The organism is Vibrio sp. 10N.247.311.14 (assembly GCF_041467715.1).
Lineage (GTDB): Bacteria > Pseudomonadota > Gammaproteobacteria > Enterobacterales > Vibrionaceae > Vibrio > Vibrio crassostreae_C.
The window spans coordinates 1-57,671 of sequence record NZ_JBFSVE010000007.1 but is presented as its reverse complement, the minus strand read 5'-3'; the positions used below and the strand labels follow the sequence as shown (position 1 = coordinate 57,671).

Below are 57,671 nucleotides of genomic sequence, written 5' to 3'. Positions count from 1 at the left end.
ATGGTGACTTGACACCGGAGGTACTTGAGCAAGATATTGAGAGAGGGCGTTTACTCAGTATCAATTAAGCCCAATAAGATAAGTTCATCTAACCTATTGTTAAATATTCACTATTTGATAGTGTGTCTAGGTGCACATTAAGGATGTGTTTCATATTTAGCGATGAAAATAGTAGGAGTTGCGATGAGTATTATAGTGAGACGGTCTGAACCGTCAGATGCAAAGGGAATAAAAGAAGTTTACGAATGCACTAATGCTTATACCGGTACGCTGCAACTCCCAAATCCATCTCTGGAAAGCTGGCAAAAACGAATCTCTAATATGCCTGATAACGTGTACTCGTATGTCGCGATGATCGACGATGAGATTGTTGGCAACTTGGGAATGGAAGTGTGCGTGAATCCAAGAAGACGACATGTGGCTTCATTTGGTATGGGTGTTAAAGACGATGTGCTAGGCAAAGGTGTGGGTAGTCAGCTGCTCGCGACCGCGATCGACTTGTGTGATAACTGGATTAACATCAAGCGAATGGAGTTAACGGTATACACCGATAATGAAAGAGCGATCAGCCTGTATAAGAAGTTCGGTTTCGTGATTGAAGGAGAGTCCGCAGGGTTCGCTTTCAGAAATGGCGAATATGTGGCGGCTTATCATATGGCTCGACTGGTATAGCATTTAGCTGCAATTAACACTCGGCTACAATTAACACACAGCTGCATTTAACACAAAGCTACAACTGACACTCGGGTACAATAAGCACACAGCTACGATTAACACAGTTAGAATTAACTGACAGATAATAAAACGCCACGTTATTTAAACGTGGCGTTTGCTATTTTAGTGAGCTGCTCGTTTTAACAGCTTCATACTCAGTGCAACTTAAGCCGTTAGTGGCTCAAGGTTCGCAGGACGGTAGTGTACAGATTTTAGTACTTTACCTTGGCGAACTGTCTTGCCTTCCGATACGAAATCTTCCGCACACTTAGCGATGATGTATTCGCCTTTTTGAACCGCCATCAGCTTGATGTTCTGCTCAGCATAGAAAGCTTCTGTTTCAGCATATTCAGTTTCGTTGCGACATACTTTGCTCATGTTGCTTGAGTGTACTTCGTCCCAGCAAGGTAAGAAGTCAATTGAACGGTTTTTGGCAACGTTCAACAGTAAGTCGATTAAGTAGCTGATCGCTAGGTTGTCTTCTACTTTGGATTGGCCAAGGTGAACCAAACGTCCCATCAAAACATAAACGCTGTCTACAATAGCGTCCGCTTGTTCGATTTTAGAGTCAGCTTCTGCAAGTTCTGTTAGCTCTTCGATCGCTAGAGAGGTATGTAGCGTATCGCCTTTTTCGTCCATTGTTTCAGGAGCAGCAACCGGCAGATCAAAAGTACTGCGGAACTCTTCAATGTCGCGGTAAAGGTGATCGTAGATTTCTTGGTTTAGTTGAGAAAGGTTCATATTCCTATCCATTTTGTTTCGTTAATGGACCATTTTAACAAAGGTAGTAATGGGGTGCTAACGCAAAGTGGAAGAACGCGACTTTTATTCATTGGACCAATGAGGTATTTTGCATACAAACTAATTGATTATTATGTTTTTTTACACTTTACTCTTCTTAATATACGAAATATTAATGTTGCCATTAATGTCAGCAGTAGTGGAATCCCATTTATGAACCAAGCCAGTGAAAGCGAAATTGTTATACGCCGCTTGTATCAAATCACCAATGATTATCGAAAGGGCTTCGATATTCAGATCGCTCAGCTGCTTATTATGGGGCTTGAACGCTTCAACCTTGATATCGGTATTTTATCTAAAGTCGATGGCAATACTTATGTTGTTGAACATTGTGTTACGCCTGAAGGGGTAGAACTCAATAGCGGTGACACTTTTGATTATCGTTCAACCTATTGCGAAATTACCTGTAAATCGATTGGTCCTATCTGTATTGAGCATTGTGGCAAACACGATAAGTATGCGAAGCATCCTGCTTACCAGTCTTTTGGCTTGGAGTCTTATATTGGGGTTCCCATTTTCGTTAATGATGAGCTTTATGGCACCTTAAACTTTTCAAGCCCAGCACCCTATCATCGTGAGTTCAAAGAGTTCGATGTCGACGTGATGAGACTAATGGCATCATGGATCGAAGTGGAGCTGGTTAGAAGGCAGCAAGAACGAAAACTCAAAGAGTTGAATGAGAAATTGGAGTATCAAGCTCTGTATGATCCTCTGACACACTTGCCAAATAGACGTTGCTTGTTTAAAACGTTGAATGCGGAAGTCGAGCAGTTAAAAGGCTCTTTAGGAAAGGGAACCTTGGCGGTTGTCGACATCGACTTCTTTAAACAGGTTAACGACATTTACGGTCACCAAATGGGCGATGTTGTATTAAAGAAAGTGGCGAGCGTGCTGAACAATAACACTCAAAAGGGTGAGTTTGTGGCGCGTTTTGGTGGTGAAGAGTTCATTCTTTGGTATCCAAATAAAACACCAAATTATGTTGAAGATAAGTTCATGACTCTTTTGCAAGAGATGAAGAAAATCACACTGGATCGAAAGCCTGTCACTATATCAATTGGTGCGTGTCATTTTGAGTTGAGTACAGGGGATACCAAAGGGGAAAGGATGTCGGCGTTAGATAAGCTCATCAAAGTTGCCGATGAGTGTCTGTACATTGCGAAACAAAATGGACGAGATCAGTTCATTTCTCGTCCATATCATCAAGAGCGCTCAGGAATATGAGCCATCATGTTAGCGATTAACTGAACTATTAACTAAACAAGTAAGGGAACAGTTGACGGCGTTCTTCTGGCGTTAAAGACTCAACTCTTGCGATGTTGGTGTCAGGAATCGCTTCAGGGTTAGGGTAGTGCTTCAACACTTTTTCCATACTCGCTTCACGAATCAAATGGTAAACCGGATACGGAGAGCGATTCGTTAGGTTTTCATCGTCTTCTGGATCTGCACCACCAAAGCAATAGTCAGGGTGGAAGGTTGCTACTTGGTAAACGCCTTCCCAGTCTTGCTGTTTGATCAACGCTTCAACCCAATCAATGAACATGTTGTAGTCGAAGAAGTCTTGCAGCATGTTAGGAACCACCACTAAAGTCGTCTCTAATTCAGCAACTGGCGTATTATCTAACTCTACGAAATGCGTCATGATGTCTTCCAGTAACGCTTCTTCCGTATTCGCTTCACTCACAAAGATCTTAATCTGTTTATTACGTTGTGGCTTGGCTGCGAATGGGCACAGGTTTAGGCCAATAACGACATCGTCTAACCATTGTTTAACTTGGTCGTGGATGGTTTGAAGATCTGTGCTTTGAGTGTTCGACATAACAGGTTCCGAAATGAAATTTTGCGTAGGATATCAGAACGGACGTTAATCAAAAGCAATAATTGAGTTACAAACTCAGTCGTAGTTATGCTTGTGCGAGTTTGGAAGTCGATACTTGTAGCTGTTTCAACTGATAGACCCAAGCAAATATCGCGACATAGAAGATTGAACCACCTGCAATCACGCCATTCCAACCGAACAGTTGCCAGCAATATAAAAGCAAGAATCCACCTAAACTACCGCCAATATAATAGTGAACCAGATAGAGCGCGGTCGCTGTCGCCTTAGCGCTCGGTGCTTTTTGACTCACCCAAGAGTAGGCAAGAGTGTGGGCAAAGAACGCACCGCCACTAATCAATAACAAGCCAGCTAACATGAACGGGACTTTATCGACCGCAGAAACCAGCATTCCAATTAAGCTAATGCACACGCCCATCAAAATTCCGTTTAACGGATCAAAGCGAAGTGTCCATTTGTTTGATAGCTTAGAGCTGACCGTACCGGCCAAGTAACATAGGAATATCAGCGAAGCTAAACCTACAGGCACTGAATGAGGCGCAGAGACTAGCCTAAAGCCCATCACCGAGTACAGGTTAACGAACAGAGCAAAGTTAGCACCCCCAATCAACATCGCGAGCCACAGTGTACGGTTTTTTAAGTGCATCATTACAGAGCGGTTATGGTGAAAGAACAGGCCTTTCTGTGGCTTAAAGTTTTGTTGGTCAGGTAAGCTATATGCAATATAGAGAGCGCCAAGCAAAGAGCCGACAACGAAAAACAAAACTGTCGCATGCCAGTCGAAATAATCCGTAATCAAGCCACCCAATACACGTCCGAAGATTCCACCCAATGAGTTGGCCGCAATATAACCTCCAATCGCGACAGCAAAGGCTTTGGGTGTTAACTCCTCAACCATATAGGCAACCGCCACACCAGCAAACGCCGCCACAGCGATGCCCATAAATGCGCGGGCAATAACGAGTTGCAACAAGGTAGTCGTGAACACCATGCTTAACCCTATTAATGGGATAGCGAACAGACTGAACAGAATAATGGGTTTACGACCAAAGGTTTCAGAGGCAATTGCCCAAGGTACCAAGCTAATCGAAAGGCCGAGTGTTGTAGCAGCAAACAACCAGTTGATCTGAGTTTCAGATACTTGGAAGTGCTCCGCCATGTGCGGCAAGATTGGCTGAAAGAGGTAAAGGTTACAGAAAATGATAAACGAGCCAATCGCCAATGATTGGGTGATGCGTTTGTATTGAAGACTGCCTTTATCAAACATTTACGTTGTGCCTGCACGAGTTAGTAAGCTATTTGTGAACAAGTTATCAGCACAAGTGTGATTAAAGAAATATATTAAAAATATCACCTCTATATATTAAATATATCGCCATGCTTGAATCAAAACCTCTTCGACATTTTCTGGCTGTTGCGCAGTTTGGTAACTTCACTCAGGCCGCCAAAGCGCTGCATATCGCGCAGCCCGCATTGAGCATTTCTATTAAAAAACTAGAACAGACGCTTGAGTTGATTCTATTCCGTCGAGGCGATAAATCCGTCACTTTAACGGAGGAGGGCAAAGTACTGTTTGAGCATGCAAAGCGAATCGCCCAGCAGTTTGATGATGCTCAGCTCGCGATGAATGAACTAAAGGGGCTAGAAAAAGGCGAGGTTCGATTAGGCGCTCCAAGTATGATGGGCAGTTACTTTTTCCCCCAAGTAGTGATGGCATTTAAAAGCCAATACCCAAACCTAAAGTTGACCTTGATTGATGCTGGCACCGCATCGATTCGTGAAATGCTGTTAAACGGCGAACTCGATATTGGCGTAATTAATCATGAGAACGTTCCAGATGATTTGGAAACGGATCATCTGTTAAGTTCTGAGATGGTCGCCGTTGTCGGTAAGGAGCATCCGCTAGCACAACAGCCTTCGATGACCTTTGAAGAATTCTTTGCTCAAGAGCTGATCATGTTTAAATCGGGCTATTTCCACCGCGATTTTATTGATGCGACCTGTAAGAAGTACGATCTTGATATGACCATTGCGTTTGAAACCAACTTGCTCCCGATGATTCTTTCTATCGTTAAACAAGAGTTTGCGATCACCGCGCTGTTGAGCTTAGTGACGGAATATGAGAAAGACGTGATAGGCGTGCCATTTAAAGACCCTGTAAAACTGAATCTATCGTTGGCCTGGAGAAAGGAAGGGTATTTGTCGAAAGCTGACAGAACCTTTATTGATTTCGTTAAGCGGTATGTGTGATTTAGTAAGATTTAATTAAACAAAGCCCGAACATCCTAGATTGGATATTCGGGCTTTGTTGTATAGAAGTATGACTGGCTCAGAGCACGTTAGGTGTTCTTTGAGTTATACATCTTATCGAAGTTTTTCTGATTCCAGCCGACCATCACTTGATCGCCGATTTTAAGCACGGGGATAGAACGAGCACCCATTGCTTGCAATTCTTTACGGCCACGCTGCATCTTTGCATTCGTCAGGCGGTAAACAATTTTCTTAGAGTCTAAATACCTTTGGGCATCTTTACAGTGCGGGCATTTGTCTGCGACGTACAATACAACACGTTTCATTTTTTCATTCTCTTGGTGAATCTCGCTAAAGTGTAACGAATCCTAGGTGATTAGAAAAGTGTGATCAGTTACACTATGCGGCTCAATTTTCAAGACCACAACGTATTGTCGTGGTGTAACTTGTACGGTCTTTCAGCATGCATCCTTCTTTACGCTATATTCAAGGCTATCCTAAGCACATTCTTGATCCTGTTACTCAACTTGTAGAGTCGGGTAAATTGGTGCCTTGGTTTGAAGCTCGCTACCCAAAGAATCATGAAATAAAAAGCGAGAAAGCCCTGTTTGACTATGCGATTGAGATAAAAAATCGCTACATGAAAAAAACACCACCGATCAGCAAAGTGATTTACGACGGCAAGATACACCTAATCAATAATGCGTTAGGTCTGCATTCTTACGTTGCTAAGAATCACGGTGGAAAGATCAAATCAAAGAATGAAATTCGTATCGCCAGTGTTTTTAAAAATGCACCAGAACCTTTGCTAAGAATGCTGGTGGTACACGAACTGGCGCATATTAAAGAGAAAGAGCACGACAAAGCCTTTTACCAACTATGCTGTCACATGGAATCGGAATATCATCAACTTGAGTTGGATGCCCGTTTATTCATGATGTATTTAGATTTAAAGAAGTAGCCCAATGAGCCAATCACAAAATAGAACGACGCTAAGCCTGTCGAAAAACAGCACTTCATCAGCAAAAACAAAAGACAACCAAGCTGATGTTAAGCCAAGTACAGCTAAGCCAAGCAGCGACAAGCGTATTTCTACAAAGAACACATCTGATAAAAGCCGCAAGAATAGTGCACCTAAAGGCGCGGGCAATAACAAAGCAAAGCGACCTTTTGCAAAAGATAGCAGAGGTAAACCGGGTGCCAATAAAGGATCATCGAATAAGGGTTCTTTCAATAAAACGGCTTTTAACAAGAACGCAGCTCAGAAAAGACGCTCGGCTGAAAAACCTCAAGGTGGATTACACCCAAGAAACCAGCACACTGGCCGCTATAACTTCGAGTTACTAGTTGCAGCCTTGCCTGAGCTAAAAGAGCATCTGATCAAGAATCCGGTTGGCGAAGACACCATTAATTTCTCTGATCCATTGGCTGTTAAGCTACTCAACAAAGCTTTGTTGGCGCATCACTATGGCGTTAAACATTGGGATATTCCTGCTGGTTACTTGTGCCCGCCAATTCCTGGTCGTGCAGACTACATTCACAGAGTGGCCGACATCCTTAATAGCGATGGCCAAGGTGAACCCTATAACCACGCGTCTGTGAAAGCATTAGATATTGGTGTCGGTGCAAACTGTATCTACCCAATCATTGGTGCGACAGAGTATAAGTGGCGTTGTACAGGGACAGATGTTGATTCAGTCTCCATCAAAACAGCGAACTTCATAGCGGAAAGCAACCCTAATCTAAAAGGTAAGATCCGCGCTCGCCTACAAGCTGACTCTGAATCTATCTTTAAGGGCGTGATTAAGGATAATGAACGTTACGATGTCACTATTTGTAATCCTCCATTCCACAGCTCTCTTGAAGAGGCTGAAAAGGGGTCACAACGTAAACTGGATAATCTAGCGGCGAACCGTGCTAAGAAAGCCGGTCAGTCATTCAAGCCTGAAACGAACAAGAAGCCAGTTAAGTTAGATAAATCAACTAAGCAAGCTAAACCAACCTTAAACTTTGGTGGTCAAAAAGCCGAGCTTTGGTGCCCAGGTGGTGAAGCCGCTTTCATTATGAAGATGGCAAGAGAGAGTCAACTTTTTGCTACTCAAGTTTTGTGGTTTACGACATTGATTTCTAAGAAAGATAACGTCGATATGGTTCGTTCAGAGCTTGGCAAGCTTAGAGCTAAACAAGTGAAAGTCGTCGAGATGTCACAAGGCCAGAAGGTAAGTCGCTTTATCGCATGGACCTTTATGGACGATGAGCAAAGACAAGAGTGGATCGCGCTAAAATAGCGGCTGCACTTAGTTAAGATATTAAGTTGAAATTACGTAGGGGCTTGTTGTTAACGCAACAAGCCCGTTTTTTTGTGTTTTTCATATGCGCTAAGCAGAAAGTAACTCATCTAACTTACTCTGATATTTCTGCTCTAGAGCTTTGTTACCTGCTTTGTTTTCGAGATCGACCAAGATTTTAAGCGATGGAATTTGATAGCCATAACGCTGGTGGAATTTGAATAAACGGATTCGAGCGTCATTGTAATCGGCGTCACTCACTTCAATTTTTGATAACTGTAGTATCGATTTTACGCGGTTTGGATCGTGGTCAATCGCTCTGCTGAAGTAGTACTTCGCTTGGTCGGTATTGCCAGCCTTAAATGCGCAAAACGCGGCGTTTTCATAACTTGCAGACACCAAGTAGTAGTAGGGTTGGTCGATGGCGCGATTGAAGTAATTATCGGCTTGTTCGTATTCGCCCTGTTTACACAAGAAGGTACCGTAGTTGTTCAATACATTGCCATTTCTTGAATCAAGACTGAGTGCTTTGCGGTAAGTGCTTCTCGCTTCATCTACTTCACCCACTTGTTCGTAGTAATGCGCCATTGAAAGCCGAGCACGGTAGTAGCTAGGTGCGTGTTTAATCGCGAGCTCAAGGTTTTCACGCGCTCTCACCATATTGCCTTGTCCCATATAGCCCAAACCTAATTCGATTCGAGATTCAGACATCGCGATAGGATCACTTTCAATCTTTGGCGGTCCTTCAGTGACAGAGACACAACCGGCCAAGGAAAGCGAGGCAAGTAGTACCACACTTGATAACGAAAGAGGGCGGGACAACGAAATCGGATTTGAAAATGATGGCTTGGCAGGCATGTGAAGCTCCTTATGAACACCAACCCATCATATGAAATCAAACCCATTGAAGTCGTAAATCTATCATGGAATGCGACCCACACACCATAAAAAACCGCGTCCAATTCGTCGTTTTATCAACAACATACTGAACACGGTTTATGTGTTTGTGAATCGGAAGAAAGAACTTAATCGTCTTTGGTAAAGTTGTCTTCGCTGAAATGATCCAGATCGTAAGGCGTTTGTTGGTAAACGCAGTAGTTTAGCCAGTTTGAGAACAACAAGTGTCCGTGGCTGCGCCAGCTTGCAACCGGTTTGTTGTCTGGATTGTTATTCGGGTAGTAGTTGATTGGTATCACAGGCTCCATGCCTTCACCCAAATCTCGAATGTACTCATTGTGAAGTGTGTGAGAGTCGTACTCAGGGTGACCCGTTACAAACACGTTTCGCTTATCTTTGGTTGCTGCTAGGTATACGCCTGCAACATCAGAAGTTGCAAGAACATCAAGGTCAGTATGTTCCGCTAAGTACTCTTGAGAGAAGTCCGCATAGCGAGAGTGCGGAGCTAAGAATGTATCGTCGAAGCCACGTAAAATAGGGTGGTATGGGTTATGTATCTCGTGGTTATAAACACCAGACAGCTTCTCTTTACGAGTGCGTTTTGGCAAATCATATAATAACTTCAAACCAGCCTGAGCCGCCCAACACACGTATAGCGTTGAAGTAACGTGCTTGTTTGCCCATTCCATGATGGTTTTCAGGTGATCCCAGTAGATCACATCTTCAAATTGAACCAAGCCAAGCGGCGCACCAGTGATGATCAATCCATCAAAGTTTCTTTCTTTGACCATTTCAAATTGGCGGTAGAAGTTATCAAGGTGTTCAGTCGGTGTGTTTTTACTTGGTCGGTCATCAATGCGCAGCAGCTCTACATCCACTTGCAATGGGCTGTTCGATAGTAGGCGTAAAAATTGAGTTTCAGTTTCAATCTTCTTCGGCATTAGGTTGAGGATCAAGACTCGAAGTGGACGAATTTCCTGTGTCGATGCTCTTGATAACGGCATAACGAAGATGTTTTCTTCACGAAGAACATCGGATGCTGGCAATTGGTCTGGAATGCGAATAGGCACAGCTTTCTCCCTAAGCTAGATATGTAGACGTCTATACATCTAAATCTATAGTAGTTTGATACGCTTGTCGATATGCAAAATGGATAGATGTAAATTATTTGTGTTTTCTATCAGAAGCAATCCACGCGCTTCGAGGGGAGTCTCATTGTATTCAGTGATTGTCTGAGTCGTGTGTAAGTACTTGGTTTTCGTATGCTGAGCAGAGGCAGTTATCAGAGCAACTCGTTACTATTTACGATAAACTCATGTTTTCGAATTAGCCTGTAAAGTGACAGATGAAGTTAATACTCATTCGAGGGTTGCCCGGCTCTGGCAAATCAACAAAAGCAAAAACCTACGATGCATTGCATGTCGAAGCCGATATGTATTATGTGAATGAGCAAGGTGAGTACCATTTTGATCCTAGGCAGCTGCAACAAGCTCATGAGTGGTGTCAAAACACAGCTGAAAACGGCTTAAAGCAAGGGTTTGATGTGGTTGTTTCGAATACCTTTATTAAGCATTGGGAAATGAAAGCCTACCGCCAACTTGCACTCAAATATAAAGCAGAATTAATTATCGAAGTGTGCCGAGAGCAATATGGCACTATTCACGACATTGAACCTTCAGTAATTAAGCGTATGGCGAAAGACTGGCAAGAATAGCCTCGTTCTTCTTCTGCTTGCGTGGCTGAATGGCAAATAGAATTAAATTAATAGAATAACTCCAAGGTAAAGATTGAAATGGCAAAGCGCTCAGTTGTGGTCGACATGACTTCTTATGGTATCTATTCCACGTGGGATTCCAAATCTAAAGACCTTCCAAAAATCCAAGAGTTCACCACCACCGTTGATGCTGAAATCGACGTGGAATTTGGCTATATCTTGAATATCAAAAAAGCCAAAGGCGAAAAGATCCGCTACTGCATCTATCACCCGAATATCACCACAGACAAGGGCGAAGTGCTCGAACCGTTCGATGGTGAAGAGTATGTCGGCAACAATGACTGGGATTTCTACTTAGGTGACACTATCTGGGCACCTGTCTCGAACAAGTTAGGTAAATGGCGCATGACGGTTGAGCTAAAAGGCAACATTATTGCTGATAAGACATTCGACCTCGTAGCAAAAGACGAAGGCCAATTCTGGAAGCGTAGAGGGTTTTAGATTCGACCTTCTATGTTCACCTAAATAGCAAAAAGCCGAGCATCGTGTTGATGTCTCGGCTTTTTTCATTGTGCTAGATAGAAGTGACTACCCAACTAATGGATTCGATTATTGCGTTACGTAAGCCACAACAAACTCAGTGATTGCGACCATGTCTTTCACTGCAATGTACTCTTCAGTGGTGTGAACTTTCGCCATACCAGTAGAAAGGTTAACTGTTGTCAGGCCTTTTGCGTTGAAGTTGTTTGCATCGCTACCGCCGCCAGTGCGTTTAGTGTTCGCTGTGACGCCAAGCTTCTCAAACGCCGATTTGATAGAAAGAATGTGCGGATGATCGTCTGCAATAACGAATGCATCGTAAGCACGAGTTGATTCGATTTCTACTTCAGCGCCGAACTGCTTAGCACTTTCTTGGAATGTAGAGATCATATGTTCAACTTGAGCCGTTAGCTTTTCGCCGTTTAGAGAACGTGCTTCAGCCACGACTTTAAGCTCTGGCATTACGATGTTAGTCGCTTGACCACCTTCAACAATACCAACGTTTGCTGTCGTTTCTTCATCGATACGAAGTAGGTTCATCTTAGTGATTGCGTCTGCAGCAACTTGAATTGCGCTGATGCCTTCTTCTGGTGCTAAACCAGCGTGAGCAGGGCGACCTTTGATTTTAGCAACAATCTTCTGCTGGCCAGGCGCTGCGTTTACGATGGTGCCAATTGGACCGCCTGTATCAAGTACGATTGCGTGCTCAGATTGAATGTAAGACATATCGAAGTTCAAAGAGCCGAACAGACCGCCTTCTTCGAATACAGTAAATGCAATCTCGATAGTTTTGTGCTCTTGTCCTTCAGCTTTAATGCAACGAACCGCTTCCATGATAGCTGCGATACCAGACTTGTCGTCACCACCTAGAATTGTGTTGCCTTTTGAACGGATGATACCGTCTTCGATGATTGGCTCAATGCCGATGCCTGGCGTTACTGTGTCCATGTGGCAGCTGAACACTGTGCTACCTGGAAGAGTGCCATCTAGACGAGCGTAGATGTTGAAACCATTAGACACTTCTTCAGGAACCGCCAGTTTGTGAACTTCAAAACCTAGTTCACCGAGTTGCTCAGCCAAAGCTTCAGCAATCGCTTTTTCGTTACGAGATTCACTATCAATTTTCACTAGATCGCAGAAATGTTCTACAAGACGTTGTTTATTAATTTGGGTCATTGTTAATTCTCATTATGCTTCCGCTTGTTCAAAAAGAAGCCGCGGAGGTAGGAACAGGAAAATCACTATAACGCCAATGAGGTAGATGATTGTCTGAGTTAAATCAAGAAAGTTGCCTGATTATTCTAATTAATGAGAAAAACCCAATTCAGATCCACCAGTGCGCAGGATTTTAATCTGTATATCTGTCGGGTATAATGTTTGACTGCTCTTAAAAAAACGTCAATAAAATTGGAATTCAATCAATAATGGCCCTGATAAATGAATAGAAACAATGTGTTAGGTTCATTCCTTTTCGTGGTGCTGATGAGTATTGTGCTGGGGCTGTATTTGCTCTATCCAACTTATGACGACGATTTAAAGCATATTCGCCCTGAAAACCCGAGTGTTTATAGTCCAGAGAAAGAGTTATCACTCTCTCAATATGGATCTGCGTTGATCGATATTCTCGATGTATCTCGTGGTGACCCTAATTTAGCTTCCCTACAACTTGAGGCTCTCCAAGCCAAGTTCCCAGACCAAGATAAAGCCATCTATCGTGCTTACGAATTGATGATTTTGTCGAACCTCGCGCAACATAAGTTGGATACCAAAGCGGTTTCCGAATACGTCAGGCAGATTAAAGCACTCGCACAACACGAACATATGGGTTGGTTAAAGGCCCAATCTCTCGTTGAATTAGCGATCGAATACATCAGTACGGGTGAGCTAGCGGAATCTGAAATCCAAATCAGAGCTGCGATAGATATCGCAGAATCGCTCCACTATGAAGAGTTGTTGATTAAGGCCTATAACACGGCTGGTGTCATCAACAACATCCGCAATGACTTTCCTGAAGCTCAATACTTTTTCCATAAAGGTTTAGACCTTGGTAAGAAGTACCCTCAACACATCTACAACAGCAAGTTAGTGTCAAACATGGCATTGCTTTATATCTATTTGGAAGACTGGCCTAAAGCGCTCAAGCTGATTAAAAGAGCCAAAAAACTCTATTACAAGAGTGGACTACTCGAAGCGTCTACCATTGGAGTGCTGCATGTGAATGAGTCTTTTGCTTATCTGCGCAGTGGTGATTTGGTCAAAGGGCGGGAAGCATATCAAAGTGCGGCTAAGCTTAATGGCGATAACGTGAGTGAACGATACAAAATCATCCTATTAAAAGCAGAGAGTGATGTGTTGTTGGCGGAAAAGAACTTTGAGTCAGCACGACAAGTCGCAAACTTGTGTCTTAGATACCCAGGAGTGGACAAATACACACTTCAATTGGGGCAGTGTTACCTAAATAGAGCCTTAGCGAACATTGGTTTGAACCGAGATAATTTTGTTTTTGCTGATCTAAAGCGATCGTCTGCAATGTTCGATGTTGTGGGGACTCGCAGCTGGAAGGTCCTCGGCTTAAGAACACTTGCTGAATACTATGATTCGAGAGGCGACAGCGAGAACGCACTTCGTTACTTCAAACTCTATTACAAGGGCAACAAAGCGCTGCTATTTGATAAGCGCCAGAGTGATATCTTTTTACTAGAGCAAGATTTCGCTACAGCATCATTAGCTCAAGAAAACGAACTGCTTAACGCAGAAAAAGAGTTGGGTGAGCTGACATTAGATAAGCAGCAATTACGGAATCGAATCGTCGTCGCTTTGGGTATCATGGTGATGATAAGCGCCACGTTACTATTGATAAGGTTACGCTCGATCCAGAAGACCAACAAAGAACTACTTAAGCAATCAACAAGATGCGAACTGACAGGCTTATACAATAGGCGTTACTTAGAGCAACGGTTAACTCAGCCGATGCCACATCATTTGTCGTCGTTTGGGTATACGCTCGCTATTCTAGATTTAGACCGCTTCAAACAAGTTAATGACACTTATGGCCATGATATTGGTGACCAAGTGCTGGTGGAAGTCGCTAAGCGTTTAGAGAAAATCTTATCAACAAACGATGTAGTGGCAAGATGGGGTGGGGAAGAGTTTGTTTTGTTGCTGGCTGGGAATCAAGATCCTAATAAAGAGCTTGAACTGATAAGACAAGCGATCGCTGACCGACCGATTGAAACGCATTCTGGCCCATTAGAATTAACCACATCGATTGGTGCGACGACTCATCTAACGGGGCAACAGTTGAATAGCCGTACCTATAAGAAACACTTGAAATCGGCAGACGATGCTTTGTATCAAGCTAAGCAGTCAGGGCGCAATAAAGTCGTTATCATATGAGTTCCTAAACTTAGTTAATCCCCTGCAATCAAGAAACCTGAACTTCAATAACTAAGCGAATAAGAGTGCTTATCTGAACTAATACGGCTATTTACTCTTATTCGCTTAATTCATACTGTGATTTGGCTTGGTGGGTTACTTAGCGACACCTTGAAGCATCTCAACCAATTCGCCTTCTGTCGCTGGTTCACTAGCGAGTTCAATCACAGCCGAAGCTCCTCCCTTTAACATGTAGGCTTGGGTTCCGCAGTGGTCATAGTGGAACCATTTACCATCTACACATACGTCGGTATAACATCTTGGGTCTTGTTTAAGTTCCATATCAATTTCCTTATTAACATTTGCCTAACGTTTTTCAGACTAGTTGATCACAAATCTAGGTAAATTGATCTAAATCAATCTAGAGTGTAATTGATGATTTAATTATCAAAATAAGAGAGGTGTGTCTAGCGAAGGAGCGACCTCTCGTTGGGCACTGCGCTCAAAGGTCGTGATTCTGGTTGGCAACTCTCGCTCTTTTGCTTGCCAGGTGATGCTTTTCTACATACGCTAGCTACTCTCTTAATCCCTATACAGACTTGATTGTGTTGGAAAATGACTAATATCTTTATCGTTGTAATTGTTCTGGTTGTGTTCTTTTACTTTATTCAAAAGTATGTGGTGAAACACGATGACACCAAAGACCACGCTTATCAGAAGAAAGGCGCGTTGATGTCGGCGCAACAGGCGACATTCTATAATGCGCTAAAATCAGCTGTGGGCAACCATGGGGAAGTGTTTGCTAAAGTCAGCATGTCGAACGTACTTGTTCCTGCTAAGACGAACAATAAGAAGAATTGGTTTATCGCCAACAACAAGATCTCACGTAGTTACTTCGACTTTGTTGTTTGCGACCCGCGAACGCTAGAGCCCCGCGTTATTATCGAACTTGATAACGGCAAAGAGCTCAATAAAGGGAAAGTCGATCGCGAAAAGCTACTAATTCACGTGTGTAAATCGGCAGGTTTACCTCTGATTGGTGCATCTATTAAACACAGCTACCAAGTGAGCCGTTTGAAGAGGTTACTGGCAGCACACATCGATTTAATCGAGCCATCAAAAGAAGTGCGATTTTGTAAGAAGTGTGGTAGCCCAATGATCATCAAACTGGCAAGCCAAGGCGATTACAAAGGCCGACGCTTCTTCACTTGTAGCCGCCAGCCAAACTGCACCTATACCGAAAACTACAACGTTGTATTCGATGTTGAAGAATAGTTGGTATCGATAGTAATGCATCCGGTTGGACTCCATTCAATCGCTTAGATACGAATAAGTTATACAAACTAAAAAGCCGAGCATTGATTATGCTCGGCTTTACTAATATTAAGTGGATTGGTTTAGACTAAAACGCGTAACGCATACCGAGCTGTAGCTCATCTTCGTCGTTATCGCCTTGCCCACCTTCGCCCTCGTCTAACATGTTAAACTTATAACTACCAAAGAAGGCCACATCGCCAATATAACGTGCGTATTCTAGACCGATAAAGTTAATGTCGTAATCTGCAATATCGTCAGCTTCAAAGTAGCTGTAGGTCAGGTTGACGGTGTTGGCACCAAACGAGTATCCCAAGTAAGCATCGGCAGAATCGTAGTCTGAATCTTTTACGCGTCGACCTGAAATACTACCAAATTGATAGAGTGCGGCGAACCAAACCCCCTGATCGTTGGTGTACTTAACCGCACCAATATAGGCATCAGAAGTTTCTGTATCTGTCCCAACGCCATAGGTTTCATCACTTGACGCATAACCGACGCCAATATCTAACCCAATCGAAGTGCTGCCGGCGACAACTGCACCGAAGCCGTCACTTTGTGCTGATTCACTATCTGAATTGAAATTGCCATCAATTTGAAAGGTGATGTTGTCGCTTGTCAGTTCATAACGTAAAACATTTTTTGCTCGATCAGCAGTCGACACCGTGTATTCATTGATATAGCCGCTGAAGGTTTCAGCCATATCCGTCCAATCGGTTAAGTAGGTAACGGCATTATTTTGGTGGCCATAATAGACGTTACCGTGATTGGTTTGAACACCCGTATATAAGAATCGAGTGTTAATGCCGATATCATCTGATGCGCCATCTTCAGACTCTGTTAGTTCGAATTCATATTTCCCAAAAAAGGAAATATCGTCCGACGCTTTTTGTGTGCCATCGACACTTAAGCGGACACGTGATCTATCACTATAGGTGCTACTATTACCAGCACTTTTATTCGCATCAGAGAAATTCCCTCGAACTTCTGCGCGGCCGCCGATATTGAATACTGTTTCATCTGTCTCATAAATGGTCGCCGCCGATACGGCAGATGTCGATAGTATGCTCACCACTGCAATGGCGATATGTGATTTTTTCATAATTTATTCCCTATTTTTCACACTTGTATTTATCGCAAACCATAAATTCACGTATAGCATTGAATTTAGATTATTGATTCCTACAGGTTATGAATATAGGCGCGCTTTACCATTATGCAAATTTCATTATGTATTACTGTGCTGTATGTATTCAAAATAGCTATGATGTGTGGGGTTGGGTTTTGAATTGCTTATAGATTGTTGCTCTTGAGGGAGATTAATTGTAGCTGATGTTTTTCGACTATAGAGTGCTATCGTATTTATGTATGTTGGTAATAACCCGGCCACTTTATATGAAAAATCCGAATTTAGTCATTGCGGCCTAGTAATTCGATGACGACGATTACAAAATCGTGGTGATTTTTATGAATGATGTATTTCAGTGAGTTACAAAGCCTCTGCGTGCCTTTCACTTATAATGATCAAAATACTACGGTAACCCAATGGGCAAGCAAAATTTTTGACACTAAATATAGGCATTGATCTATACCTGTATGGTTACTGTAAAGACCAAGAAAAACGGTATAGACAACAAAAATCCCAAATTGAACACATTAGGTTAGTTAATTGGTTGTCATCAAGGATTAGAATTTTTTCTAACTAAACTTTGTTTTTCAGCGGTTTGACGATAATCTGGGTGTAAAATCGACATGTTGTTATGTCTTTGATTGCAAAGTGAGCAAACGAATCGCAAGATGCCAGTTAATACTTGCACCATCTGTTTATCATAGATATCATCGTTGGCGTTCTAAGGGAATGCGTCCGTAGCTCAGTTGGTTAGAGTACCGCCTTGACATGGCGGGGGTCGGTGATTCGAGTTCACTCGGACGCACCATTCCTTATTTGTTTTTATTGCATAACTATTGAGTTTGTCACAATGGTAGTAATAAGAAATTAGAACATCGCCCGCTTAGCTCAGTTGGTTAGAGTACTTGCATGACATGCAAGGTGTCACTGGTTCGAGTCCAGTAGCGGGCACCAAATTCGTTCTTTCTGAACAAGCAAAAAGCCCACCTAGCGTGGGCTTTTTTGTGTCTGCGTTTCTGGAAAGTACCTTAAATAGCATCATTCTTGTCTGCCTCCCCGTTGAATAATTATTGGATGAGCTAAGTGACTCATATCTCTCAAACTCGATTTGTGACCGCGTGGTGACCATGCTGTGACAACCTTCTAAGCATCTACAGTTTGGAGTAACAGAACATTTAAGAAATAGTCATCAGCACATTTTTAAAAAGAATGCTCTCGTTAATCTGAGTCTGGTGCGGTTTGAAGGGTCCAGCACTACGGTTAATGCAAAACTACTATAGAACTTAGGCTCAAGTTATCAACGTTAACTTTGTGCGGCCAGTGAAGTGGGTGTGCTACAAATTATAGTGTTCTTGTTAACGGGTGATGGCTGATGAGTTATTTCAAGGTGAACTAGGCGCCAGTTGTAGGTGAGGGTAGATTCAAGCAGAGTATAGAAATGTTCAAAAATGGGAAATAGAAAAGAGCCAAATAAACATGGGTTCATTTGGCTCTTTTTTGAGTAGCTCTCATTAATGCAATTGCTTCAAAGAAAAACTGATCCGTGATTGCATTGCAATCAACAGCCAACTGGCATCTCGATTATTTGGTTTGTCTTTACATAGATGTAGTGCTTTTAGTACACCGCGCGTGACTGAATCAATAAAGACATGTTCATGATGGAATTTATCTGGCCACAGTTCAGTACGTTGCTTGATAAGTTCGTAAATTTCATCGTATAGCCAATCAATATCTTGATGAGAGATTTTCTGAAAACGCTGAGCCTGAAGAATGTCACAGCACAAACTGGTGCAGTGAATAGCTAGAGGTGAATAAGCCATTTACTTTCCTCCATTTAAATTAGCATCTAATAACTTTTCAAAAGCACTGCCGTCTTGCCTGGTTAGGTTTGGTATATATCGGCTGTAAACTGTGAACAGCATTTTTGTAGTGGTATGGCCCATTTGGCGAGCTATCCACTCAGGTGCTTCTCCGGCTGCTAACCATAATGTTGCAGCCGTATGTCGAGTCTCATAAGGGCGGCGATATTCCATTCCCAAGTTTTTAAGTGTCGGCTTCCAGATTCGGTCTCTGACGTTACCTTTATCTAAAGGGTTTCCAGCTGCATTGCAGAACACATACTCCTTAGTACCAGTCACTTTGTATTGGGATTTTATAGCTTTAAGTACAACAGATGACATTTGAATGTCTCTTGTTGAACCCACCGTTTTCGTTGTGTCTGAACGGCCGTGTACAAACGTTTCTCGAACTGAAATTAAACCACGCTCAAAATCTACGTACTTCCATTTCAGACCATCGATCTCTGAGGTGCGCATTCCGGTGAAGAAACGAACGGTGAAGTAATCTTTAAAATCGGAACGTACCGATGATAAAAACAAGTTCACTTCGTTAAAATCAAACGGGTTTACATTAGTGCGTTCAACACGTAGTGGTTTGATGTTTTCAAACGTCGAACGAAAATCATAGCGATCTCCGGCTTCGCTCAAAATCATGCGCAGTGGTGTCATGACATGATTAATGAACTCGGCAGATAATTTTTTGCCGTTGTTACGCGGTTTCACTAAAGAAGCACGGTACTTTAAGATGTCAGGTCGAGAGATCTTCGCGACGTCTAAATGCCCGAAGTGAGGTACAAGGTACGACCATAAGTAGATCTTTATACTGTCCTTATAGCTTTCTTTCCAACGCACTTCGTTTTCGTCGTACCACTCCTGTGCGAAGCTTTCGAACAAGACAGTTTCAATTCCTTGTAGCCCTTGTACTGCCGTTTTGTAATTACCAAGTAATTCCTGTTTGCGTTTTTGAGCTTGGATGTCTTGTTTCAAAAATGTTTGAGCTTTCTTAGACTCAGGGAAGTACTCACTATATACAAAACAACTCAGGCGAATGTCCGCTTCAATTTGATTTAGCAGTTTCTGTAGCTTGCGTTGGTTTACTTGAGTTGCAGGCAGTGCAGTTTGCTCACGGCAACGCATACCTTCATATCGGAAGTCGAGATAGAGCTTACCGCTACGTGAATTGATACTACCCATGACACACCCTCCCGCCAGCCATTGGAATATACTGAAGGTTACGTGATGCAGATTGGTATAATTCTGCCTCTACCTCTTCCCAAATTTAGAGAATTTTTCTACCATTGAATGGTCGAATGTAGTGTTTACCTTCGATGAAAATTGAATCTCGCAGAGTCGAATTGATATAGTTGGCGCTAAATTTGATACGACCTGCAAGCTCTTTTGCTGTAAGTAATAATTGGTCCATTTGACCTCCATTGTTTGTGTCTTATCAGGACGCATTATTGTATCTTTTAGGAATTGATGTGTGATTAGATATAACTTAAAGGAACTTATAGATAAAAAATCAGCGGAAGAGGGACGGAAGATCTCTGGAGCTCAAATTGCTGCCGAAATAGGTATTCAGCGTTCGGCCATGGCGAAAATGATCCGAGATGAAGGGTACACTACAACCACAAAAACTCTTGATGCCTTGTGTCAGTACTTTGATTGTGATGTGTCAGAGGTTATTTGGTATCAGAAAAGGAATATTAGCTAAAAACTTATCGAGTGACATGTAGGGTGTTTTTAGTCGTCACTTTACAATAGATGTAGGCTGCTGTTTTAAAGCATTCAGCAAGGAGCGTATATTCATGGATCTTTACACCATAAATACAGTCAGCCCTAGTTTCGAGTAGACAGGTAATGTTCCATCTAGAACATCACCAATCTTATCGGGCTGTCTCGAACGAACCTTGATTTATCTAGGTAGACTTTCGTCAAAGTGAGCAGTCAATTGATAGGCTTCTGGTTGTTCTTTTAGCAGCTTTTGGTCTTGTATGACGCCCATACGTCGCAAGTAATAACTGACTAAAGCTCCACGAGTTACTATTTCCATCTTCTTGTTTTTCATAGCGTAGTCGTCAGCAACAACAACTTGTTGTTGCTCAGACAAGTAAGGATTAGGTGTAATCGTTAACTTAACTTGATGGTTCCAGTTGTCATCATGTTCTCGCATTTTTGGTGACTTATCCATTAAGTCAGGTTCGTTCCTAAAGCGACTTAACACGAAATCTCGAAATTCATTTTTCTCTTCACAATATGCTCTTACATGCCACCTGATCCCATCATAGACTAAGCTGTGAGGCGCAATAATTCGACCTCGAACCTCAGGTGTAGAGAGCGATACATAGTCAATATCGACTCGAAGGTTAGCCCTTGCTGCCGCAATTAATCCTCGAACAATGCTTGGTGATATAGCCCTTTCAGGAACGTTCAATACGGTCGATTGAGCTTCCCCCCAATTAAAGAACTCGAAGGTCTCTTCTTGGTTATATTGCTGATGAAGCATAAGTAGATACTCATGAGCAGTGCCTTGAGTAAATAAAGGCTTAAAGTTGTCTGCTGGCCTATAGCCTTTAATTGTTCTATCCAGTATCAATTGACCTTGGTCAGTTAAGCTAATGTACTTGTTGATATCCCTGGAAGCTTGTTGTCTCCCTATGTGAAAAGCATCACATAGGTGATTTGTCGTCAGTCGACCCTCCCAAAGAGCAATTATCTCAATTAGTCGAAATCGTACTTGTTGGTCCCATTTGATATCTGCTTGATTCATGTTCGTGCTCATAAATGTTACATGTTGATGTATACAGTATATACATGTAGCAAAAAAGTACATATATTTATTATGGATATTGAGAAGGGCAGGAAAAGTCAGGAATCTTTACTGTGAGAGAGTCGATGGTATTGAAAGCTGTAACCTGATTTAGTGGCCACAAATTCAAACTGGTTGATTTTCAGTCAAGAAAAACAACATAACTCGAGATAGATACGATGATGTATGCCGGATTGACCAAAGTTATCGCAATAAATTCTTATCAGAAAAACAAGATGTTTTCTGAGTATTCTTTTGACGCTCCCACTCAGATCACTGGCGGTAACGGAGAAGGCAAAACATCACTTTTAAGGCTCATTCCGTTTTTTTATGGGGCGACTGGCACGCAGATCGTCAGGAAATCGAATGTCAATAAGCCCTTTGCCGAATGGTATTTACCACACAACAACAGTTATATTGTTTTCGAGTACATTACTGCTCGTGGTCAAGTTGCTCATGTCATTTGTTATCGAAACCTTAGTACTAAAGGTGGCATTGTTTACCTTTTCGTTAAAGGTCAGTTTGAGCAGTCAGTGATCATTAAACAAGACAGCGAAGATAAGCCTTACGCTATCGGCTGTACAAAGCTGGCCGCGGAGCTGAACGCTAACGGCTTAGAATACGAGTCGCGTATTACTAGCGTCAAAGAGTACCGCGAAATTATCCAAAATATTAATGCAGGGAATTTGAGCAATCAGTTCCTGAGCTACTCTTTGTGCTCTGGTCGTCATGATGTCCGTCACATTGAAAAAATCACAGCGGCGTTGATTCAAGGTGAATTCAATATGGCCGACACAAAGGCGCTTTTCCTGGATATCCTCGAGCAAGGAAATAGCACATTAGAGTTTGGTGTGGATGCAAACAGAATTGAACAATGGTGTGATGACTACAACGGCCTAACAGCGTTCCTAGCCAAAAAAGAAGCGTTCATTGAAGCTATTGCGAACAATAAGCAGATTGCCTATCTAACCACTCAGCTCGCCAATGCCTTAACAATCATTCGTGAAGCCTCTGAAAGCCTTGATGAATCTCTTAAGAAAACCGAAATCGAGCGCTCAGATTTTCTTGAAAACAGTGACAAGCAGATTGGCGAAATTAATCAAGATAAGCTTGATAAAGAGGTTCAAAAGAGCGCTCTTCAACGCTCTATCACAAGTATTAACTCTGAGATCGAAGTACATCACAGCAAGCTTATAACATACGAAAATAGTGGTTATCCAGAACTGTCCGTTAAGCTAAAGCAATTGCCAGAAATGGAAGACAGGGTGGCACAACAAAGACAAAGTTACGCCGATCTTGAAACTAAGGTAAATGATGCGAAAGCAAAGTATGAGAAAGACAAACAAAACCTTGTTAGTAAGTTCAATAAAGAAAAGTCTGACCTAACAGAGCAAAAACTTGATGCCGAGAAAGAGTGCAAGGTTAAAAAAGACAAGATAGACGATGTATATCAGCCACAGTTAAAGGAACTGACCCAAACCCATACGATTTTTACAGCGGATAAATCTCAGGCTCTTATGGAGCATAGGGCTGAACTCGCTACTCAAAAGCAGCGACTAAAGAACCCAGATATTGATGAGTTTCTCATTGAGCAGAGAGAGCAGTTGGAGTCTGAGAAGGACAGATTACAAGAACAAGTAGACACGTTAAAACACACGACAACTTTGAGTGAGAAGGAAGGAGTCAACTTACAAACTAAACGTGAAAAACTACTCGAAAGATTAGAGGCCACTCGTCGAAATATGCGCGATGCCGAAACCAGGCTGAAAGTAGTCAGTAACCGATTAGACCCAGATTCAGGAACCTTGTTCTCGTTCCTGGAGGCTAATCGACAGGGGTGGCAAAGCTCTCCACTTGGTCGTGTTCTCACCGATGAGCTTTTGATGGACACGACACTCACACCATCAATGACTGAAGATTCAGGTTCAATGTACGATTTATATATCGATACGAGCAACCTAGCAGATTGTAGTGTCACCAACAAAGCTGATGTGGAAGAGCAGGCTCACTTGATGGACCGTATCGTTGAGCTTGAAGACGCAGAGGCTGATTTCAATAAGCAAATTTTGAAAAATGATTTTGCTGTTAAGCAGTCAACGCTTGAGTTATCACGATTACGCAATGAACTGCGAAACGCTGAGGGTGACCTATCACAAACTAAGGTTAACCTTAAAAACAAGAAAATAGAGATTGCCCGTGCAAAAGAGAGCTTAGTCGAAAAAATTAATATAAACATCAAATCGATTGAGAAAGCTATAGCCCTGATTGATAGGGAAATCTCAGTAACGCTTGAACGTTTTGAAGAAGCAAAATTAGAGCTAAACAACGACAGGCTTACTCAAATTAGCAATGTTGAATCATCACTTGATCTCACGATCGGAGCTATAGATGAACTACTGGAAAAAAGTACTCTGACGTTGGGCGAGAACAAACAGCGCATCAAAACGGAGTATGAACAGCGGTTGAGTGATCAAGGTATTAGCGGTGAAATCTATCAACGCTACAAAGAAGAAATTGAATTGCTTGATAATGAGATCAAAAACTTAAAAGTGAAGTCTCATAAAATCAAAGAATACGAGATATGGCTTGCTGTTTATGAAGTGGATGATCCTAAGAGACGTGACGATCGAAATACTAAGGTCAAAGAACTTGAAACGGTGCATCAAGAGTTTGAATCTTTTGAAACTAAACTGAAAGAGTTGAGAGCCAAAGCTCATCGAACCAAAAAAGAGTTTGATGAGAAGCTCTCTATCTTGAGAAACCACAAACAGCGAGCTGACAGTGCAATCTCTCGCCTAACTAACTATGTGATGTTTGAGGGCGAAGAAGGCAGCCAAGAAGCGCTCGATTATAACGGCGATTTAAATTCACTCTTGAGCTATGTAGAGAGCAAACTCCCGGAGTTAGAGAGGCTTACTAAGCTACGTAAAAAAGATATACAACAGATGGAAACTATCACTCTCAACCTTGGTGACGGGGAGCTGTATCGTTTCTGGAATGAAAGCAGCCGAAACGCCATTACAGAGGATATTGTTGCTAGTGACTCTAAGCGAATAGATATTCTAGAAATCATCATGAATGACATTATTCCTCAGGTGACCAGCATAACAATTGAAAGCGCGGTCAACATGGGGCGTATGCTCGTTGACTTCAAGCATCGGCTACTCGGCTTCGACCGTGACATTAAGAAACTTGGTCGTAATATCTCTGAACAAGTAAAGCTCAATAACACGTTCTCGGTGGTTGGTTCTATTGACATTAACGTTGAAAGTTCACTTTCCAAACTACAAGGTTGGCAAGATATTATTAACTTCTCTGAGATTTACGAAGAGTGGGATAAAACGGGATCTGCTGAGCTACCAACCAAAGAGTTTTTCAACGCTTTAAGCACACTGACATACCATATTAGTGCCGAGAAAGTTAAAAAGCCTACTGAGCTGTTTGACATCAAATTTGAAGTCATCGAGAACAACCAGCGTAAAACGGCCAAAACAGATAAAGATATGCGTGATTTGGCCAGTAATGGTACGAACTTGCTCATTCAATCCATGTTGTATTTAGCACTTCTGACACAACAACGTGGAGCAAGTCGACTATCAATAACTTACCCAACCGATGAGATTGGTAAGCTGACGGCAGAAAACCAAGCCAAACTGCTCAAAATGATGGGGGCACATAACTTCAATGTTATCGCGGCTCAACCCGATGGCAATAATCGTACGGCCAACTTATTTAAGTATCTGTATCACTTAACGCCTTACAAGAACATTTTCAACAAACCTAAAGTAAGCAAACTTGCGTTAGCTAAAGCCGCTGAAACTAGCACAGGAGTAGAAGCATGAAGCCAGTATCACAAGTCTTAGAATCTCTACTTAGTGGTAGCTTTATCTGCCCAGCAACGGATCGTGAAGCTTACAAGACGCTTAAAGAGGATCGTACACGCCGAGAAATCAATCAAGCGTTGACTCTTATGGGGCGCGAGCTCCAATGTACGAGCAGAACCAGCGCCTATTATGTTACCTATAAAAGTATCGACGACCACAATCGTCGTCAGGTGACCGCGTTGATGAGTAATGTACACGGTATCATTCGACCTGTGGTTAAGTTCGTAGCGACAGTCAGTGAGGCTGCTCAAGTTGAAGCTGTGATGGTTGGTGGTGATGAGTTAAATGTGCCTGTGCTGAGTGCGCAAATCCAATCGTCTCCTAGCTTGATGGAGAAACTCGATAGTATTTATCGACTTCCAAAAGTGAGTCGGAAAAAAGTGCGTGACAGTGCAGCGGATAAACTCAATGTAGTTGTCGAATTTCTGGTTAAAGAAGGGGTGGCTCATTTAGTAAACAAAGAGCGCCAACTCTATGTGATGACGGGAAAATTAGACTTTGTCTACGAGGTGCTCGATTTCATCGATACGCATGAAAAGATCGTTGAGACAGTTAACAAAGCAAACGAGAACCAAGGGGAGTTCGACTTTTGATGAGCCCTCAAAACAATGGGAAACATGGTGGTGTTAACCACATGCTTCGCTTAATCAGCCAAGCAAAGGACACATTAACGCATGTTTTTGAAAATGGCACGATACGTGAGACTCATGAAAACGCCAATGACCTACGTAAATTAAAAGAAGCCCGTGTTGTTATCGTGACAAGCCGCGGCTACCGCGTGCACCCTAAGATGGAAGCATTGATGAACTACTTCCTTGAAACGGAAGCGAGTTCATTTCTTGGGACTCAACATGCTGAGCGCATTCCAGAAATTCAGAGCTTAGCGCAAGAATACCTGGAAGCTAAATTAAATGGCAAAAGAGAACAAGAGGCGGATAGGTTTAATAGCCTTGAAGGTGTCGTTTATGAAATCACAATGGACTTGCAAGAGTCTTGTCGTCGTCTAAGAAACCGTATCAGTTATGACTTTGGCTATGGCCATACGCTCGCTCAAAAACAAAAAGAGAACCAAGTTGCTATAGAGCAAGCTGAAAAGCTTGTTAGTGGCATGAAAGCTTTCTCTTTTAAGTTGTTGAGTGAAATGGCTGGAGATAACTCCGAGCTCAACACCTTGTTTTGTGCTGAAATGCACAGTGCGATTCGTAGTTGCCAACAAGAGCTCGGGTCTATTCTAATTCAACTTCGAGCCTTGATGCTGAAGTATCGTAACCGCGAACGCGATAAGGACCTGATCAATGCCTTTGATCGGTTTATTGATCAAGAGCCACACTGGACACCAAGTGACGATTTAATTTTGCCTGATGAGGTAGCAAAGCACGACGGCATTCCGATGTTTTGGCTTTCAGAACCTATTCAATTTGCACATCACCCAAATCCTGATGATATGGACCAAGAGCCGGAATTGGCCGATATTGTTGAAAAAATTACGGCACAGCCCGCCGAACAAGAAGAGCTTCCGGTTGTTGAAGAAGCTGAGCGCCGAGAATTGACTCTTGATGTTGAAATACAAGAGCTGATTGAAGCGGACATTGATTCACATTGCGATACCTTTTTTGCTGAAGCCTTTATTGGTAAGGGAAAAACCAGCATTTCCGCTTTGGAGTATTACGAGCAAATCAATAGTGACTTACCGGAAGACCTTGATCAGCTCACTTGCGCTAAAGACGTGTGGCTATTTAGCGTGCTTAATTTCCATAGTTCAATGCTTCCCGAAGATAGCAAAGGCTTTACCGTTGAGCCTATCGGGTCTTATACCTATTTAGCAAAAGGTAGCAATATAGGTTACGGCAACCTTCACTTAGAAGATGTGTCTATAGCGAGGAAACTGTGAGTAGAATTATTGATGATATAACGGGTAGTGATTTAAATAGGTTAAAGCAACTGTTCTCTCCTGCGAAGGTTAATGAAGGTGCCAGTGTAGCGCTGAGTGGCGTGTTTGATACTTTTCATCGCGACTTTAGTGTTGGGAGCGCCAGAGGAGAAAATTTGCAGCTGACGCCTAGAGATATACGTCAAATTAGGAAGGTGATCAAAGAGCAATCAGGCTTTGATCTTCTAACTGACTCTATCCCGGATTCTCGAACGGATATGGCTCAGTTCTTTCCAAACGAGAAGCTAAGCTCAAGGCCGGTCAAAGACAAAGTCATTAAAATTTATGGGATTTTGTCCACGAACATAAATGGCAAATCATATTACTTACAAGAGGGCATGAACATTGAGGTAGCTCTAAGTCATTTGACGAGCATTGAGCACAGCCAAGTTGTGATTGTTGAAAACTATGAAGCATTCTCTAAGTTTAGATTAGTACAAACCGACATAGGACCTAATCCTCTTATTATTTACCGAGGAGACAAGGACACGGGAGTAATATCAAAAGAAATTGCGTTGGCTTTTCCAGAGGTCGAGCTTATAGCTTGGTTTGATACCGATCCTAAAGGTATTTCTTTAGCTTTATCATCGGGAGCGACTTATATGCTGCTACCTAATTTATCAACAGATACTCTCAAAGAACATGGTCGCTCAGACTTGTTTGCAGACCAATACCAAAACTGGAATCGAGTCTCAAAACTTATCCCCTCCAAGTTAGAGTCCATAATGTCTGAACTGGAAAAAGGGATAACCCAAGAGTCAATCATGGCAAATCAGATAGCCGTAAGGTTACATCAAATTTAGTCACGTAAATGTTGAGCTCCCCTGTAAGTGCGGAGATAGGCACGTTTACCTTGGGGTAATCAATCAAATGTTGTGAAGCTCATGCAGAGTGCCTACAAGACTGTTAAGTGCTGCTAATCTAGCCACTGAATTATTTATAAAGATTAAACGAATTTTGTGGCTTTTTTAAAATGCTCGATCATTTGGATATTTCCTTATCTTAAGGTACGTAAAAAGCGCCTAAAATCGGAGCTTTATCAATTCAACTCATTCAATTTCATATATAATCGCCCTCAATAGTCTGCGCTTGAAAGCAGAGTCCTACATTATTCGAGTAATTAAGAACATGGCAAAAGCACCCGCTAACAAGAAACCCGCCTCAAAAGCTAAGCCTACGTTAAAAGCTAAAAAAGCGACCAAAGGCTTTGAAGAGACCCTTTGGGATACAGCTAATCAGCTGCGTGGCAGTGTTGAGTCATCTGAATACAAACACGTGGTATTAAGCCTTGTGTTCTTAAAGTTCATCAGCGACAAGTTTGAAGCACGCCGTCAGAAGATGATAGACGACGGGCAAGAAGCTTTTGTTGAGATGAAAGAGTTCTACCAACAAGACAACATCTTCTTTTTACCAGAAGATGCGCGCTGGTCATTTGTTAAAGCGCGCGCTAAGCAAGACGATATCGCCATCATTATCGATACCGCTCTATCAACCATCGAAAAAAACAACCCAAGCTTGAAAGACGCTTTGCCAGACAACTACTTCTCGCGCCAAGGTCTGGAAGTGAAAAAGCTGGCGTCACTTATCGACAGCATCGAAAACATCGATACGTTAGCGAACGAATGTGACATGAGCGAAGAAGACTTAGTGGGTCGTGTTTACGAATACTTCTTAGGTAAGTTTGCAGCAACCGAAGGCAAGGGTGGTGGCGAGTTCTACACGCCTAAGTCAGTGGTAACACTGTTAGCTGAAATGCTAGAACCTTTCCAAGGTAAGATCTACGACCCGGCTTGTGGCTCGGGCGGTATGTTTGTTCAGTCTTTAAAATTCATTAAAGAGCACGAAGGGCGCACCAAAGATATTGCTATTTATGGTCAAGAGTTGACCTCGACCACTTATAAACTGGCGAAGATGAACTTAGCCATTCGCGGTTTATCTGGCAACTTAGGTGAACGTGCAGCCGATACCTTCTTTGCTGACCAGCATAAAGACTTGAAAGCCGATTACATCATGGCGAATCCACCATTTAACCTTAAAGGTTGGCGTAATGAAGCCGAGCTAACCGATGATGCGCGCTTTGCTGGCTATCGCACACCACCAACAGGCAATGCCAACTACGGTTGGATTTTGCACATGCTCTCTAAGCTAAGTGAAACAGGCACCGCAGGCTTTGTATTGGCAAACGGCTCTATGAGTTCAAATACTTCCGGTGAAGGTGAGATCCGCCAGCAGCTTATCGAGAACGATCGCGTTGAATGTATGATTGCTCTGCCGGGGCAGCTGTTCTTTACTACGCAGATCCCTGTATGTATTTGGTTTATCACTAAAGACAAAACCGAGAACACCACTAAAGGTTTCCGTAACCGTCAAAAAGAGACTTTGTTTATTGATGCTCGTGAAGTGGGCACCATGATTAGCCGTACCAATAAAGAACTGACTAAAGACGATATCGCGCTAATTGCTGATACATACCATGCATGGCGCTGCGATGACGCAGAACTCAAAGCGCGTATTGAACGTGGTGACGGCAAAGTAGAGAAGTATGAAGATAAAGCAGGCTTTAGCAAATCAGCGACGGTTGAAGATATTAAAGCTAATGATTTTGTGCTGACTCCGGGCCGCTATGTTGGCGCAGCTGATGTGGAAGATGATGGCATTCCGTTTGAAACCAAGATGAGTGAGCTTTCACAAACCCTATACAGCCAAATGAATCAATCTCAAGACTTGGATAAAGCGATTCGCCGCAATTTGGAGGCGTTGGGTTATGGGGAGTAACTTTTTCTCAACCACAATTGGTGAGCAGATTACTCTTCAAAGAGGGTTTGATATAACCAAGAAGGAGCAGCAAGAGGGTAATGTGCCTGTAGTTTCTTCAGGAGGAATATCAAGTTATCACAATGTGTCTAAAGTAGAAGCGCCCGGAGTCGTTCTCGGTCGAAAAGGTACTTTAGGAACAGTGTTTTTTGTGGAGAAAGACTTTTGGCCTCATGACACATCCCTATGGGTTAAAGATTTCAAAGGGAATAATCCACAGTTTGTGTACTACTTTTTCAAAGGTATGTCTGCGGAATTAAAAAAAATGGATGTAGGTGCAGCAAACCCTGCTCTTAACCGCAATCATGTCCATCCATTGCAAGTTGAGTGGCCTAGGAGAGAGGTTCAAGACCAAATAGTATCTGTTGGAGCAGCATTAGATCAGAAAATTACTCTTAACAACCAAATAAACCAAACCCTAGAGCAAATGGCACAAACGCTTTTCAAATCTTGGTTTGTCGATTTTGACCCAGTAAAAGCCAAAATGAATGGCGAACAGCCAAAAGGGATGGATGCGCCTTTTCTTTCAAAAGAAGTTGCCTCGCTTTTCCCAGAAAAGCTCGTTGAGTCTGAGCTTGGTTTGATCCCTGAGGGTTGGGATATTGCATCCATAAAGGATTTTGGCTCAGTTGTTTGTGGTAAGACACCATCTAAGAAAAATGATGAGTTTTACGGTGGTGATGTGCCATTCATCAAGATTCCAGATACGCACGGGAAAGTGTTCATTACTGAAACGACAGATACTCTGACGCAAGCAGGTGATGAATCGCAACCTAAAAAGCGCATACCGGAAAACAGTATTTGTGTGAGCTGTATAGCGACAGTTGGCCAAGTTTTTATAACAACAAAACCAAGCCATACAAATCAACAAATTAACTCTCTTGTTCCTTACGATCAGAACTCGCTCTACTACCTACTTTTTAAATTCAAGGGTTTGAATAAACACTTCCATGATTTGGCTAGTGGTGGTAGCGCAACATTAAACATGAACACAAGTACCTTTTCTAAGGTGGCTTTAGTTCGCCCCACGGCTGATTTGCTAGAAGCATTTCACAAAACCGTAGGTGGTTTAATGGAGAAAATGTTGGCGAATCAACTTGAGAATGCCACGGTATCAGAACTACGAGATACTTTGCTTCCTAAATTGCTTTCCGGCGAAATCGACTTAGAAAACGTGCAAGTAGAACAAGCTAAAGCACTAGCAGAGTAACCTTTCGTCATTCCAGAAAGTGAGGAACGAACTTATCAGGAATCTCGTTTTTGACGGTGGTGAAAAGCGAGATCTCAGATACCTCGCGCCTCGGTTCTGAGATAACGAAGGTGGGAATTAGATGAATCCGAAATAGAACAAAGCAAAGCGTAGGTGGAACCATAATATAATGAACGCAACTAATACTCGTGAAATCGACATTTCTGAATTGACGACACTGTGTGAAACAAGCACTTTGCAAAAAGGCATCTTGCTTTCACGCAGTGGTGCAGTACGCAAGCTTAACCTTGTTGGCAACACCGCGACCGCACAGGTCAAAGGCAGCCTCAATTATCAAGTGAGCCTCGATTTCACTGGCGATCTGGTTGGCACTTGTACTTGCCCTGCGGCGCAATATCAAATGTTGTGCAAGCACGGCGTGGCGGTTGCCCTTTGCCTACAAGACCAAGAACAAGCTTTAAACCAAAGTAGTGAACGAGATACCATAAAAAATCACCTGCAAAGCCTTGGTGAAGAGGCCATGGTAGAGATGCTACTCGAATACCTAGAAGAAGATGAGTACACATGGAATGCACTGCTGACAAAAATTGAAATACGCGAAAAGCCAGCCGTATATGGCGAGCTGAAAAAGTTGGTTACCCAAGCCTTACCGCGAGAACAGCTCTGGGATTGGCGAGAAAGCCATGATTATTTCAACTCAGCAGAAATTCAATTGAACATGATCATTGAATCAATGCAAAGCCTTAACGCCGATCATCAATGGAAATTAATAAACTACCTTGTTGAACGGTTGAATAAGGTGCTAGAGCAAATTGATGACTCCAATGGCGATCGTTATGGCATTGAAAGCATGATTAACGAACACATGCCAAAGACGCTGGCAAAGCTTAATTGGAGTGAGCAAGAGAAAGCGCAGTGGATGTTTGAGCGTTTGACCCATTACGAATTTGACGTATTTCCTTCGATTGAAGAGAGTTTTGGAGCGATTTGGCAATCTAACACCCACTTTCTAACCTTATGCCGCCAAGCGATAGATCAAGCATCGCAAGATGAGAGTAGCTGGAACTTACGCTCATGGGCAGTTCCGTTAATGAAACACAGCTCCGATTGGCGTGAAGTGGCGGAAATTAAACAAAAAATAGCACGAACGTGTCGAGATTATCTTGAAGTTGTTGATATGTTCATTGATGAGCAAGAGCCGTTAGAAGCTGAGTTTTGGTTAGCTAATGCGAAAAAAATGGCGAGTGATTATGAACTTCGTGCGTGCGAACAAGCTCAATTCCGTCTTTATGTTGAACTAGGTGAAATCCATTCTGCATGGGTATTAGCTAACCGTTTGTTAGAACAATCACCAAGCTTTCAATATTATCAACAGTTAGCGAAGTTTAAAGCCAATTACCAAATTGATGATGTTGAATTTTTCTCCCGCACTGAACTGCTACTTGCCAATGCCTATCAACAACCAGACCGCTATAATCAAGCTTCTGATCGTACGGATGCCTTGGTTCTGTTCTATATCGATAACCAGCAATTAGACAAAGCGTGCGAATGGGTTGCCGAACATAAAATATCAATACAAGGACTTATTTCGCTTGCCGATCAAATTGTGAATGATAAACCTGAAAATACGCTGGATTATTATCTGCGAGCAGTCTCATCTTATATCGAACAGACCAATAATACGGCTTACGATCAAGCTTTAGAGTTACTTCGACGTTTAGAGAATATGCTGAAATCGCATCCTACTCAATTGGCGACATTTTATAGTCAGGTGGCGCAACTCGCTACCACGTACAAGCGTAAGCGTAATATGTTCGCTTTAATTCAGAAATATTATTCAAAATATATCTGATTCTGCGGAGGTGACAAGATCTGCGGTGTTGAGAAAATGGAACAAAGCCCGAAACCGAGTTACTACAAAACAAATTTAAATAACTCAATTTAGAAAACAACAAACAACGTCAAACAGCAGTAGGAAAAGGCGATGAGCTTAAAATTTACTGAAGCCAAACTCGAACAGGCCATTATTGAGCTATTGGGTGAGCAAGGCTACCCACACGTAGTGGGTGAACAAATAGCGCGTGAAGACAAAGAACAAGTACTCATCTTAGATGACTTACGCCGCTACCTTGCCAAGCAGTACCGAGGCGATGCTATAACCGAGAGCGAAATTGACACCATTGTTCGTATGATCTCAACGTTGCCTGCCAGTGATTTATACCATAGCAATAAAACCTTCTGCCAATGGCTAACCAATGGCTTTCTGTTTAAGCGTGAAGATCGCTCAAAGAAAGACCTCTATATTGAGTTAATCGACACAAGACATTTGGCACAAGCCTTACGCTTGATGTTTGTCCCGTTGCTAGAGAATAAATCTAAATCAGATAATACTGATAGAGAAGTTGCAGAGGGTAATGTTAGTTACTTAGAAACATATCGCCTAGACCCGACTGATACCAATATCTATAAAATCGTTAACCAGCTAGAGATTGAAGGTGTCGATGAACAAGTTCGAATCCCTGATGGCATCCTTTATGTGAACGGCTTACCGCTGGTGGTGTTTGAATTCAAAAGTGCCGTGCGAGAGAAAGACGCGACCATCTTTGATGCATGGAAGCAAATTTGCGTTCGTTATCGCCGTGATATTCCCAAGCTGTTCGTCTACAACGCGATGTGCATCATCAGCGATGGCGTGAACAACAAAATGGGCAACCTGTTTGCGCCGTATGAGTTTTTTTACGCGTGGCGCAAAGTAACGGGCAACGAGTCTACCGAAAAAGAGGGTATTAATTCCCTCTACACCATGATTGCCGGGTTGTTTAACCAAACTCGATTACTTGATGTAGTGAAGAACTTTGTCTTCTTCCCTGATACCTCTAAGAAAGAGATAAAAGTCTGTTGTCGTTACCCGCAGTACTACGCAGCGCGTAAGCTTTACTACAACATCGACAAAGAACGTAAGCCATACGGTAGTGGTAAAGGCGGTACTTACTTTGGTGCAACAGGGTGTGGTAAGAGCTTTACCATGCAGTTTCTATCTCGCCTATTGATGAAAAGCATCGATTTTGAAAGCCCGACCATTGTACTTATTACCGACCGCAACGATCTCGATGACCAGCTTTCTAAACAGTTCTGTAATGCCTCTGATTACATTGGTGATGAGATGGTGGTGCCAGTTAAAAGCCGTCAAGATTTAAGAGATAAGCTACAAGGCATCAAGAGTGGTGGTGTGTTCCTGACTACCATTCATAAGTTCACCGAAGACATCGAATTGCTTTCAGAGCGTACAAACATCATCTGTATTTCTGATGAAGCGCACCGTTCACAGGTCAACCTCGATAAGAAAGTGGTGATCAAATATCAAGATGGTGTAGCCGTCGATGTGAAAGAGACATACGGCTTTGCTAAGTATCTACACGACTCTCTGCCAAGCGCGACTTACGTTGGCTTCACCGGAACGCCGATAGATGCCACCCTTGATGTATTCGGTGATGCAGTAGACAGCTACACCATGACAGAATCTGTTAATGATGAAATTACGGTTCGTATTGTTTATGAAGGCCGAGCCGCTAAAGTCATTCTTGATAACAGCAAGCTTGAAGAGGTCGAGAAATACTACCAAGCGTGCGCAGAAGCGGGCACCAATGAACATCAGATAGAAGAGAGCAAGAAAGCTTCTGCCAATATGAACGCGATTCTTGGCGACCCTGACCGTATTGAAGCTTTGGCGAAAGACTTTGTTGAACATTATGAAGGGCGAGTTAAAGAAGGTTCCACGATAAAGGGCAAGGCGATGTTTGTCTGTGCGAGTCGTGAAATCGCGTTTGATTTTTATAAGCAAGTCAAAATCTTAAGGCCAGAATGGTTTGAGGAAAAGCTATCAATTGATGGCGTCGAGCTGACTGATAAAGAGAAAGAAGAGTTAAAGCCACTTGCGATGGTGCAAATGGTGATGACGCGCGGCAAAGACGATGATCCTGATCAGTACAGCCTGTTAGGAACCAAGGAATATCGAAAATCGCTCGACCAGCAGTTTAAGAGTCCTAAGTCGAATTTCAAAATAGCCATTGTAGTCGACATGTGGTTAACAGGTTTTGACGTTCCTGAATTGGATACTATCTACATCGATAAGCCGTTGCAGAAACACAACCTGATTCAAACCATCTCACGTGTTAACCGTAAGTTTGAAGGCAAGGCGAAAGGGCTGGTTGTCGATTACATTGGTATCAAGTCGCGAATGAATCAAGCCTTAGCAATGTATTCAAAGGCTGATGAGACTAACTTTGAAGATATTCGTTTTTCTGTCATTGAGGTGAAGAACCACCTCGATCTATTAAGACAGATGTTCCACAAGCTCGATACGTCAGGTTATTACACAGGAGAGCCGTGTAAGCAGCTTGAGTGCCTTAATCAGTCGGCAGAATACATTCTTCAAACCAAGAAAGGCGAAACCCGATTCATGGCTTTAGTCAGCCGTATGAAGGCTGCTTATGATGTTTGCTGTGGTAGTGAATTGTTATCTCAGCAAGAGCGTGACCAAATTCACTTCTATATCGCAGTTCGCTCCATCATCTTTAAGTTAACCAAAGGTGATGCACCAGACACGGCACAAATGAATAAGCGCGTTCGAGAGTTAGTGGCAGAAGCACTCCGTGCCGATGGAGTAGAAGAGATCTTTACCATTGGTGATGAGCACGCCGAAGCGATCGATATTTTTGACGAAGATTACCTAGCTCGCATCAACAAGATTAAGCTGCCTAACACCAAAATTCAGCTACTTCAGAAGCTACTAGAGAAGGCGATAAGCGATTTTAAAAAGGTCAACCAGCTGCAAGGCATGAACTTCTCTAAGCGCTTCCAATCGCTGGTGGAGCAGTATAACGAACGCCGTGAAAATGATGTGTTGAATGGCGAGGAGTTCGATACCTTCTCTCAAGAAATGACGGACATTATCTTTGATATCGTGAAAGAAATGGGCTCGTTTGAAGACCTAGGTATCGACCTAGAAGAGAAAGCGTTCCTCGATATCTTGAACCACATGCGCAAGAAGTACGATTTCACTTACGACGATGACAAGATGCTCGAACTGGCGAAGGAAATGAAAACTACCGTAGACAATGTCGCCCAATATCCAGACTGGGCAGGGCGCGATGATATCAAAGCCAAGTTGAAAGTGGATTTAATCTTACTGCTACACAAATACGGCTTCCCACCAGTAGCCAACGATGATGTTTACAAAGGCGTGCTAGAGCAGGCTGAGAATTATAAGAAGAATAGTTAGGGGCAAGTGAATATGGTTAAAAAAATAGAAGTAGTAGCGGCCATTATTCAACATGAAGATAAAACTTTGTGTGTTCAGCGCGGTCCTTCAAAGTTAGCTTATATCCATGAGAAGTTTGAATTTCCCGGCGGGAAAGTGGAAGTAGGTGAGCAGAGAGAAGAAGCCATTAAAAGAGAGTTGAATGAAGAGCTGCATCTGAATATCGAACATGTAGATTATTTCATGACGGTTGAGCATGCTTACCCTGACTTTCATATCACGATGCACGCTTATTTATGTCCTGTCGAAAACCGAAAGATAGTACTTACTGAGCATATTCAAGCATTGTGGTTAAATCTCGATGAACTAACTTCTTTAGATTGGGCTGCAGCTGATGTTCCCATCGTTGCAAAGTTGCAAGCAAACTGAAGAGGACCGTGAATGACTTATTGCTATGCAAATAGGATTGATGTCTTTCTTCAAGAACAAGAAGAAAACTGGTTGGCCAACATGTGTTCTGAGTTTTGTATTAACTTCCCTGGCTTAGAGCTCGGTGAACTTCAGAAACGAGCTTGGGTTGATTGTTTTCATCATCTTCAGAAAGAACTCTCCAAGCGTGCCCAATCTGATGGCTATGTTATTTTTGAGTATGCTCTACCAATGGAAGGAGGGCGTAGGCCTGATGTTCTGCTTCTAGTCGAAAATAAGCTATTCATTTTAGAATTCAAAATGAAGGATCGCTATCAGCGAGCGGATTATGATCAGCTGTGCGGCTATTATCGAGATCTCTGTAATTACCATCATGAAAGCGCCGAGCTAGAGGTGATTGCCGGTTTGGTTTTGACTCAATCCACCGGTAAATTAACGGATATCGAAAGTAATATCTCAATCCTATCTAGCGATAAACTCAAAGCCTTTCTTGATAAGTATTTAACGGGCGCTCCTACTAACACTGATTTAAAACAGTGGCTTGAATCGCCCTATGCACCATTACCTAATCTAGTAGATGCAGCGGTAGAGATATTTCAAAACAACCCAATAGAAGAACTAAAGAGTGCTAAGAGTGCAGGGATTTATGAAGCGCTTGATGAGTTGGATAAAGTTACTGCTTGGGTTGAGAGCGAAGGAAATAGAAATCGGGCGAGTGTATTAACCCTGGTTACTGGTGTTCCTGGAGCAGGGAAGACGTTGCTGGGTTTGGAGTTTGTACATCGGAACAAAAGAGGTCAGTTTCTATCTGGGAATGGCCCGCTGGTAGATGTCTTGCAATATGCTCTTGATGACAAAACGTTTGTTCGGGCGTTGAAAGACTTTAAACGCGAATACATGAAGCCACGTACAACCCCTCATACTAATTTGGTTGTTTTTGATGAAGCTCAGAGGATGTGGGACGAAAATAAAAACAAGAATTACCAAATGTCGGAGCCTTCTTGCATCATCAGGATCGCAGATAAAGATAAAACGCCTTGTCACTATGTCGCTCTAGTTGGAGAGGGACAAGAGATTTATGTAGGTGAAGAGGTGGGTATTTCTCTTTGGTGTGATGCTTTGAAAAGTAGTGAAGAGCCTTGGATTGTTTTTTGCCCACCAGCGTTAGAGCATCATTTTCAATTCATGAGCAGTAATCGTGTTCGAGTAAACCCATTGCTAAATTTAGATCAGTCTTTACGAGCTCATAGCGCAAGTTTATATCCTAAGTGGGTGGAAGGTGTTTTGAATGATAAGCCGGATGTTGCGCTGGCTAAGCAGACGATTAAAGACGGTTTTAATATCTATCTAACCAGAGATTTGGAAAAAGCCAAAAGATACTGTCTCAATAGATATCAAAACACCAACAAGAAGTATGGCTTGTTAAGTTCGTCAGACAACATCAAGTATAACAAACAACCATTGGGCCCATGGTTCCATGATGACGTTAGTTCTTCGACATCGTGTTGTAGTTTCCAGCGCACAATTAGTGAGTTTGATTGCCAGGGGTTAGAGCTTGATATGCCAGTGCTAATCTGGGCGAAAGACTTTCTCTACGATGGCAGTAGTTGGGTTCTTCATAAAGGCAATAGAAATGTTCAAAACCCTTTTCAAATAAAGCTTAATAGTTACCGGGTACTGATGACAAGAGGTAGAGATGGCGTAGTGTTTTATTTCCCTCAAGAGGCACTGTTCGACGAAACTTACGAATATTTCTTAAGTGCAGGTGCACAATGCCTATAAAGGCAGCAATCATTCAATCAAAACTATAGTTGTGTTTATCAAAATCCTGTTAGAACAGGACAAAGCAAGAATAATAGTAAGGAAAGAGGCTAGGTATGGACGTTTCAAAGCGGTCAGTTGAGGATGCCGTAACTCGGTTGAAGCAAGATGGTTATTACGAAAAGGACTTTCATCACTTTGTTGAAATTGAAGGCAATTTGTATCCAGCAAAAAGACTCTACAGTGTGATTTTTGATGTTCACCACAGTAAGTGTCATACCTCTGACGCTGAGAGGTTTTTTGAAAAGCACGGATATGAACTGGTTAACAAAGACCCACTAAAAGCTATCCCTAGTATTTGGAAAGTTTCCCATGGAGTTGGTGAGATTTCTTCAGCAAATTCAGATTGGTTAGATAAGAACCAGTATATTACGGTACACGAGAGCACAAAAAAAAGCCAAGGCTTGAAGTTTGTTCGAGAGGTGAAAGTCGGAGATATTGTCAGCCTTTGTCGGAGTGGGGATGTTAAAGCATTAGTTAGAGTTGCAAGTGATATAGTTAGCGATCCTGGTTGTCCATTGGGGGCTGGGTGGCAACTTAGAAAATACGTGGTGATAAAGTGGTTGCCTAAATTGGTGCGGTATTCAGGCTTAGGTAATGGATGGGCTCCTAGTTATAACAATACACTGGGGAAAGTTCCACATCAAAAAGCGGAGTTAGAATTGTTTCAGGAAAACATACTGCGCCCATATTATTTAACCAGTCTAATGGACTTAGCTGAATTACCTCAGATAGAGCAATGTTCAAAAGAACCTAGAGATCTTGTGCTTATGCCTCTTAATCAAATCTTATACGGACCACCAGGGACAGGCAAAACCTATCACACTATTGAAGCAGCGGTTCAAGCTGCAGAACCTGAGTTTTATGCCAACCTTAATATTAGCGAACAAGCTGGTGGCGCATCAGAAGAACAACGAACAAAGTTGGTGGAAAAATACAAAGAGCTCACAAGAACTGGTCAAATTCGCTTTGTTACTTTTCATCAAAGCTATGGCTATGAAGAGTTTGTTGAAGGGTTAAAAGCAAACTCTGAGGGTGGTGATATCTCTTATGATGTCGAGAAAGGAGTGTTCCGGAAAATCTGCAAGGAGGCAGAAAAATACAGTACTGAAAAACCAGCATCACAAGGCCACAACTTTGAGGTATGTTGGCAAGCTTTCGCAGCAAAGCTTGCAGAAGTAGACAGTCTTGAAATTAACATGTCACAAACCTCTTTTCATGTTGTTGATTTCAATGAAAAGCGCATTTTCTTTGAGAAAAGTAACGGTAAGAAAGATCACACTCTTAGCATCAATACGCTAAAGCAGATCTTTGAGGGCTCAAGGGAATACTCAACAGGTCTTGGTGTTTACTATAACCCACTGGTTCGTTACTTAAAGGGACTAGTGGATATCGAGCAACAGCCTGCGATTAAACGCCAAAACTATGTGTTAGTTATTGATGAGATCAATCGAGGGAATATCTCAAAAATTTTTGGTGAACTGATTACTTTGATTGAGCCTTCTAAGCGCAAAGGTGCGCAGGAGCCGCTAGAAGTCATCCTACCTTATTCTGGTGATACTTTCTCAGTGCCAGATAACCTATATATCATCGGCACTATGAACACGGCGGACCGTTCATTGGCAATGATGGACACTGCATTACGTCGTCGTTTTGACTTTAAAGAGATGATGCCAAACCCCAAGCTTTTTGCTGATAAAGAAGTTAAGGGCATCAATTTATCTAAATTGCTAGAAACACTAAATAAGCGAATTGAAGTTCTCTATGATCGTGAGCATACGCTCGGTCATGCTTTTTTGTTCCCTGTTTTCAATGAGGTTGATGAAGGTAAGGCGTTTATCGAGCTACAGTCAGCGTTTAAGAACAAGATAATCCCATTATTGGAAGAGTATTTTTATGAAGATTGGAGCAAGATTCGTTTAGTCCTTGGTGACAGTTTGAAGCAAGATGAGAGACTACAATTTTTAAAAAGAACTGAAGACTCCTACAGTGAGTTATTTGGCCCTGAACATGGATTGGAGCTGTATGAGGATTGTAAAGTGACATACTCATTCAAGCCTTTTGGGGCAGGGACTGTTTGGCAAAACCCGGCAGCGTTCAAAGCTATTTACGCAAAAGATAGCGAGTAAGGCTAGTGAAAGCCAAACAAGAAATTACTCTCTTTGAGTATGACTGTTTAGTGAGTGAAGATGTGCTGAAAGATCAGACTGCATCTTCACACGTTCAAGCTATCTCTATATCAGCTTATCAATATCTCAAGCAGCTTTGCTTAAGTAATGAGAATGAAAGAAATCTTCTTCAATTACGTCGTCGAAATGGTATGGAAGTTCTGCAAGTTCAAAACTATGCAGGAGTTATGTTCACGCCAGATAAAACGCAAATTGAAATCTTGCCTAAAATCGGAAAAGGCTTCACAGATGAAGGTATTGACAACAACTATGATGACGCTTATGTGAAAGCTCGGCACACACTACTAGTAATGTTACGTGCGTTGAAAGGTTTATCACATATTCAAACCTCGAATGCTAATATTACTCGCCAAAGAATGCCGTTGTTAGAGGTATTTATAGGCCAGTTCTTACAGTCGGTGAACACGCTCCTAAAACGTGGCTTAAGAAGCGACTATGTACGTAGGGAAGACAATTTAGGTTTCTTAAAGGGGAAGCTGAATGTAGGAAAACAAGTTAGGCATAACTCCATTAGTAAGCATAAATTTTACTGTGAGTACGATGAGTTCTTACTCGATCGTCCCGTAAACCGGTTAATGCATAGTGCTCTAAAACGAGTGAAAGGCTATACGCGGAGTGCAGAAAATCAGAAGTTGTTACAAGAGCTAGACTTTGTATTTAATGAAATACCAGAGAGTAAGGACTACAGCGTTGATTTTTCGAAAGTCAGGCTTGATAGAGGGATGAGTTACTACCAAATACCTTTAGACTGGTGTCGACTAATCTTAGAAGGCTTTTCTCCACAAACGATGAAAGGTGGTGCTAACGCAGCTTCTCTTTTATTCCCTATGGAGAAGGTATTTGAAGACTACGTTGCTAAAGTTTTAAAAGAACAACTAGCGGTCAGTCATCCTAAGCTCAGTGTTAGTACACAAGTTACTGGTGAGTACCTTGCCCGTTATGACGGTAGAAACAAATTCAGTTTACGCCCAGATTTGATTATTAAGGAAGGGAGCTCCAATCAAGTCGTGCTCGATACGAAGTGGAAGCTTCTCAATACCAAGTTAAGTAATTCAAATATCTCCCAATCGGATATTTACCAACTGTTTGCTTATGCAAAAAAATACCTTGCGGATGATGAAAGTGGTCAGGATGTGGTGCTGATTTACCCTAGCCAAGACAACTTTGATGAAGCACTGCATTTCCCCTTTGAGTTGGGAGGTGGGCATCAGCTTTGGGTCGTACCATTCGATATATCAGAGAAGAAACATACGGGCATCAGATGGCCATCAGCTTTCCACTTACCCTCTCGTATTGAAGTTCTTCAACAGCAATCAAACTAATGCGAGTGCGGGAAAGACTCTAAGAGTTGATTGTAATGAACTAGATCAATATACATGTGATGGATCAATCTATTATTGCGCCATGAATTATGTACTAAGGCTTGGTGGATATTTAGAAAGAGCTACGAGTTAGATTATCAAAATACCTTAAAAGAGATAACGAGCCACAGGCATAAAAAATATATAAAGCTTTGAAAACTTTTAGCAATAGATGAAGTCTTCGCAGCTTCTTTAACACAAAGCACTCAGCGCATGGTTGAGTTGTAGGTTCATAGAATATCAACAATCAAGTTTGTTGACGTATTAATTTTGGAAGTGATTTAAATGAAAGATAGCCTTAACCTCTCCAGTTTATGGCCCGACTTGAACAGTCTAAACGTAATTCCACCACAAACAGCAGATCAGTTGAGTGCCTTGTTTGTGGTGATTTTGTGGTTTGTAGCGGCATTTTTCTTACTGTGGTCTATATCTGCTTTCATTCGAGCTACTCGTCGTGTGAAGTGGTTAAATCATTTGCTTAATGATGCTGAGAAGGCAAACCCTGCAGATAGTAGACATGACTTAATTGCCAAAGCAGAACTAAAGAAAAATTCAGTAGGGCATTTGTGGCTAGAATTTGATGAAACGCTGTTGGAAGTCAGAGGACCTGACGAGGTGTTACGGTTACATAATACATTTGATGCTGACTATTTCTTCAATAGTTCCACTCTGGCTGGTGGTAGCACTGAGAATAGAATGATAGCTGCAGTGCCTGGTTTCTTAACGGCCTTAGGGGTAATCGGTACTTTTGTGGGTTTGCAACTCGGTCTTTCTGACTTAAACATTGCAGGTAATGTGGATGTAAATGAAATGAAAGATGGGGTGGCGGGAGTTATCAATGGAGCAAAAATTGCTTTTATGACATCAGTCTGGGGTGTCCTATTGAGCGTAGCTTTCAATTTCATTGAAAAAATACTTGAACAGATTATTAGGAAAAAGATTAAGGTTCTGCAAAATAGAATTGACAGATTATTCCCTCGATTGAGCGCTGAAAACCAATTGCAATCTATTGCGAACAATAGCCAGCAGTCACGTGAAAGTCTACAAGGGCTAGCTGAGAAAATTGGCGAGAAAATGCAAGAGTCTTTAGTACAGGCAACTCAGGGCATTCAACAAGGCCTGGAGAGCAGCTTAGAAAAAATTATGGCTCCTGCTATTAATAAGCTCGTTGACGAAACCTCTGACGGTAATCAGAAAGCATTAGAGAGTGTTCTTCAATCATTCATGGATGGTTTCGGGCAGCAGGGTGAACAGCAGCGTGTTGCTATGGATAGTGCCTCTAAAGGAGTGAATGAAACTTTAGAATCTATGAGCACATCTTTGGCAGCATTTGTTAATAAGCTTGAAGTTCAGCAGAGCGCATCAACGGAGAGAGAGAAAGAGCTGATTTCTTCGATTTCTGTACAGGTATCTGAGTTAGTAACACAAGGTAATGAGCAAAAGAGAATGATGACCGAGTTTGTGGAGAAACAGGTCTCAGAAATGGGTGAGCAACTTAGCCAGAGAGAGAGGGCAGCTTCGGAAAGAGAACAAAAGTTGGCTTCTTCTATGGAAACGACAATTAAAGAACTTGTCGATAATGTGTCGGGGCAAAGCCGAGTGTTAACAGAATTTGTTAATAACCAAGTAGGTGAACTTACACAAACGTTCTCTAAGCGTGATGAGCAGTCAAACCTGATGGAAAAAGAGCGCAATGACATGTTTGTTTCTCAAACAAATGCAATGAAATCGGGAACTGATGAGCTACTAGCACAAGTTAAATCAAGTGTTGATATGCAGCAATCTGCGTCTCATCAGGTTTTAGAACAAGGTAAGCATCTTCAAAATAGTATTGAAACTTCTGTATCTGCATCTGCGAGAGCGACAGAGAGTATGCAGCTATCAGCGGTAGAGTTGAGAAATGCAGCTGACAGTATGAGCGTCTTTGGCTCGAATATTAAAGATGCGGGTAATAAGCTTTCAGGAGCAGTAACTGAAGCTGTAAGCCGTACTAAAGATTTGGCTGAACTGAATCAGTTAAGCGTAGAGAAAATCCACTCCTTGAGAGAGCAACTTGTTGAAGACACAAGTAAATTTGGTGAACTTGCTGATAAGATTAATGGCATGTTAGATAGCGCAGAATCGTCGTTCAATCAATTACGTTCTACTCAAAATGAGTTTTTGACAGAGCAAAAGAGTAACCTGACCGAACTAACTTCAGAAATGAAAAATAACGTGAAGGAGCTGAGTGAGCAAATGTCGACCCTACTGGAAGAGTATGCTGATGAGGCAAATAGCCAAACCAATGAACACCTAAAAATTTGGTCAACGACTAGTACTCAATACGCAACGCAGATGGTTAATGCCGTCAATGCAATTTCAAGTGTCGTAGATGAAATCCAAGACAAAGTGAGTCACTAATGCGTAGAGGTTCGCGATACCAATCAAACGGTTCAGTTGACGAAGAAAACCCGTATTGGGTTTCCTTTTCTGACCTTATGTCAGCGCTTCTTGTTATCTTCATACTGGCCGCTGTAGCGTTAATTATTGAACTTACTCAAAAGACAAATGATGTTGAAGCAGGAATAGAAGAACTAAAAAAAGCTGAACAGGCGAGAAAAGACATAATCTATGACGTTAGAGATGAATTAGCTAAACGAAATGTTATCGTTGAGATCGCCGATAATGACACTGTAATACGTATACCTGAGAGCACTCTAACGTTTGCTTCAGGTAAGGATTCCATCCCAAAGAGCCCTGAAGTCCAACAGGCGGTAAAAGATATTGGTGCTGTGCTTCATATGGCTGTTCGAAAGAACGAAAGATTCAAGTACCTAGATACAGTGTTTGTAGAAGGACACACTGATAGTGATGGGATCCATTATCGAGGGAAGGGGAACTGGGGTTTATCTGTAGATAGAGCTATATCAGTCTGGAATGTTTGGCAAGCTGAAGTAGAACTTACACCTAAATTGGGTGAATTAGAAAATGCATTTGGACAGCGACTTTTTTCTGTAAGCGGTTATGCAGAAACGCGCAGAGCGAATCTACAAGAAGCTAACCAACAAGATAAAAGCCAGAACCGAAGAATCGATATTCGCTTTACGGTCAAGAAACCATCTATTGCTGACTTAGAAAGGATTGTTAATTAGTGCGCCTTCGTATTAAAAAGCTACCGGTAACTTTACGTCATGATCCTTTGGGTAAGTCAATAGAGGAGCTGTCTCAGCTCACCCAGAAACTTGGAGTACTGTCCAAGAACGCTGGTATTGAAAATACTAAATTTAAGTCAGCATACGGTGATGTCTACAAAGCACTGATAGCTAACAAGGCTGTGGAAGATGTAGTAGATACTTCTGTTCATGTGCGAGCGTTGGCAATCTCTTTGCAAACTGACATAAAAAATAAAGTCAGCTTTACTCGTCGTCTTCTCAATAAGATCACAGAAATCGTGGGGAAGCCTAGTGCACTTGTTATTGAATCATTTTATCAGCATTTCCTATCAGAGTATGACCAGCTAACGGATTGTGATGCGACCGCTGAATGGTTATTAGAAGCGAAGCAAAAGAGAGGCTACGAGGGAGAGTTTGATGAGAAACTCCTGTCAAGCAATGGACCTCAGTGGCTCGCTAAGCAAGCAATCGAAAGAAATATTGATTTTGACCATTGGATTAATGAGCTTGATTTACAACATTACGCTAATGGTCGCTATTTGACGACAGCTAAAGGGATCTATTACGTAGAACAGCTTGAAACGATTCCGATCGGTATCGATCATCCATTGTTATCTGAGGTTCAGAAAAAGGCAGTTTTTGAAGCTCAATATGATTCAGAGGACTTGTTAGGACACAAGATTCTGCGAATTTTAATTGGTCGTTCTATTGGTTCTCATATGAGTGAATCATGGATGAATGTAGTGCTTGCTGTGGCAGGAGATCCTCGAGTGCCAAGCTCCAATCCACGGTACATAAAGTGGTGGAGAAATATTGATGCTCAGTTGACTCAAGCGGTTCGGGGATGGTTGTCTAAATTAGACCTTAAGTTGTTCTTAGAGGCTTTGGAGGATTATTCGTATTCCTCATCCAACTATGAACTACAAAGAATGTACCCATCTAGGAAGCATTTTTTAGAAGGAATGTTTGATGCAGGTGTTATTACTAATACACGACTGTATCTGAGTCGAGATGCCGCTCAATATTTGAAACGAAATTATGACGCTAAACACTTGCCAAACTTTTCGACAGTGAAAGATGGGGATAAGTCTATCATCTATGTTCAGATGGAAGGCGCACACATGATTGAGGGAAGCCATAGTTGTTACTTATGGCTTTACAGACACTTAGAACCTTCAGCTTGTGTGTTCAATTATAATATTACTAGTCCAACTTATTCGCAGTTGACCAGTGGATTAAATTACCAAATGACTAATTTATCCGGTGGGGCGACAGCAAAGATTACGCATTCTCCTTCAAGTTATTCTTGGCAGCGACGCGCATTGACTGAACTCAGAGACTTAGGGGTTCAATTGACAGCTAAAGATATTCTTTCTAGTGATGATTATGTCGACTTTAAACAACGTTTCGGAGTAAGAGAATGGAGCTAACTTCTTTAATCAGTAGATTTTTTTCTGGTTTAGATAAAACATCCAAATTTGATTTGGTATGTGATGGTAGCCTTGATTTCACTGCTTCGAAGTCTAACTTAGAAAAAATACGAAGCGGTCGAGCAAATGAGTGGTTCACCGCTCAATTTGTTGCTCTTAAAATGCTTGAAGAACAAGGAGAAGTAACATCGTTTCCCGATGGGTTTATGATGCCTGCATCGACTGCTGTTCGCTTAGATTCAGAGTTGATGACTCTTTTAGGCCTTCCTGAACTTTGGGGAGGAGTAATTGATGCTGACATAAAAGGAAAGGCAAGCAATCCCGACTTTAAAATTGACTTGGCAGTGACTACGCAACAAGGTCGTTCAACGCTTAATTATTCAATTAGTGGTCCTTTTATTAGGTTTGGAAAAGAGGCAGAGTATTTGTTAACACCATCACAGTTGATGGTGTTTGAGGCAAAAAATCTTCATCAAAACTCCGAAAAGTCTGAGTACGATAATTTGCTTTTTCTTCATGCTCTTCAAGAAGCGCAATACCAAGGCTGTCGGTTAAAGTTAAAACATTTTGATAAATTAAGAATTTTAACGCCTAGCTCAGTGACAGTAGATGTGCAGCTTAACGCTAATGGGGACCTTATATTAACGCCTAATATGGGGCAACATGCTAGCCATGAAGCTATCCAGAGGGTGCTAGGTCAATTACAAAGTGATAGTTCGGTTTCTCTTAAAGTAGGAGATGAGATAGTACTTTTTTCTGAGGAAAAACTGAAAGCTGTCAAAGAAGTTATCAGCAATAGGGTTGTACCAAAAAGCCAGGTTAAAGCATTTTTGGAAAATCCCACTGCATTTATTGACGCGAGCTTAGTTGACCTTGATTTAGGGTTTTCTTTAAGGGTTCGTGGTGCAACGGCATTTAAGCATGCCTATTTTGGGGAGACGGATGAATCCGGTATTGATTGGTTTGGTACTTCATTAACAACAGAGGCCATTTATCCAATATCAAAGCTCATTGATGCAATTGATGACAGGCCCGCTTTATTAGAAGTAAGCAAAAAACTCGATGACGCTCAACATACCGGAGCTACAGTTTTTGATTACGAAGGGAAGTCGTATGACATTGGTGATCGTGAGGCTGTGAGTAAAACACTTGTAGCAATCGAAGACAAAATTTCTAAACCAGCTGGTGATACTTCTGAAGATGAACCTGGAGAGTTGGAGAAGGACTCTAGTGAAAAAGAGATCCATGTTGTTGATATCGATCTAAATGATGAGGAGTTGTCAGAAAACTCCCCGCAGGTTGATAAATTGATCGCAGATATGGCGTGGGAAGGTGAGTTAAATTGGGACAATCACAAACGAAAACCATTCCCGCATCAAGAGGTAGGCGTTAGGTGGATTCTGGGGGTAGAACAGAAGATTCTTACTGAACCAAGTATCAGCGGAGCTTTACTAGCTGACGATATGGGTTTAGGGAAAACCTACATGGCTCTCTCCGCTATAGAGCATATGTACCAACGTATGACGATTGACGCTAAGACTAAGAAACCGACATTAATCGTTGCTCCGTTAAGTCTGCTTGAAAACTGGAAAGATGAAGTAGATAAAACATTTGAAGCGTCTCCTTTTAAAGACATAGTCATTTTGCAATCGGCTGCCGATCTAAACAGATACAAGATGGGTGGCGTTGAAATCCGAAATCAAAAGAATTCAGATGAAGAGCTTGAACCTAAATACTCTTTAAAAGTAGGAAAGAACTTTGGTTCCGAACGTCTAGACCAACCACAACGACTTGTTATTACTACTTATCAAACGTTACGGGATTATCAGTTTTCATTGTGCTTAATTGATTGGGGTGTTGTTGTTTTCGATGAAGCTCAGAACACTAAAAATCCTAATGCCCTGCAAACCAGGGCAGCTAAAGGACTGAAAGCGGATTTTAAATTGGTCGCTACCGGTACGCCGGTGGAGAATAGCTTGGCAGATTTTTGGTGCTTAATGGACACTGCCTCTCCCGGGTATTTAGGGACTTATCAGGAGTTCCGTTCTCACTACATTTCACCTATTCTCAAATCTGCCGGAGATGAAGTTGAAGAGGTCAGAGCTAGACTAGGGAGAGAGTTGCGTATTGCGGTGGGTGCTTTGATGCTTAGACGAGTTAAAGAAGATAACCTGAAGGGCCTACCGGCTAAGAATATGTATGCTGGTGGACACTTTGATGGGTGGGAGTACCTGAAAGAATTAGAATCTACGATGGTCGGGTATCAGCGCGATGTCTATGAAGGAACGATAAGTAATCAAATTGAAAATGAAGATAGTCATGCCTTAACTACATTAATGAGATTACGAGACAGTTCATTACATCCGAGATTAAGTGACGGTGGACGACTAGAACTTCCTAGAAGCAGTAAAGTGGCTCGTGAATTATATCTAGAGTCGGGGAAATTAAGTTCATTGCTTGAGACTCTTGATAGAATTAAGAGCCGACAAGAAAAATGCATCATTTTTGCCGTAAATAAGCGTCTACAGAGCTTTTTAAGCATCACCCTCGGTCAAATCTATGGTTTAGGGCCACTGTCGGTAATAAATGGTGATGCTAAAGCTGTAGCTAAAAGAAAGTCAGTTCCAACTCGTAAATCCATGATAACGGACTTCGAAGCTAAAGAAGGCTTTAATTTGATTGTTATGTCACCAGTGGCGGCGGGTGTTGGTTTAACTGTCGTTGGCGCTAATCATGTCGTCCATCTGGAGAGGCACTGGAACCCAGCTAAAGAAGCTCAAGCAACCGATCGGGTGTATCGAATTGGGCAAACAAAAGATGTTCATATTTACATCCCTTTGTTACATCATCCTGAGTTTGAGTCGTTTGATGTCAACCTTCATAGGCTACTAACGCAGAAAACTTTATTGAAAGACGCTGTAGTCACTCCAGAGGATGTTGTACCGCAGCCATCTGGTGTCGGAGGGAGCATTACTGGGGATCTCATTAATAAACGTATAACACCTGACGAGTTGGACAAATTGAGTTGGCAGCAATTTGAGGCTCTGTGTTTGACGCTCCTGTCCAAGCATTATGATAGTGAAAGCGCGTGGTTAACGAATGCTGGTACTGACCATGGTGCCGATGGTGTAATCCTGACTCAGTCGGGCAATATTCTAATGCAAGCTAAATATACGCAACGAAGATACGATGGATATAAAGGTATACAAGAGATTCACTCTGCTAAGCCGATTTATGAATCTGAGATGCAGAAAACTTTCGGCCGTTTAGTATTTATAACTAACTCACCATCGTTAGCTAAGCGAACTGATGATATAGCTAAAACATGCGGGGTTGAGGTTATCGATAGAGCTAAGCTGCTAACATATCTAGATGAGAATGAAGTGACTTACAAAGATGTTCTAACTCGTCTTGAGAAGCGTAGGCTTAAGGTGTGAAAATTTTATAATACGTGCTGGTACCGTTTATGGTCGACCAGCATGTTTGTTTTGTAAAAGTAATCTGCTCTTCAGATAAATTTAGTGCTGATCTTGTCTCAGAAGTTGAGTTTTTTCCGAAGTAACACCTGAGGTAACATCTTAAAACTCGATTTTTATAATGTTTATTTTAATCAATTGGATAGGTTGGATAGGTTGGATAGTAGAGTCCAGTAGCGGCACCACATTATACGAAAGAGCCCACCTAGTGTGGGCTTTTTTGTGTCTGTAATTCCTTGTGTTATCTCGTTCTTTATGAACAATCAAAAAAGTCCACTGAATGTGGGCTTTGATGTAGATCTTGTCGTCTTCTAAGCTAAGCTCGAATGATCATTTGCTCGCGCTCAGGACCTACCGATACCATCACGATTGGCACACCCATCAGCTCTTCGATACGAGTAACGTAATCTTGCGCTGCTTGAGGAAGGCTCTCAAACGTGCGGCAACCCGTGATGTCTTCATCCCAGCCAGCCATATCTTCATATACGGGCTTTAGCTCAGCCGTTTGTGGCCAAATCGGGTTCTCAGTATGTTCACCTGAGTAAGCGGTACAGATCTTAAGTTCAGACAAACCAGATAGGCAGTCAATCTTAGTCAGTGCGATTTCAGTCGCGGCTTGTAGGTCAACGCCGTTGCGAGTAGCTACAGCATCAAAGTAACCCATATCACGTGGGCGACCCGTAGTTGCACCATATTCGTTAGAGCTTTCGCGGAAGCTGTCTTGCTCTTCCATTGCTGTAACGAGCGTGCCAGTACCCACAGACGAACTGAACGATTTAGCAACGGCAATAATACGCTCAGGGCGAAGGGCAGGTAAACCGCTGCCAATGCCTGCATAAGCTGCAGTTACATTCGAAGACGTTGTCCAAGGGTATTCACCGTAAACAAGGTCACGACCTGCGCCTAACTGAGCTTCAAACAGTAGGTTTGCGTCTTGCGATTGCAGTGCTTTAAGCGGCTCTGTCACGTTGCAAATGAACGGGCGCCAAGCTTTAGTCACTTCAAGTAGCCATTCTGTCATTTCAGAAGCAGTCTGAGAGAAGTCACACTGAGGGTATAGAGCTTTAAGTTGAGGCATCTTCCAATCAAGTAAAAATTGAATACGCTGCTCCAAAATCTCAGGTTGATTCAGCCATCCCACAAGAATGCCTTTCTTCATCACGCGATCGCCGTATGCTGGTGCAATACCTTGACGTGTTGAGCCATAAGCGCCGTCACCCAAACGCTCTTCTTCAAGGGTATCTTCAAGGGCGTGTAAGGGGAGACACAGTGTCGCACGGTCTGAAATCGCCATTTTTACTTTGATGCCAGCTTCTTGAACTTCTGCAATCTCTTGAGTTAGCGCAGCAGGGCTGATCACCATGCCAGGGCCAAGAACCGCTGTACAGTCAGGATTAAAAATACCACTCGGTAGTTGATGCAGTTTAAACGTACCGAAGTCGTTTACTACGGTATGGCCGGCATTGTTTCCGCCTTGAAAACGAATGCTAGCAGAAGCTTGGTCTGCTAAAAAATCGACGATGCGGCCTTTGCCTTCATCACCCCAGTTTGCGCCCACAACAACGATAGATGGCATAATTTTTCTCCTAACTGATTGAGAAATCATGTTAGGCCTACAAAGTGGATAAGAGAAATTAATTATCTTTATTATCTTGATAAGGATTTCATATATCCTTAAAGTCTTAAGCTATAAACGAGATTCCCTATCGCGTTCGTTTATCACTGTAGGGAATGATATAAGTGACACGAGAGAGGGGACATGATGCTCGATATTAATTTGTTGAAGACGTTTGTGACGCTTGCGGAGTACAAGCATTTTGGGAAAGCGGCCAATGCACTGCACATGACACAACCCAATGTGAGTTTGCACCTAAAACAACTAGAACAACAAACACGCATAAGGTTGATTGAGAGAAGCCCATTTCAATTGACTCAAGCGGGTCAGCGGCTATTGGAAACAAGCCAAAGAACGCTACTCGAACTGCAGATTTGTCAGGCCGATCTCAATGCCATTAACGACCTTAAAATAGGGACGTTAACCATTGCCGTAAGTGACATCATTTCTCGATTTTTGCTAATTCGTCCGTTCCAGAAGTTCAAAGCGCAGTATCCCGGTATTGACCTTACGCTCTTGAATACCACGTCATCTCAGGCATCGAATTTAGTTAAAAATGCTCAAGCGGATATTGGTTTTGTTATCGCCAAAGAGCAGCACAACGAGTCTTTGTATTTCACTAAGCTGCAAGAGCTTTCTTGGTGTGCGCTTGGCGATGGGGTTGATATCCGAGACTCTGATGCAGAGCTCACTTTGATTCTACTAGGTCATGATACGAGAACGCGTGACTTTATTGATGAAGGTTTACCAAGCCTTAATCTACCTAATTATAGGGTGATGGAAGTAGGGAGTGTCGATGCTCAAATCGACTGGGCAGAAGCGGGATTTGGTGTGGCTATTGTCCCGGAGTTTGCGGTATCAACCAAGCAGCACCTGCATTCGAAAGTGACACCATTGACCAACTTCTCGAGCACCAGTCTTGGTTATATTGTTCGGCAGAACCAAGTCTTGTCGAAAGCAACCAAGCAGCTGTTAGGTTGGGTGAATGATGAGATTATTTCATTGCAAAACAAATAAATACAATCATTGAGTTTGACTCAATCAGCCCACCTCGAGTGGGCTTTTTTGTCCCTGGAAAGCCTCGTTTTTACTGAATCAATAATCTTTGGAACAAACTAGCGCTCACCATCAACTATTCGTCCCGCAAATCAGAGTTTCAAAATTCATCGTTGACAAAGTTTGATAATCAAACTAAATTTCAAATTATTACTTTGATTGTCAAATTACTTGTCAATCAAAGGGCTTTTATTTGCAACGATCATCTAACCACAAACACAAGCTAAGGACGCCATTTTGAGTTTTCCAACACGTCACCAACACAACTTTTCTTCACATAACAGTCAAGGTGAGAAACGCACGTTCTATGTCCTGTTATTGACCGTCGTTACCATGGTTGTCGAAATTGTTGCAGGTACTATTTACGGCTCGATGGCATTGCTTGCCGATGGTTGGCACATGGGGACGCACGCCGCAGCGTTTGGTATCACCTTATTTGCATACCGTTATGCGAAGAAACATGCCGAGAGCGAACGTTTCTCTTTCGGTACTGGCAAAGTCAGCGTGTTAGGGGGCTACACCAGCGCGATTGCATTGGGGATTGTGGCATTGTTGATGCTGGTGGAATCAGTACATCGTTTGTTTAACCCACAAGCGATTCAGTTCAATGAAGCGATCATCGTTGCTTGTATTGGTTTAACTGTGAATGTGGTGAGTATGTTTTTACTTGGCGATCACCATCATGATCACGGACACGAGCATGGCCACAATCATAGTAAGAATCACGGTCATTCACATAGCCATGAGCACGACAGCGACCATGGTCATAAACATGGCGAGCATCACGGACACCATCATGATCACAACCTACGCGCAGCCTACATGCATGTGTTGGCGGATACTCTAACTTCGCTGCTTGCGATTGTTGCGCTGCTATTTGGTAAGTTTTACGGTTGGAACTGGTTAGATGCAGCAATGGGAATGGTTGGCGCATTCGTGATTGCTAAGTGGACGATGAACCTTATGAAACAAACCAGCCCAATCCTGCTGGATGAGAATATCGACCAAGATTATCGTGACTCAGTGACCAAAACCTTAACGCCTTATGCGTCGGTCACCGATTTCCATATGTGGAAGGTGAGTGGGCATCACTATTCAGCAGCGATTACTCTTGAATCAAACAGTGATAAAACCGTCTCTGAATATAAACAAATGCTCGCCAAGTTTGATAAGATTAATCATCTTACTCTTGAAGTGCATTCAAACGACCATGCGAAATATAGAACAGCTTAACCAAATACTGACTGAGTTCTACGATAAAATGTCTTCGTGGGAGCAGTCTGTTGTCAAAGAGACGGGTTATTCCCTGGCTCAAGTACACACCATTGAAGTACTTGGTATGCATGGTGCGTTAAGAATGAAAGAGCTCGCTGAAAAGTTGGGTATTACCACGGGTACACTTACTGTTCAAATAGAAAAGTTGGTTAAAGCTGAATTGATTGAGCGCCATGAACACCCAACAGATCGTCGTGCGATTGTGGTTGCCTTGACGGATGAAGGGCAGAAGATACACGTTCACCACAATCAGCTTCACTTGAATTTGGTTAATGAGCTGACGCAAGATATCGAAGAAGACGAGAAAGCGGTGTTATTGAAGTGCCTAACCAAGATGGTAAAAGCGTTTTAGCCAGCCTTGAATTCGCACCTAACTCTTTAGCTGCAAAGCGATTGACTAGAAAATCAAAAGATGGACCTGACTCGAATTGAGTAGGTCCATTTTTTTCGCCGTTTACGCTCTACTGTACAATCATCAATAGACGGATTCACTGTTTAAAAACCAAGTCAAAACCTCCAATATTGCGCTTCGCTCGTGCTCTTCTGGAGAGCCAAAAAAATGTCATCATAAATAATGCATCCAAATGTGCGTCAAAGTCTTTTAATTCAATGCCTTGTACACCATGACATTCAAGCCATTTATGTTCCGTCAAATAGCTGTCTCTCACTTTTATCATTCAACTAATGTACATGTATTCAATTTGTGTTATTGATGCTTTTATCTTTAGTGAAAAGATTCATTCTCTGTTTGAATACCATTGAGAATGTCACTGCTGGTGGGCTGAACAGTCGCTAGATTTAGTGCTCATTACTGATACAAAAAATATAACAATAATCAGGTCGCGCAAGTTGGATATCCATTCTTTGATGCGATTTATTTGGATACTCATAGTTAATTTAGTAAAGACGAGCCACGTATATGAACATAAAGAAAAAGCTCTATTCGTTGGGGATGTTCTCCATCTTCGGCATGATTTCACTGCTGTTTACCACATCACAATTTGCAGACACCACCGCTCAAATGAGCGAAGCCAAACAAATTACCAAAGAGCTTGAAGTGCGTTTGCTCAACCTTCGCCGTAACGAGAAAGATTTTTTACTGCGTAGCGATATGAAATACCTCGACAAGTTCGACGTAAACTACAACAAATTCTTAGCGTCTGAATCTGAGCTAGATACAGTGCTCAGTGATTTAGGTTTAGCCAACAGCACACACCTACGTGAAGACATCGAAACCTACCACACCAGCTTTGTTAACTTAGTTAAAGCGAGCGAAGTCTATGGGCTATCACGTGACAAAGGTATGCTAGGCGAGTTTCATGTTTTGCTCGATAACATCAGCGCGACAGCCAGTGCGGAACAAAAAATCGAGCTTTACCTGTTCAATGACTTAATTGAGAAGGGGGAGTTTGACCCGAGTGTTCTTTCTATAACTTCAAATATGAGTAGCTCAGCTGCTTTGATTGACGCTGCTCGCCAAGTGGTTGAGCAAAAGCGAGTGATTGGCTTGAAGCACAACGAAGGTCTGCTTGGGCAAGCTCGCTCGGGTTCTCATGCTATCGAAACTCAATTTAAAGAGTTCTCCGCGGTGCTAGACCAACAAACGCAGCAAGAGATGGACAAGCTATCGCTGATCAACAACATCCTTTGCGTCACGCTACTCGTGTCGATCATTCTGTTCAGCTGGTTAATCGTCCGTTCTATCATTGGTAAAATTGAGTCACTGCTTTCGGTGATTCGTAACATCGTTGATTCTAACGACGTGTCTATTCGTTCGCACCTTGATGGCAAAGACGAACTCAGCACTTTAGGCCAATACTTCAATCAACTGTTGGATCAACTGGAAGGGCTTATCGCTGCCTCTCAATCTAAGTCACTGCAACTGACACAAAGCACATCGAACATGCATGATGAGCTAGAGTCAGTAATCAAACAGTTTGAAGTTCAAGCAAATCACACATCTACAATGACAACGTCAGTTCAAGAGATGGTACTCACCATTGGCGAGATCTCTGAAAGCACATCGGTTGCCGCTGAAGGTGTACATCAAGCGAAAGTGAATGCCGATAAAGGCCGTGAAGTGGTGGTTGAAACCATCAGCAACATCACCCAGTTGTCTGAACGTCTTTCAAGCAGCCAAGATTCGATCAGTTCACTGAACCATCATGTTGACCAGATCGGCGATGCAGTAAACATCATCCAAGGCATTGCAGAACAAACTAACCTATTGGCATTGAACGCAGCAATTGAAGCAGCACGTGCGGGTGAACAAGGTCGTGGCTTTGCGGTAGTTGCCGATGAAGTACGCGCACTAGCAAGCAGAACGCATCAATCGACCACAGAGATAACTTCAGTGGTGAGTGCAATTCAAAGCCAGATGCAGGCGTCGATGGCAGAGATTGGCGAGTGTAATCAACAAGGTCAACTAACGCTGAAAGATTCGGAAGAGCTGGATGCGAGCTTGCAACTTATCTTGAGCGACATGGAAAGCATCCAAGGTAATTCAGAACGTATTGCTTCAGCGATTGAAGAGCAGGGCGCAGTAATGGCGCAAGTGAGTGACTCAATTACTGAGCTGAACACTATCTCGAACGACAATAACGCTTCGGCGCAGCATTGCTTAGTTGAAGTGGACAAGGTAGCAGAGCAAGCGAACGATATGGACCAAGCGGTCGCGCAGTTCAAGACTTCATAAAAAACATAGAACTTACTAAAACAAAAGGCGTGGATCATCTACGCCTTTTTTGTGCCTGAAATTCAAAGTAAGCGTGTCACGAACCCCGCATTCTAATTAACCAGCACGAAGAATAAGATCATCTCTCCAACCCAAAGGAGAGTTGAAATGGTAAAACGACGCACCGACCTAGAATGGCAATCACTGTTTGAACAATATGAAAGTAGCAGTGTTACCCAACGCGCTTTTTGTGAAGAGCATGGACTGAGTTTATCCACGTTCTTCGCCAAACGGCGTCAACTCCAAACAGCAAGCCAATCGGAATCTGTCGGATTTGTTAAAGCCGAAATCGTTGAAAAGACAACCAAGTATCAGGCCCAGATAGCTACGGCGAACATGACACTTCTCATCAATGATGTGGAGCTGAGCATTCCTCAAGGCACGCCAGCCACCTATCTTGCTGAACTCATTGGAGCTTTGTCATGAAAGGTATGCTCAGCGCTCCAGACATTTACCTTTATCGTGAAAGCGTCGATTTTAGAAAGTCCATCAACGGCCTTGCAGCGATTATCGAAAATGATACTGACTT

The 57,671-nt window shown here is 42.4% G+C and carries 46 protein-coding genes and 2 tRNA genes (1 of these 48 running past the window's edge); 34 read left to right on the top strand and 14 right to left on the bottom strand.

Going from position 1 to position 57,671, the window contains the following annotated elements; translation table 11 throughout:
- Together AB6F11_RS04135 and AB6F11_RS04130 are read left to right on the top strand one after the other, a co-directional pair.
- Positions 1–68: the 3' portion of a hypothetical protein gene (locus AB6F11_RS04135; RefSeq protein ID WP_102393883.1), read on the top strand. 442 nt of this gene lie to the left of the window's left edge; only the last 68 of its 510 coding nucleotides appear in the window; its start codon lies beyond the left edge, outside the window; the stop codon is at positions 66–68.
- A gap of 115 nt (positions 69–183) precedes the next feature.
- Positions 184–672: a GNAT family N-acetyltransferase gene (locus AB6F11_RS04130; protein ID WP_017068284.1), complete on the top strand. Its 489-nt coding sequence runs from the start codon at positions 184–186 to the stop codon at positions 670–672.
- Positions 673–879: 207 nt separating this feature from the next.
- Here the strand turns inward: AB6F11_RS04130 and AB6F11_RS04125 are convergent, their stop codons facing one another.
- Positions 880–1,455 (bottom strand): nucleoside triphosphate pyrophosphohydrolase family protein, encoded by a 576-nt coding sequence (locus tag AB6F11_RS04125; RefSeq protein WP_008217561.1) that lies wholly within the window; start codon positions 1,453–1,455, stop codon positions 880–882.
- Between the two features lie 213 nt (positions 1,456–1,668).
- Here AB6F11_RS04125 and AB6F11_RS04120 point away from each other — a divergent pair, with 213 nt between their 5' ends.
- Complete coding sequence (locus AB6F11_RS04120) at positions 1,669–2,739, top strand: diguanylate cyclase domain-containing protein (protein ID WP_017070903.1); 1,071 nt, start codon at positions 1,669–1,671, stop codon at positions 2,737–2,739.
- Between the two features lie 28 nt (positions 2,740–2,767).
- On the opposite strand, the gene AB6F11_RS04115 is transcribed toward AB6F11_RS04120, so the two are convergent.
- Together AB6F11_RS04115 and AB6F11_RS04110 are read right to left on the bottom strand one after the other, a co-directional pair.
- Positions 2,768–3,334 (bottom strand): DUF1415 domain-containing protein, encoded by a 567-nt coding sequence (locus AB6F11_RS04115; RefSeq protein ID WP_102393884.1) that lies wholly within the window; start codon positions 3,332–3,334, stop codon positions 2,768–2,770.
- Positions 3,335–3,419: 85 nt separating this feature from the next.
- Positions 3,420–4,619 (bottom strand): MFS transporter, encoded by a 1,200-nt coding sequence (locus AB6F11_RS04110; protein ID WP_102393885.1) that lies wholly within the window; start codon positions 4,617–4,619, stop codon positions 3,420–3,422.
- A 110-nt stretch (positions 4,620–4,729) separates the two neighbouring features.
- Here AB6F11_RS04110 and AB6F11_RS04105 point away from each other — a divergent pair, with 110 nt between their 5' ends.
- On the top strand, positions 4,730–5,602 hold the full coding sequence (locus AB6F11_RS04105) for a LysR family transcriptional regulator (RefSeq protein ID WP_017066171.1): 873 nt from the start codon (positions 4,730–4,732) through the stop codon (positions 5,600–5,602).
- A gap of 89 nt (positions 5,603–5,691) precedes the next feature.
- Here AB6F11_RS04105 and AB6F11_RS04100 read toward each other — a convergent pair whose 3' ends face one another.
- Positions 5,692–5,928 carry a glutaredoxin family protein gene (locus AB6F11_RS04100; RefSeq protein ID WP_016786183.1) on the bottom strand — a complete coding sequence of 79 codons (237 nt, stop codon included), beginning with the start codon at positions 5,926–5,928 and terminating at the stop codon, positions 5,692–5,694.
- Between the two features lie 137 nt (positions 5,929–6,065).
- Here AB6F11_RS04100 and AB6F11_RS04095 point away from each other — a divergent pair, with 137 nt between their 5' ends.
- Positions 6,066–6,563 carry a YgjP-like metallopeptidase domain-containing protein gene (locus AB6F11_RS04095; protein ID WP_102320098.1) on the top strand — a complete coding sequence of 166 codons (498 nt, stop codon included), beginning with the start codon at positions 6,066–6,068 and terminating at the stop codon, positions 6,561–6,563.
- 4 nt (positions 6,564–6,567) lie between these two features.
- Positions 6,568–7,890, top strand: a complete 1,323-nt coding sequence (gene rlmF, locus AB6F11_RS04090) for a 23S rRNA (adenine(1618)-N(6))-methyltransferase RlmF (protein ID WP_017066172.1) — start codon at positions 6,568–6,570, stop codon at positions 7,888–7,890.
- A gap of 90 nt (positions 7,891–7,980) precedes the next feature.
- Here rlmF and pilW read toward each other — a convergent pair whose 3' ends face one another.
- Together pilW and metA are read right to left on the bottom strand one after the other, a co-directional pair.
- Complete coding sequence (gene pilW / locus AB6F11_RS04085; RefSeq protein WP_017065536.1) at positions 7,981–8,748, bottom strand: type IV pilus biogenesis/stability protein PilW; 768 nt, start codon at positions 8,746–8,748, stop codon at positions 7,981–7,983.
- A gap of 167 nt (positions 8,749–8,915) precedes the next feature.
- The gene (gene metA, locus AB6F11_RS04080; protein WP_017066439.1) at positions 8,916–9,857 is read right to left on the bottom strand and encodes a homoserine O-succinyltransferase; all 942 of its coding nucleotides are present in this window, start codon (positions 9,855–9,857) and stop codon (positions 8,916–8,918) included.
- Between the two features lie 275 nt (positions 9,858–10,132).
- Between metA and AB6F11_RS04075 the strand changes: the two genes are divergently transcribed.
- Positions 10,133–10,501: an ATP-binding protein gene (locus AB6F11_RS04075; protein WP_017065537.1), complete on the top strand. Its 369-nt coding sequence runs from the start codon at positions 10,133–10,135 to the stop codon at positions 10,499–10,501.
- A 78-nt stretch (positions 10,502–10,579) separates the two neighbouring features.
- A complete protein-coding gene (locus AB6F11_RS04070; RefSeq protein WP_019824122.1) occupies positions 10,580–11,002 on the top strand; it encodes a DUF3859 domain-containing protein in 423 nt (140 codons plus the stop codon).
- A 108-nt stretch (positions 11,003–11,110) separates the two neighbouring features.
- On the opposite strand, the gene AB6F11_RS04065 is transcribed toward AB6F11_RS04070, so the two are convergent.
- The gene (locus AB6F11_RS04065; RefSeq protein ID WP_102393886.1) at positions 11,111–12,217 is read right to left on the bottom strand and encodes a M20/M25/M40 family metallo-hydrolase; all 1,107 of its coding nucleotides are present in this window, start codon (positions 12,215–12,217) and stop codon (positions 11,111–11,113) included.
- 261 nt (positions 12,218–12,478) lie between these two features.
- Here AB6F11_RS04065 and AB6F11_RS04060 point away from each other — a divergent pair, with 261 nt between their 5' ends.
- Positions 12,479–14,437 carry a GGDEF domain-containing protein gene (locus AB6F11_RS04060; protein ID WP_102393887.1) on the top strand — a complete coding sequence of 653 codons (1,959 nt, stop codon included), beginning with the start codon at positions 12,479–12,481 and terminating at the stop codon, positions 14,435–14,437.
- Between the two features lie 135 nt (positions 14,438–14,572).
- On the opposite strand, the gene AB6F11_RS04055 is transcribed toward AB6F11_RS04060, so the two are convergent.
- A complete protein-coding gene (locus AB6F11_RS04055) occupies positions 14,573–14,758 on the bottom strand; it encodes a hypothetical protein (protein WP_017059179.1) in 186 nt (61 codons plus the stop codon).
- A gap of 273 nt (positions 14,759–15,031) precedes the next feature.
- Here AB6F11_RS04055 and AB6F11_RS04050 point away from each other — a divergent pair, with 273 nt between their 5' ends.
- Positions 15,032–15,691: a DUF2726 domain-containing protein gene (locus AB6F11_RS04050; RefSeq protein ID WP_017065541.1), complete on the top strand. Its 660-nt coding sequence runs from the start codon at positions 15,032–15,034 to the stop codon at positions 15,689–15,691.
- A gap of 127 nt (positions 15,692–15,818) precedes the next feature.
- Here the strand turns inward: AB6F11_RS04050 and AB6F11_RS04045 are convergent, their stop codons facing one another.
- On the bottom strand, positions 15,819–16,832 hold the full coding sequence (locus AB6F11_RS04045; RefSeq protein ID WP_102393888.1) for a porin: 1,014 nt from the start codon (positions 16,830–16,832) through the stop codon (positions 15,819–15,821).
- Positions 16,833–17,590: 758 nt separating this feature from the next.
- Here AB6F11_RS04045 and AB6F11_RS04040 point away from each other — a divergent pair.
- Positions 17,591–17,667, top strand: a tRNA-Val gene (locus AB6F11_RS04040).
- A 69-nt stretch (positions 17,668–17,736) separates the two neighbouring features.
- Positions 17,737–17,813: transfer RNA gene (locus tag AB6F11_RS04035), tRNA-Val, on the top strand.
- A gap of 557 nt (positions 17,814–18,370) precedes the next feature.
- On the opposite strand, the gene AB6F11_RS04030 is transcribed toward AB6F11_RS04035, so the two are convergent.
- The 3 genes from AB6F11_RS04030 to AB6F11_RS04020 form a co-directional block, all read right to left on the bottom strand.
- Positions 18,371–18,679: a hypothetical protein gene (locus AB6F11_RS04030; protein ID WP_102321029.1), complete on the bottom strand. Its 309-nt coding sequence runs from the start codon at positions 18,677–18,679 to the stop codon at positions 18,371–18,373.
- Complete coding sequence (locus AB6F11_RS04025; protein ID WP_102393889.1) at positions 18,680–19,891, bottom strand: Arm DNA-binding domain-containing protein; 1,212 nt, start codon at positions 19,889–19,891, stop codon at positions 18,680–18,682. It lies immediately after the preceding gene.
- Positions 19,892–19,976: 85 nt separating this feature from the next.
- The gene (locus AB6F11_RS04020; protein WP_240698124.1) at positions 19,977–20,120 is read right to left on the bottom strand and encodes a hypothetical protein; all 144 of its coding nucleotides are present in this window, start codon (positions 20,118–20,120) and stop codon (positions 19,977–19,979) included.
- Positions 20,121–20,180: 60 nt separating this feature from the next.
- Between AB6F11_RS04020 and AB6F11_RS04015 the strand changes: the two genes are divergently transcribed.
- Positions 20,181–20,411, top strand: a complete 231-nt coding sequence (locus tag AB6F11_RS04015; protein ID WP_102393890.1) for a helix-turn-helix transcriptional regulator — start codon at positions 20,181–20,183, stop codon at positions 20,409–20,411.
- 201 nt (positions 20,412–20,612) lie between these two features.
- Here the strand turns inward: AB6F11_RS04015 and AB6F11_RS04010 are convergent, their stop codons facing one another.
- Entirely contained in the window at positions 20,613–21,467 is an 855-nt protein-coding gene (locus AB6F11_RS04010; RefSeq protein WP_102393891.1) for a WYL domain-containing protein, read from the bottom strand.
- 218 nt (positions 21,468–21,685) lie between these two features.
- Here AB6F11_RS04010 and AB6F11_RS04005 point away from each other — a divergent pair, with 218 nt between their 5' ends.
- From AB6F11_RS04005 to AB6F11_RS03930, 16 genes are all read left to right on the top strand, one after another.
- Positions 21,686–25,348, top strand: coding sequence for an ATP-binding protein (locus AB6F11_RS04005; protein ID WP_102393892.1), 3,663 nt, complete (start codon positions 21,686–21,688; stop codon positions 25,346–25,348).
- Positions 25,345–25,983 carry a hypothetical protein gene (locus AB6F11_RS04000; protein ID WP_102321023.1) on the top strand — a complete coding sequence of 213 codons (639 nt, stop codon included), beginning with the start codon at positions 25,345–25,347 and terminating at the stop codon, positions 25,981–25,983. Before AB6F11_RS04005 ends, AB6F11_RS04000 begins: the two co-directional genes overlap by 4 nt.
- Positions 25,983–27,281: a hypothetical protein gene (locus AB6F11_RS03995; RefSeq protein WP_102393893.1), complete on the top strand. Its 1,299-nt coding sequence runs from the start codon at positions 25,983–25,985 to the stop codon at positions 27,279–27,281. The genes AB6F11_RS04000 and AB6F11_RS03995 overlap by 1 nt, the downstream gene beginning before the upstream one ends.
- Entirely contained in the window at positions 27,278–28,123 is an 846-nt protein-coding gene (locus AB6F11_RS03990; protein WP_102393894.1) for a hypothetical protein, read from the top strand. Before AB6F11_RS03995 ends, AB6F11_RS03990 begins: the two co-directional genes overlap by 4 nt.
- Before the next feature lie 325 nt (positions 28,124–28,448).
- On the top strand, positions 28,449–30,095 hold the full coding sequence (locus AB6F11_RS03985; RefSeq protein WP_102393895.1) for a class I SAM-dependent DNA methyltransferase: 1,647 nt from the start codon (positions 28,449–28,451) through the stop codon (positions 30,093–30,095).
- Positions 30,085–31,344 carry a restriction endonuclease subunit S gene (locus tag AB6F11_RS03980; RefSeq protein ID WP_102420263.1) on the top strand — a complete coding sequence of 420 codons (1,260 nt, stop codon included), beginning with the start codon at positions 30,085–30,087 and terminating at the stop codon, positions 31,342–31,344. The genes AB6F11_RS03985 and AB6F11_RS03980 overlap by 11 nt, the downstream gene beginning before the upstream one ends.
- 169 nt (positions 31,345–31,513) lie before the next feature.
- On the top strand, positions 31,514–33,196 hold the full coding sequence (locus tag AB6F11_RS03975) for an SWIM zinc finger domain-containing protein (protein ID WP_102393896.1): 1,683 nt from the start codon (positions 31,514–31,516) through the stop codon (positions 33,194–33,196).
- Positions 33,197–33,328: 132 nt separating this feature from the next.
- Positions 33,329–36,625 (top strand): type I restriction endonuclease subunit R, encoded by a 3,297-nt coding sequence (locus AB6F11_RS03970; protein WP_102393897.1) that lies wholly within the window; start codon positions 33,329–33,331, stop codon positions 36,623–36,625.
- Positions 36,626–36,637: 12 nt separating this feature from the next.
- Positions 36,638–37,033, top strand: coding sequence for a (deoxy)nucleoside triphosphate pyrophosphohydrolase (locus AB6F11_RS03965; protein WP_102393898.1), 396 nt, complete (start codon positions 36,638–36,640; stop codon positions 37,031–37,033).
- Positions 37,034–37,045: 12 nt separating this feature from the next.
- Positions 37,046–38,815, top strand: a complete 1,770-nt coding sequence (locus AB6F11_RS03960; protein WP_102393899.1) for a DNA/RNA helicase domain-containing protein — start codon at positions 37,046–37,048, stop codon at positions 38,813–38,815.
- 95 nt (positions 38,816–38,910) lie between these two features.
- The gene (locus tag AB6F11_RS03955; RefSeq protein WP_102393900.1) at positions 38,911–40,983 is read left to right on the top strand and encodes an McrB family protein; all 2,073 of its coding nucleotides are present in this window, start codon (positions 38,911–38,913) and stop codon (positions 40,981–40,983) included.
- Positions 40,984–40,988: 5 nt separating this feature from the next.
- Positions 40,989–42,365 carry an McrC family protein gene (locus AB6F11_RS03950; protein ID WP_102393901.1) on the top strand — a complete coding sequence of 459 codons (1,377 nt, stop codon included), beginning with the start codon at positions 40,989–40,991 and terminating at the stop codon, positions 42,363–42,365.
- Positions 42,366–42,689: 324 nt separating this feature from the next.
- Positions 42,690–44,804 (top strand): anti-phage ZorAB system protein ZorA, encoded by a 2,115-nt coding sequence (gene zorA / locus AB6F11_RS03945; protein WP_102393902.1) that lies wholly within the window; start codon positions 42,690–42,692, stop codon positions 44,802–44,804.
- The gene (locus AB6F11_RS03940; RefSeq protein ID WP_017083526.1) at positions 44,804–45,535 is read left to right on the top strand and encodes an OmpA family protein; all 732 of its coding nucleotides are present in this window, start codon (positions 44,804–44,806) and stop codon (positions 45,533–45,535) included. Before zorA ends, AB6F11_RS03940 begins: the two co-directional genes overlap by 1 nt.
- Positions 45,535–46,986 (top strand): EH signature domain-containing protein, encoded by a 1,452-nt coding sequence (locus AB6F11_RS03935; RefSeq protein ID WP_102393903.1) that lies wholly within the window; start codon positions 45,535–45,537, stop codon positions 46,984–46,986. The genes AB6F11_RS03940 and AB6F11_RS03935 overlap by 1 nt, the downstream gene beginning before the upstream one ends.
- Positions 46,977–50,423, top strand: a complete 3,447-nt coding sequence (locus AB6F11_RS03930) for an SNF2-related protein (RefSeq protein WP_102393904.1) — start codon at positions 46,977–46,979, stop codon at positions 50,421–50,423. The genes AB6F11_RS03935 and AB6F11_RS03930 overlap by 10 nt, the downstream gene beginning before the upstream one ends.
- Before the next feature lie 355 nt (positions 50,424–50,778).
- Here AB6F11_RS03930 and AB6F11_RS03925 read toward each other — a convergent pair whose 3' ends face one another.
- Positions 50,779–52,038: an adenylosuccinate synthase gene (locus AB6F11_RS03925; RefSeq protein WP_102393905.1), complete on the bottom strand. Its 1,260-nt coding sequence runs from the start codon at positions 52,036–52,038 to the stop codon at positions 50,779–50,781.
- Positions 52,039–52,221: 183 nt separating this feature from the next.
- Here AB6F11_RS03925 and AB6F11_RS03920 point away from each other — a divergent pair, with 183 nt between their 5' ends.
- From AB6F11_RS03920 to tnpA, 5 genes are all read left to right on the top strand, one after another.
- On the top strand, positions 52,222–53,094 hold the full coding sequence (locus AB6F11_RS03920; RefSeq protein ID WP_102393906.1) for a LysR family transcriptional regulator: 873 nt from the start codon (positions 52,222–52,224) through the stop codon (positions 53,092–53,094).
- Positions 53,095–53,370: 276 nt separating this feature from the next.
- Positions 53,371–54,366 (top strand): CDF family Co(II)/Ni(II) efflux transporter DmeF, encoded by a 996-nt coding sequence (gene dmeF, locus AB6F11_RS03915; protein WP_017059184.1) that lies wholly within the window; start codon positions 53,371–53,373, stop codon positions 54,364–54,366.
- Complete coding sequence (locus tag AB6F11_RS03910) at positions 54,344–54,760, top strand: MarR family winged helix-turn-helix transcriptional regulator (protein ID WP_017059185.1); 417 nt, start codon at positions 54,344–54,346, stop codon at positions 54,758–54,760. The genes dmeF and AB6F11_RS03910 overlap by 23 nt, the downstream gene beginning before the upstream one ends.
- A 618-nt stretch (positions 54,761–55,378) precedes the next feature.
- Positions 55,379–57,103: a methyl-accepting chemotaxis protein gene (locus AB6F11_RS03905; RefSeq protein ID WP_102393909.1), complete on the top strand. Its 1,725-nt coding sequence runs from the start codon at positions 55,379–55,381 to the stop codon at positions 57,101–57,103.
- 147 nt (positions 57,104–57,250) lie between these two features.
- Positions 57,251–57,568 (top strand): IS66 family insertion sequence element accessory protein TnpA, encoded by a 318-nt coding sequence (gene tnpA / locus AB6F11_RS03900; protein ID WP_136977485.1) that lies wholly within the window; start codon positions 57,251–57,253, stop codon positions 57,566–57,568.
- The last annotated feature ends 103 nt before the right edge of the window (positions 57,569–57,671 follow it).

What these genes read in the sequence shown, in the direction of transcription:
- AB6F11_RS04005 (WP_102393892.1), top strand. Translation starts at nt 21,686, where the DNA reads ATGATGTATGCCGGATTGACCAAAGTTATCGCAATAAATTCTTATCAG.
- AB6F11_RS03960 (WP_102393899.1), top strand. Translation starts at nt 37,046, where the DNA reads ATGACTTATTGCTATGCAAATAGGATTGATGTCTTTCTTCAAGAACAA.
- AB6F11_RS04030 (WP_102321029.1), bottom strand. Translation starts at nt 18,679, where the DNA reads ATGGCTTATTCACCTCTAGCTATTCACTGCACCAGTTTGTGCTGTGAC.
- zorA (WP_102393902.1), top strand. Translation starts at nt 42,690, where the DNA reads ATGAAAGATAGCCTTAACCTCTCCAGTTTATGGCCCGACTTGAACAGT.
- AB6F11_RS03905 (WP_102393909.1), top strand. Translation starts at nt 55,379, where the DNA reads ATGATTTCACTGCTGTTTACCACATCACAATTTGCAGACACCACCGCT.
- AB6F11_RS04110 (WP_102393885.1), bottom strand. Translation starts at nt 4,619, where the DNA reads ATGTTTGATAAAGGCAGTCTTCAATACAAACGCATCACCCAATCATTG.
- AB6F11_RS03995 (WP_102393893.1), top strand. Translation starts at nt 25,983, where the DNA reads ATGAGCCCTCAAAACAATGGGAAACATGGTGGTGTTAACCACATGCTT.
- AB6F11_RS03955 (WP_102393900.1), top strand. Translation starts at nt 38,911, where the DNA reads ATGGACGTTTCAAAGCGGTCAGTTGAGGATGCCGTAACTCGGTTGAAG.
- pilW (WP_017065536.1), bottom strand. Translation starts at nt 8,748, where the DNA reads ATGCCTGCCAAGCCATCATTTTCAAATCCGATTTCGTTGTCCCGCCCT.
- AB6F11_RS03975 (WP_102393896.1), top strand. Translation starts at nt 31,514, where the DNA reads ATGAACGCAACTAATACTCGTGAAATCGACATTTCTGAATTGACGACA.
- AB6F11_RS04065 (WP_102393886.1), bottom strand. Translation starts at nt 12,217, where the DNA reads ATGACCCAAATTAATAAACAACGTCTTGTAGAACATTTCTGCGATCTA.
- AB6F11_RS04000 (WP_102321023.1), top strand. Translation starts at nt 25,345, where the DNA reads ATGAAGCCAGTATCACAAGTCTTAGAATCTCTACTTAGTGGTAGCTTT.
- AB6F11_RS04130 (WP_017068284.1), top strand. Translation starts at nt 184, where the DNA reads ATGAGTATTATAGTGAGACGGTCTGAACCGTCAGATGCAAAGGGAATA.
- AB6F11_RS04100 (WP_016786183.1), bottom strand. Translation starts at nt 5,928, where the DNA reads ATGAAACGTGTTGTATTGTACGTCGCAGACAAATGCCCGCACTGTAAA.
- AB6F11_RS04025 (WP_102393889.1), bottom strand. Translation starts at nt 19,891, where the DNA reads ATGGGTAGTATCAATTCACGTAGCGGTAAGCTCTATCTCGACTTCCGA.
- AB6F11_RS04010 (WP_102393891.1), bottom strand. Translation starts at nt 21,467, where the DNA reads ATGAATCAAGCAGATATCAAATGGGACCAACAAGTACGATTTCGACTA.
- tnpA (WP_136977485.1), top strand. Translation starts at nt 57,251, where the DNA reads ATGGTAAAACGACGCACCGACCTAGAATGGCAATCACTGTTTGAACAA.
- AB6F11_RS03920 (WP_102393906.1), top strand. Translation starts at nt 52,222, where the DNA reads ATGATGCTCGATATTAATTTGTTGAAGACGTTTGTGACGCTTGCGGAG.
- AB6F11_RS03980 (WP_102420263.1), top strand. Translation starts at nt 30,085, where the DNA reads ATGGGGAGTAACTTTTTCTCAACCACAATTGGTGAGCAGATTACTCTT.
- AB6F11_RS04095 (WP_102320098.1), top strand. Translation starts at nt 6,066, where the DNA reads ATGCATCCTTCTTTACGCTATATTCAAGGCTATCCTAAGCACATTCTT.
- AB6F11_RS04045 (WP_102393888.1), bottom strand. Translation starts at nt 16,832, where the DNA reads ATGAAAAAATCACATATCGCCATTGCAGTGGTGAGCATACTATCGACA.
- AB6F11_RS03925 (WP_102393905.1), bottom strand. Translation starts at nt 52,038, where the DNA reads ATGCCATCTATCGTTGTTGTGGGCGCAAACTGGGGTGATGAAGGCAAA.
- AB6F11_RS04115 (WP_102393884.1), bottom strand. Translation starts at nt 3,334, where the DNA reads ATGTCGAACACTCAAAGCACAGATCTTCAAACCATCCACGACCAAGTT.
- AB6F11_RS03940 (WP_017083526.1), top strand. Translation starts at nt 44,804, where the DNA reads ATGCGTAGAGGTTCGCGATACCAATCAAACGGTTCAGTTGACGAAGAA.
- AB6F11_RS04055 (WP_017059179.1), bottom strand. Translation starts at nt 14,758, where the DNA reads ATGGAACTTAAACAAGACCCAAGATGTTATACCGACGTATGTGTAGAT.
- AB6F11_RS04125 (WP_008217561.1), bottom strand. Translation starts at nt 1,455, where the DNA reads ATGAACCTTTCTCAACTAAACCAAGAAATCTACGATCACCTTTACCGC.
- AB6F11_RS03985 (WP_102393895.1), top strand. Translation starts at nt 28,449, where the DNA reads ATGGCAAAAGCACCCGCTAACAAGAAACCCGCCTCAAAAGCTAAGCCT.
- AB6F11_RS04050 (WP_017065541.1), top strand. Translation starts at nt 15,032, where the DNA reads ATGACTAATATCTTTATCGTTGTAATTGTTCTGGTTGTGTTCTTTTAC.
- AB6F11_RS04075 (WP_017065537.1), top strand. Translation starts at nt 10,133, where the DNA reads ATGAAGTTAATACTCATTCGAGGGTTGCCCGGCTCTGGCAAATCAACA.
- AB6F11_RS04120 (WP_017070903.1), top strand. Translation starts at nt 1,669, where the DNA reads ATGAACCAAGCCAGTGAAAGCGAAATTGTTATACGCCGCTTGTATCAA.
- AB6F11_RS04020 (WP_240698124.1), bottom strand. Translation starts at nt 20,120, where the DNA reads ATGGACCAATTATTACTTACAGCAAAAGAGCTTGCAGGTCGTATCAAA.
- rlmF (WP_017066172.1), top strand. Translation starts at nt 6,568, where the DNA reads ATGAGCCAATCACAAAATAGAACGACGCTAAGCCTGTCGAAAAACAGC.
- AB6F11_RS03910 (WP_017059185.1), top strand. Translation starts at nt 54,344, where the DNA reads ATGCGAAATATAGAACAGCTTAACCAAATACTGACTGAGTTCTACGAT.
- AB6F11_RS04070 (WP_019824122.1), top strand. Translation starts at nt 10,580, where the DNA reads ATGGCAAAGCGCTCAGTTGTGGTCGACATGACTTCTTATGGTATCTAT.
- AB6F11_RS04060 (WP_102393887.1), top strand. Translation starts at nt 12,479, where the DNA reads ATGAATAGAAACAATGTGTTAGGTTCATTCCTTTTCGTGGTGCTGATG.
- AB6F11_RS03930 (WP_102393904.1), top strand. Translation starts at nt 46,977, where the DNA reads ATGGAGCTAACTTCTTTAATCAGTAGATTTTTTTCTGGTTTAGATAAA.
- AB6F11_RS04105 (WP_017066171.1), top strand. Translation starts at nt 4,730, where the DNA reads ATGCTTGAATCAAAACCTCTTCGACATTTTCTGGCTGTTGCGCAGTTT.
- AB6F11_RS03965 (WP_102393898.1), top strand. Translation starts at nt 36,638, where the DNA reads ATGGTTAAAAAAATAGAAGTAGTAGCGGCCATTATTCAACATGAAGAT.
- AB6F11_RS03970 (WP_102393897.1), top strand. Translation starts at nt 33,329, where the DNA reads ATGAGCTTAAAATTTACTGAAGCCAAACTCGAACAGGCCATTATTGAG.